General features: G+C 68.8%; 43 protein-coding genes and 1 tRNA gene (2 of these 44 cut by a window edge). 34 read left to right on the forward strand and 10 right to left on the reverse strand.

The window, feature by feature from the left end:
* The 9 genes from ASD19_RS14640 to ASD19_RS13135 all read left to right on the forward strand — a co-directional run.
* Positions 1-1321, forward strand: partial view of a thrombospondin type 3 repeat-containing protein gene (locus ASD19_RS14640; RefSeq protein WP_055993514.1) — the 3' portion only. 1229 nt of this gene lie to the left of the window's left edge; 1321 of the gene's 2550 nt are visible here — the last part of the coding sequence; its start codon lies off the left edge, out of view; it ends in the stop codon at positions 1319-1321.
* A gap of 155 nt (positions 1322-1476) precedes the next feature.
* A complete protein-coding gene (locus ASD19_RS13100; protein ID WP_055993517.1) occupies positions 1477-2526 on the forward strand; it encodes a lipoate--protein ligase family protein in 1050 nt (349 codons plus the stop codon).
* 11 nt (positions 2527-2537) lie between these two features.
* Positions 2538-3458, forward strand: coding sequence for a DNA-methyltransferase (locus tag ASD19_RS13105; RefSeq protein WP_055993519.1), 921 nt, complete (start codon positions 2538-2540; stop codon positions 3456-3458).
* A gap of 10 nt (positions 3459-3468) precedes the next feature.
* Positions 3469-4455 (forward strand): LLM class F420-dependent oxidoreductase, encoded by a 987-nt coding sequence (locus tag ASD19_RS13110; protein WP_055993521.1) that lies wholly within the window; start codon positions 3469-3471, stop codon positions 4453-4455.
* 68 nt (positions 4456-4523) lie between these two features.
* On the forward strand, positions 4524-5954 hold the full coding sequence (locus ASD19_RS13115; RefSeq protein ID WP_055993522.1) for an MFS transporter: 1431 nt from the start codon (positions 4524-4526) through the stop codon (positions 5952-5954).
* A gap of 238 nt (positions 5955-6192) precedes the next feature.
* The gene (locus ASD19_RS13120; RefSeq protein ID WP_055993524.1) at positions 6193-6759 is read left to right on the forward strand and encodes a TetR/AcrR family transcriptional regulator; all 567 of its coding nucleotides are present in this window, start codon (positions 6193-6195) and stop codon (positions 6757-6759) included.
* A 136-nt stretch (positions 6760-6895) separates the two neighbouring features.
* A complete protein-coding gene (locus ASD19_RS13125; RefSeq protein ID WP_235563055.1) occupies positions 6896-8014 on the forward strand; it encodes an AI-2E family transporter in 1119 nt (372 codons plus the stop codon).
* A gap of 75 nt (positions 8015-8089) precedes the next feature.
* Complete coding sequence (locus ASD19_RS13130; protein ID WP_055993528.1) at positions 8090-9064, forward strand: TIGR03885 family FMN-dependent LLM class oxidoreductase; 975 nt, start codon at positions 8090-8092, stop codon at positions 9062-9064.
* Positions 9061-10773, forward strand: a complete 1713-nt coding sequence (locus tag ASD19_RS13135; RefSeq protein ID WP_235563053.1) for an alpha-amylase family glycosyl hydrolase — start codon at positions 9061-9063, stop codon at positions 10771-10773. Before ASD19_RS13130 ends, ASD19_RS13135 begins: the two co-directional genes overlap by 4 nt.
* 74 nt (positions 10774-10847) lie before the next feature.
* Here ASD19_RS13135 and ASD19_RS13140 read toward each other — a convergent pair whose 3' ends face one another.
* Positions 10848-12950 (reverse strand): PhoX family protein, encoded by a 2103-nt coding sequence (locus ASD19_RS13140; RefSeq protein ID WP_055993530.1) that lies wholly within the window; start codon positions 12948-12950, stop codon positions 10848-10850.
* 112 nt (positions 12951-13062) lie between these two features.
* Positions 13063-14706, reverse strand: a complete 1644-nt coding sequence (pgm, locus tag ASD19_RS13145; RefSeq protein ID WP_055993532.1) for a phosphoglucomutase (alpha-D-glucose-1,6-bisphosphate-dependent) — start codon at positions 14704-14706, stop codon at positions 13063-13065.
* A gap of 65 nt (positions 14707-14771) precedes the next feature.
* Between pgm and pheA the strand changes: the two genes are divergently transcribed.
* The gene (pheA, locus tag ASD19_RS13150) at positions 14772-15725 is read left to right on the forward strand and encodes a prephenate dehydratase (protein ID WP_134746123.1); all 954 of its coding nucleotides are present in this window, start codon (positions 14772-14774) and stop codon (positions 15723-15725) included.
* A 127-nt stretch (positions 15726-15852) separates the two neighbouring features.
* A complete protein-coding gene (locus ASD19_RS13155) occupies positions 15853-16860 on the forward strand; it encodes an endonuclease domain-containing protein (RefSeq protein ID WP_055993536.1) in 1008 nt (335 codons plus the stop codon).
* Positions 16861-16904: 44 nt separating this feature from the next.
* Here ASD19_RS13155 and ASD19_RS13160 read toward each other — a convergent pair whose 3' ends face one another.
* Entirely contained in the window at positions 16905-17957 is a 1053-nt protein-coding gene (locus ASD19_RS13160; protein WP_055993630.1) for an LLM class flavin-dependent oxidoreductase, read from the reverse strand.
* A gap of 51 nt (positions 17958-18008) precedes the next feature.
* Here ASD19_RS13160 and ASD19_RS13165 point away from each other — a divergent pair, with 51 nt between their 5' ends.
* The 6 genes from ASD19_RS13165 (at position 18009) to ASD19_RS13190 (ending at position 24961) form a co-directional block, all read left to right on the forward strand.
* Positions 18009-19778 (forward strand): cation:proton antiporter, encoded by a 1770-nt coding sequence (locus ASD19_RS13165; protein ID WP_055993538.1) that lies wholly within the window; start codon positions 18009-18011, stop codon positions 19776-19778.
* A 135-nt stretch (positions 19779-19913) separates the two neighbouring features.
* A complete protein-coding gene (locus ASD19_RS13170) occupies positions 19914-22439 on the forward strand; it encodes an ATP-dependent Clp protease ATP-binding subunit (protein ID WP_055993540.1) in 2526 nt (841 codons plus the stop codon).
* A gap of 184 nt (positions 22440-22623) precedes the next feature.
* On the forward strand, positions 22624-23139 hold the full coding sequence (locus ASD19_RS13175) for an amino-acid N-acetyltransferase (RefSeq protein ID WP_055993542.1): 516 nt from the start codon (positions 22624-22626) through the stop codon (positions 23137-23139).
* 52 nt (positions 23140-23191) lie between these two features.
* On the forward strand, positions 23192-23842 hold the full coding sequence (locus tag ASD19_RS13180) for a hypothetical protein (RefSeq protein WP_055993544.1): 651 nt from the start codon (positions 23192-23194) through the stop codon (positions 23840-23842).
* 95 nt (positions 23843-23937) lie between these two features.
* Positions 23938-24273 carry a DUF7882 family protein gene (locus tag ASD19_RS13185; RefSeq protein WP_055993546.1) on the forward strand — a complete coding sequence of 112 codons (336 nt, stop codon included), beginning with the start codon at positions 23938-23940 and terminating at the stop codon, positions 24271-24273.
* Between the two features lie 247 nt (positions 24274-24520).
* Positions 24521-24961: a hypothetical protein gene (locus ASD19_RS13190; RefSeq protein WP_055993547.1), complete on the forward strand. Its 441-nt coding sequence runs from the start codon at positions 24521-24523 to the stop codon at positions 24959-24961.
* 107 nt (positions 24962-25068) lie between these two features.
* Here the strand turns inward: ASD19_RS13190 and radA are convergent, their stop codons facing one another.
* Both radA and ASD19_RS13200 read right to left on the reverse strand, forming a co-directional pair.
* On the reverse strand, positions 25069-26433 hold the full coding sequence (radA, locus tag ASD19_RS13195; protein WP_055993549.1) for a DNA repair protein RadA: 1365 nt from the start codon (positions 26431-26433) through the stop codon (positions 25069-25071).
* 59 nt (positions 26434-26492) lie between these two features.
* Complete coding sequence (locus ASD19_RS13200) at positions 26493-27449, reverse strand: L-lactate dehydrogenase (protein ID WP_055993551.1); 957 nt, start codon at positions 27447-27449, stop codon at positions 26493-26495.
* An 83-nt stretch (positions 27450-27532) separates the two neighbouring features.
* Between ASD19_RS13200 and ASD19_RS13205 the strand changes: the two genes are divergently transcribed.
* Positions 27533-27623: transfer RNA gene (locus tag ASD19_RS13205), tRNA-Ser, on the forward strand.
* A gap of 128 nt (positions 27624-27751) precedes the next feature.
* Here the strand turns inward: ASD19_RS13205 and ASD19_RS13210 are convergent.
* Positions 27752-28627, reverse strand: a complete 876-nt coding sequence (locus ASD19_RS13210; protein ID WP_055993553.1) for a macro domain-containing protein — start codon at positions 28625-28627, stop codon at positions 27752-27754.
* Positions 28628-28763: 136 nt separating this feature from the next.
* Here ASD19_RS13210 and ASD19_RS13215 point away from each other — a divergent pair, with 136 nt between their 5' ends.
* From ASD19_RS13215 to ASD19_RS14155, 10 genes are all read left to right on the forward strand, one after another.
* Positions 28764-31421, forward strand: coding sequence for a DEAD/DEAH box helicase (locus ASD19_RS13215; protein ID WP_055993555.1), 2658 nt, complete (start codon positions 28764-28766; stop codon positions 31419-31421).
* Between the two features lie 47 nt (positions 31422-31468).
* The gene (locus ASD19_RS13220; RefSeq protein WP_055993556.1) at positions 31469-34897 is read left to right on the forward strand and encodes a helicase-related protein; all 3429 of its coding nucleotides are present in this window, start codon (positions 31469-31471) and stop codon (positions 34895-34897) included.
* Positions 34898-35233: 336 nt separating this feature from the next.
* Complete coding sequence (locus ASD19_RS14445; protein WP_156377204.1) at positions 35234-36289, forward strand: nucleotidyltransferase domain-containing protein; 1056 nt, start codon at positions 35234-35236, stop codon at positions 36287-36289.
* The gene (locus ASD19_RS13235; protein ID WP_156377205.1) at positions 36283-36852 is read left to right on the forward strand and encodes a hypothetical protein; all 570 of its coding nucleotides are present in this window, start codon (positions 36283-36285) and stop codon (positions 36850-36852) included. The genes ASD19_RS14445 and ASD19_RS13235 overlap by 7 nt, the downstream gene beginning before the upstream one ends.
* Complete coding sequence (locus ASD19_RS13240) at positions 36849-37352, forward strand: hypothetical protein (RefSeq protein ID WP_055993564.1); 504 nt, start codon at positions 36849-36851, stop codon at positions 37350-37352. Before ASD19_RS13235 ends, ASD19_RS13240 begins: the two co-directional genes overlap by 4 nt.
* Before the next feature lie 117 nt (positions 37353-37469).
* Entirely contained in the window at positions 37470-40295 is a 2826-nt protein-coding gene (locus ASD19_RS13245) for a DUF1156 domain-containing protein (RefSeq protein ID WP_055993566.1), read from the forward strand.
* Positions 40296-40386: 91 nt separating this feature from the next.
* On the forward strand, positions 40387-40965 hold the full coding sequence (locus ASD19_RS13250; protein WP_055993569.1) for a Panacea domain-containing protein: 579 nt from the start codon (positions 40387-40389) through the stop codon (positions 40963-40965).
* A complete protein-coding gene (locus ASD19_RS13255; protein WP_055993572.1) occupies positions 40962-41546 on the forward strand; it encodes a hypothetical protein in 585 nt (194 codons plus the stop codon). The genes ASD19_RS13250 and ASD19_RS13255 overlap by 4 nt, the downstream gene beginning before the upstream one ends.
* Positions 41547-41577: 31 nt before the next feature.
* Positions 41578-44916, forward strand: coding sequence for a Swt1 family HEPN domain-containing protein (locus ASD19_RS13260; protein ID WP_200941118.1), 3339 nt, complete (start codon positions 41578-41580; stop codon positions 44914-44916).
* A 398-nt stretch (positions 44917-45314) separates the two neighbouring features.
* Positions 45315-46209, forward strand: a protein-coding gene (locus ASD19_RS14155; protein ID WP_200941119.1) for an IS5 family transposase whose coding sequence is annotated in 2 segments (ribosomal slippage) — positions 45315-45665 and positions 45667-46209 — 894 coding nt in all. Because the reading frame shifts where the segments join, the coding sequence is not laid out codon by codon here.
* Positions 46210-46761: 552 nt separating this feature from the next.
* Here ASD19_RS14155 and ASD19_RS13280 read toward each other — a convergent pair.
* The 4 genes from ASD19_RS13280 to ASD19_RS13295 all read right to left on the reverse strand — a co-directional run bounded on the left by ASD19_RS13280 (position 46762) and on the right by ASD19_RS13295 (position 50921).
* Positions 46762-47904 carry a hypothetical protein gene (locus tag ASD19_RS13280; RefSeq protein ID WP_156377207.1) on the reverse strand — a complete coding sequence of 381 codons (1143 nt, stop codon included), beginning with the start codon at positions 47902-47904 and terminating at the stop codon, positions 46762-46764.
* A complete protein-coding gene (locus ASD19_RS13285; RefSeq protein ID WP_156377208.1) occupies positions 47901-48455 on the reverse strand; it encodes a DUF4365 domain-containing protein in 555 nt (184 codons plus the stop codon). The genes ASD19_RS13280 and ASD19_RS13285 overlap by 4 nt, the downstream gene beginning before the upstream one ends.
* 139 nt (positions 48456-48594) lie before the next feature.
* On the reverse strand, positions 48595-49992 hold the full coding sequence (locus tag ASD19_RS13290) for a hypothetical protein (protein ID WP_055993589.1): 1398 nt from the start codon (positions 49990-49992) through the stop codon (positions 48595-48597).
* 488 nt (positions 49993-50480) lie between these two features.
* Entirely contained in the window at positions 50481-50921 is a 441-nt protein-coding gene (locus ASD19_RS13295) for a hypothetical protein (protein ID WP_055993592.1), read from the reverse strand.
* Between the two features lie 329 nt (positions 50922-51250).
* Here ASD19_RS13295 and ASD19_RS13300 point away from each other — a divergent pair, with 329 nt between their 5' ends.
* The 6 genes from ASD19_RS13300 to ASD19_RS14455 all read left to right on the forward strand — a co-directional run.
* A complete protein-coding gene (locus ASD19_RS13300; protein WP_055993595.1) occupies positions 51251-53200 on the forward strand; it encodes a DHH family phosphoesterase in 1950 nt (649 codons plus the stop codon).
* Between the two features lie 443 nt (positions 53201-53643).
* Entirely contained in the window at positions 53644-53892 is a 249-nt protein-coding gene (locus ASD19_RS14450) for a hypothetical protein (RefSeq protein ID WP_156377209.1), read from the forward strand.
* Positions 53885-55639: an AAA family ATPase gene (locus tag ASD19_RS13305; RefSeq protein ID WP_055993598.1), complete on the forward strand. Its 1755-nt coding sequence runs from the start codon at positions 53885-53887 to the stop codon at positions 55637-55639. Before ASD19_RS14450 ends, ASD19_RS13305 begins: the two co-directional genes overlap by 8 nt.
* 263 nt (positions 55640-55902) lie before the next feature.
* On the forward strand, positions 55903-56130 hold the full coding sequence (locus tag ASD19_RS13310) for a helix-turn-helix transcriptional regulator (protein WP_055993601.1): 228 nt from the start codon (positions 55903-55905) through the stop codon (positions 56128-56130).
* Positions 56131-56176: 46 nt separating this feature from the next.
* Positions 56177-57319, forward strand: a complete 1143-nt coding sequence (locus tag ASD19_RS13315) for a tyrosine-type recombinase/integrase (RefSeq protein ID WP_055993604.1) — start codon at positions 56177-56179, stop codon at positions 57317-57319.
* A 231-nt stretch (positions 57320-57550) separates the two neighbouring features.
* A protein-coding gene (locus tag ASD19_RS14455; RefSeq protein ID WP_156377210.1) for a hypothetical protein crosses the window boundary here: on the forward strand, positions 57551-57671 show its start. It continues 146 nt past the right edge of the window; the window shows 121 of its 267 coding nt (coding positions 1-121); the start codon lies at positions 57551-57553; the stop codon falls past the right edge of the window.

The following is a 57671-nucleotide window of genomic DNA, read 5'->3' on the forward strand; positions in this document are numbered from 1 at the left end:
GCTGGGTGACGAGCCCGTCGCCACGTCGGTCGCGATCGACGACCCCTCGGGCGACGCCAGCTCGGACCTCACCGACATCGAGCGCGTCGACGTCGAGGTGACGCCTCTCACGGTGGACGTCGTGATCCAGGCGGCCGAGCTCTGGCCGGCCGACTCGACGAGCCTGACCAAGTTCGGCGTCGCGATCGACGGGCGCGAGATCGAGTCGTGGCTCGCCGAGCCGGGCGCCTCGAGCGACGTCGTCACGTACGACCACTCGATGGAGCGCACGCTCCCCAGCGAGTGGTCGCAGTGGGACGCCGTGAGTGACACCGTGACGTTCCGGATCCCGCGCAGCTACCTCGCCGCGGCATCCGTGACCGCGCCGTACGACGTGTTCGCCCTCTCGGGGCTGAAGGCGCCGACCCGCGCCTGGACCGTCGTGCAGGACGACCGCGCTCCGGACGCCGGCCAGGTCGGCGTCGCGGCTCCGGAGGGAACCGAGCCGGCCGCGTCGGCGGGCGACGGCGGCGCGGGCGGCGGCTCGGAGGTCGGCAGCCTGATCGACACGATCGTGCTGGAGCACCCGGACGGCAACACCTTCACGGTGACGGATTCGACGCTCGGCGAGCTGGACGCGACCATCCAGCACCACACCCTCACCGTGCCCGAGCGGAGCGACGTCGAGGTGCGGCTCGAGTGGGCCGACGCGAGCGACCTCGACATGTTCATCACCGGAGCGGCATCCGGTCGCTCGGCGAGCTCCTCCCAGCCCGAGGCCGTGCTGCTCGAGGGCGTCACGGGCACGCTCGACATCGCGGTCGACCCGTACCTCATCGTGGGCGTGCCGGAGACGGCATACACGCTGACGGCCACGGTCGTGCCGGCGCCCGGCGATCCGGGCGGCGAGCCCGAGCCCGGCACCGGAGCCTCGCTGGCGAACGAGCATGTGCGGATCTCCGTCGACGGCGCCGAGGTCGCGGTGATCGACGTCGACACCACCGGAGGCGACCGGGCGGAGGTGTTCGCTGCGGACGTGCACGTCCCGGTCGGCGTCCACGAGATCGGGATCGTGTGGGAGCGCGACGGAGGGGTCTTCCAGACCGCGACCCGCACGGTCGTGCACACCGCCCCGGGCGTCGACCGCGACGGCGACGGCATCGCGGACGCGTCGGACAACTGCGAGCGCCAGCCCAACGCCTCGCAGGCCGACCTGGACGGCGACGGCGCGGGCGACGCGTGCGACGGCGACATCGACGGCGACGGGCACAGCAACGCCAAGGAGCGCGCGCACGGCACCGACCCGTACGACCCGGCCTCGCAGCCCACGCGCCGGGTCTGACCCCGGGGTCGCGGCGGCCCCCTGCCTTCGACTGGTCCCGGGAGGCGAGACTGGCGTCGGGACGACCAGTCTCGTCGCCCGGGACCAGTCTCGTGGCCCGGGCCAGGCGGCGGGGCCCTGGCCGGGCGGCGCGGGCCCGACCGTAGGCTGGAGCCATGCACGGCGAATACAAGGTGCCCGGGGGCAAGCTCGTGGTCGTCGACCTCGAGGTCGTGGACGGACGCATCGCCGACTTCCACCTCGCGGGCGACTTCTTCCTCGAGCCCGACGACGCGCTGCTCGACATCAACGCGGCCGTGAACGGGCTTCCCGAGACGGCGGACGTAGCCGCCATCGCCGCAGCCGTGCGCGGGGCGCTGCCCGAGGGCGCGCAGCTGCTCGGCTTCACGCCCGAGTCGGTCGGCACCGCCGTGCGCCGGGCCCTCGTCACGGCGTCGGCGTGGACCGACTTCGAGTGGGAGATCGTGGACGACCCCGCGGTCTCCCCGCACATGAACCTGGCCCTCGACGAGGTGCTCACCGGTCGCGTGGGCGACGGGCGCCGCAAGCCGACGCTGCGCATCTGGGAGTGGGACCAGTCGGCCGTCGTGATCGGGTCGTTCCAGTCGTACCGCAACGAGGTCGACCCCGAGGGCGCCGCCCGGCACGGCTTCGACGTGGTGCGCCGCATCTCGGGCGGCGGCGCGATGCTCATGGGGGCGGGCCAGATCATCACGTACTCGCTGTATGTGCCGGCGTCGCTCGTCGCCGGGCTGACGTTCGCCGACTCGTACGCGTTCCTCGACGACTGGGTGCTGCAGGCGCTGCGCGCGCTCGGGATCGACGCGACCTACCAGCCGCTCAACGACATCGCGAGCCCGAGCGGCAAGATCGGCGGCGCCGCGCAGAAGCGCCTGGCGGGCGGCGGCGTGCTGCACCACGCCACGCTGAGCTACGACATCGACGGCCAGGTCATGACCGAGGTGCTGCGCATCGGCCGCGAGAAGCTCAGCGACAAGGGCACCGCCTCGGCCGCCAAGCGGGTCGACCCGCTCCGCAGCCAGACCGGCATGAGCCGCCGCGAGATCATCGACAGCCTGATCAGGACCTTCCAGGGCTTCACGGGCGCGACGATGGGATCGATCGCCCCCGACGAGTACGCCGAGGCCGAGGCCCTGGTCGCCTCCAAGTTCGCGACCGACGCGTGGCTGCACCGGGTCCCTTGAGCCAGGGATCCGTGACTCGCGGATCCGTCACCGTCCACCACGGCGACAACCTCGAGGTCGCCCGCACCCTGCCCGACGGCGCGTTCACGCTGATCTACCTCGACCCGCCGTTCAACACGGGCCGCGCCCGCGAGCACCGCACGCAGACCGCCCGGCGTTCGGACACAACGCAGGACCTCAGCGCCGCCGACGGCGTGTCGGAGCCACGACACGCCGATCCGGCCTCAGAAGTCCTGCGTTCTGTCGGACCCGTCCGGGTCTGGGCGGGCTACCGCGGCGGCGGATACGAGCGCATCCGGGGCGCGCTGCGCACGTACGACGACCGGTTCGACGACTACTGGGCGTTCCTCGAGCCGCGGGTGCTCGAGGCGTGGCGGCTGCTGGCCGACGACGGCACGCTCTACCTGCACCTGGACTATCGCGAGGCGCACTACGCCAAGGTGATGCTCGACGCGGTGTTCGGGCGCGAGTGCTTCCTCAACGAGCTGATCTGGGCGTACGACTACGGCGCCAAGTCGCGCAGCCGCTGGCCCACGAAGCACGACACGATCCTGGTCTACGTGAAGGATCCGGATCGCTACTGGTTCGATTCCGATGCGGTCGACCGTGAGCCGTACATGGCACCGGGCCTGGTCACGGCCGAGAAGGCCGCGCGCGGCAAGCTGCCCACCGACGTGTGGTGGCACACGATCGTCACGACGAGCGGGCGCGAGCGCACGGGCTACCCCACTCAGAAGCCCGAGGGGATCCTGCGGCGCATCGTGCAGGCGTCGTCGCGCCCCGGCGACCGCGTGCTGGACCTGTTCGCGGGCAGCGGCACGACCGGAGCGGTCGCGTCGGCGCTCGGCCGCGACGCGGTCCTGGTCGACGAGAGCCCCGAGGCCATCCGGATCATCCGGGAAAGGATTCCCCACGCGCTCCTGCATCCCTAGGGTGAGAGGTATGCGATTCGGAATCTTCATCCCGCAGGGCTGGCGCTTCGACCTGGTCGACATCGACCCCGCTGCGCACTGGAGCACGATGCAGTCGCTCGCGCTGACCGCCGATGCGGGTCCGTGGGAGTCGCTGTGGGTCTACGACCACTTCCACACCACGCCGGTGCCGAGCGACGAGGCCACGCACGAGGCCTGGACGCTCATGTCGGCTTTCGCGGCGTCGACGTCGCGCATCCGCCTCGGGCAGATGTGCACGTGCATGGGCTACCGCAACCCCGCGTACCTCGCGAAGGTCGCCGCGACGGTCGACCACGTCTCGGCCGGCCGCGTCGAGATGGGCATCGGCGGCGGCTGGTACGAGCACGAGTGGCGCGCGTACGGCTACGGCTTCCCCGAGATCCCGGACCGCCTCAGGATGCTCGGCGAGGGCGTCGAGATCATGAAGCAGGCCTGGGAGACCGGCTCGGCCACCCTCGACGGGACGTACTACCAGGTCGACGGCGCGATCGTCCGGCCGCTGCCCCTGCAGGAGGGCGGCATCCCGATGTGGATCGCCGGCGGCGGCGAGAAGGTGACGCTGAAGATCGCGGCCAAGTACGCGAGCTACACGAACTTCAACGGCGGCGTCAAGGTGTTCCGCCAGAAGAGCGAGATCCTGCGCGGGCACACCGACCGCCTCGGGCGCGACTTCGCGGAGATCACGCGCTCGGCCAACTTCAACACCGTGATCGGCGAGACGGAGGCCGAGGTGAAGGACCGTCTCGCGGCCATCCGGGCGCGGGTCGAGCCGTACCTCGGCGACGGCATCGAGCGGTTCATGCACAACTACTCGGCGGGCGAGAGCCTGGTCGGAACCGTCGAGCAGGTCACCGAGAAGCTCGCCGGCATGCGGGACGCGGGTATGGGCTACGCGATCCACTACTTCCCCGAGTCGGCGTACGACCGCTCCGGCGTCGAGCTGTTCGAGCAGAAGGTGATCCCCGCGCTCGGCTGACCGGCTCGGAAGACCGGCCGCGCTGACCGGTCTTCCGGATGTCGGTGGCCGGTCCTAGCGTGGGGGACATGGCCACGGATGCCTCCATCGCGCCCCCCGAGAACGGGATGCGCACCTTCCTGCATGTCCTCGTCAACACGGCCGTCGCGAACATCACGACGAGCTTCCTGTGGTTCGGGCTGACGTTCTGGATCTACGCCGAGACGCGCAACGTGATCGCCACCGGCGTGATCGGCGGCGCCTACATGCTGTTCATCTCGGTGTTCAGCATGTTCTTCGGCACCATGGTCGACCGGTTCCGCAAGAAGCCCGTGATGCTGTGGGCGACCATGGCGGCGTTCGTCGTGTTCTGCCTCGACACCGCGCTGTTCTTCTGGGTGGGCGAGGCCGCCATCGTCGACCTGACCACGCCCTGGTTCTGGATCTTCGCGGTCGTGATGCTCGCGGGCGCGGTCGTCGAGCAGCTCCGGAGCATCGCGCTGTCGACCACGGTCACCCTGCTCGTCCCGGACGAGCGGCACGCGAACGCCAACGGCATGGTCGGCACCGTGCAGGGCGTCTCGATGCTCGTGACGAGCGTCCTGAGCGGCCTGTCGGTCGGCTACCTCGGCATGGGGTGGACGCTCGTGATCGGCCTCGCCGCCATGCTGCTCGCGATGCTGCACCTGGCGGCGCTGCGCATCCCCGAGCGCGAGATCGTGCACGTGGAGGGGACGACGAAGTGGGTCGACATCCGCGGCGGCTGGCAGGCGGTGCTGGCGGCGCGGGGCCTGCTCGCCCTCGTGCTGTTCTCGACCATCAACAACCTGGTCGGCGGCGTGTACATGGCGCTGATGGACCCGTACGGCATCGACCTGTTCGAGGTGCAGGGCTGGGGCATCTGGTTCGCCGTGGCCTCGACCGGCTTCATCGCGGGCGGCGCGGTGATCGCGGCGACGGGCCTCGGCAAGCGGCCCATGCGGACGATGCTGCTGATCGCGGCCTTCATCGGCCTGGTCGGCGCGGTGTTCACGCTGCGCGAGTGGGGGTGGCTGTTCATCCTCGGCTGCTGGGTCTACATGGCGTTCATCCCCGCGGTCGAGGCGGCCGAGCAGACGGTCATCCAGCGCGTGGTCCCCTACGAGAAGCAGGGCCGCGTGTTCGGCTTCGCGATGACGTTCGAGGCCGCGGCCGCGCCGATCACCTCGCTGCTGATCGCGCCGATCGCACAGGTGTGGGTCATCCCGTACATGCGCGAGGAGGGCGAGGCGCAGTGGTCGTGGCTCCTCGGCGAGGGCGTGAACCGCGGCATCGCGCTGATCTTCCTCGTCGCCGGACTCATCTGCACGCTGATCGCAGTGCTCGCGTTCCTCACGCCGCAGTACCGCGAGCTGTCGGCGCAGTACGAGGAGGCCGCCCCCGCGCCGGAGGAGAGCGAGGCCGCCGCGGGCGAGACCCCCTCGGGCGACGCGATCGCCTCGAAGGCGGGCGGCCTCCCGGAGCAGCCCGACCCGTCCTGACCCGGTCGTTCCGGTGCGTTTCGGCCCATATCCCGTGGCATGAGGGCGCGAAGGCACCGGAACGGCAGGCGGATGCGCCTGACCGTCCTGCCGACGAAACGGCCCTCGGTGATCCTCTCGTCCCAGCTCTGGACCTGCGGTCCCTGGGCGGCTGCAGCATCGCTCACGATCACGTCCGCTCTCGTGGATCGCACGTTCGCCTACCGGACGCTATTGTCCGGTAGCTAGGCTACACCCGATGACTGCTTCCGAGACCCCGCCCCGGCGGCCCAACCGCGGCCCCGCCGCCGCTGCCGGCAACCGCCGCGCGCTGATCGCCGCCGCGCGCGAGATCTTCGCCGCCGAGGGGCCGGCCGTGCCGTTCACCGCGATCGCCAAGCGCGCCGGGGTCGGACAGGGCACGCTGTACCGGCACTTCCCCGACCGCGTCTCGCTCGCGGTCGCGGTGTTCGAGGAGAACGTCGTCGCGCTCGAGGACGAGCTCCGCGACGACGGCACCATCGCCGACCTGCTCGACCGCATCGTCGAGCAGGCGACCGCGTCGACGGCGCTCGTCCAGCTGCTGCTCGGGCGCGAGACCGACCCGCGCACGGTCGAGCTCGCGTCGCGCTTCGAGGGGCTCGTCGCGACCCTGATCGAGCGCGACCGCGCGGCCGGCCGGATCGGCGCCCACGTCGAGCCCGCGGACGTCGCGATCGCCGTGAGCATGCTCGCCCACGAGCTCGCCGCCACGCCCGAGCCCGACCGCGAGCCCGCCGCGCACCGCGCCCGCCGCCTCTTCGACGTCGCGTTCGCCCCGCGCTGACCCGCGTGGACCCGTCCGGAGCGACGGCGCGCCCGTCAAGCACTGGGCGGCATCCGCTCGGGACGGTCAGTATGGGAGCACCTGCCGCCGACGAGGGGACGACGACATGACGTGGGGACGCCGCAAGTCCGTGAAGATGCAGAACACCCGGCCCGACGCCCCGCCGGTGCCCGCCGTGCGGCGGCTGTGGACCGACGGCCTCGGCACGCTCGCGACGCGCTCCATCCAGATCATCGCCGTGGTGCTGCTCGCCGCGGGCATCATCTGGGGGCTGAGGTCGCTGACCCTGGTGGTGATCCCGGTGCTGCTCGCGCTCATCCTCGCGAGCGCGTTCGAGCCCCTCATGGCGGCGCTGCGCCGGCGCGGGATCGGCTCGATGCCCGCGACGCTCCTGGTGCTGCTCGCGATCCTGCTCGCGCTCGGCGCGGTGGGGTGGATCATCGTCAGCGCCGTGAGCAGCCAGTGGCGCGAGCTCTACGACCAGGCCCGTCGCGGCATCGACCAGGTGCTCGCGTGGGCCGGCACGCTGCCGTTCGACATCGACCAGCAGCAGATCCAGGAGTGGCTGGATCAGCTCACGGCGTTCGTGACGAGCGCCCAGTTCGGCAGCGGCGCGCTCGCCGGGGTCGGCGCCGTGGCCGACTTCGTGACCGGGCTCGTGCTGATGGTGGTCGTGCTGTTCTTCCTGTTGAAGGACGGCCCGGAGATCTGGGAGTTCCTGCGCCGGCCGTTCACGGGTGAGTGGCACGACCGGGCCAAGCGCGCCGGCCGCGTCACGGTCGACACCCTCGGCGCGTACGCGCGCGGGACGGCGACCGTCGCGGCCGTCGACGCCGTCGGCATCGGCATCGGCCTGGCGATCCTGCAGGTGCCGCTGTGGCCGGCCCTGGCGGTGCTCGTGTTCGTGCTGGCGTTCATCCCGATCGTGGGCGCGGTGCTCGCCGGCATCATCGCGGCGCTGGTGGCGCTCGTCGCCAACGGCCTGGTCGCCGCGCTGATCGTGGTCGGCATCGTGATCGTCGTCAACCAGCTCGAGGGCAACTTCCTGCAGCCCGTGCTGATGGGCCGGGCCCTCAAGCTGCACGAGCTGGTCATCCTGATCGCGCTGACGATCGGCACGGTCCTGAGCGGCATCATCGGCGCGGTCCTCGCCGTGCCGCTCACGGCGGTCGCGTGGGGGATCATCAAGGTCTGGGGCGGCCCCGGCCTCCCCGCCCGCTGGGCCCGCCCGAAGAACGGGCCCCGCACGGCCTGACCGGCCGCGGAGCGCATCCACCGCCCGGCCCGCAACCCCCTTGCCGCATCCCGATGGCTGGGATCGCATGGGGGGATGACCGACTACGGCTATCACTGCTCGCACGAGCAGATCGCCCCCTCCCGCCTCCTGCGCCACGTGGTCCGCGCGCAGGACGCCGGGTTCGACGCGGCGATGTGCTCCGACCACCTGACCCCGTGGGGCGTGGCGCAGGGCGAGAGCGGCTACGCGTTCTCGTGGCTGGGCGCCGCGCTCGCCTCGACGGAGCTTCCGTTCGGCGTGGTGACGGCCCCGGGGCAGCGCACGCATCCCGTGACGACCGCGCAGGCCATCGCGACCCTGGGGGAGATGTTCCCGGGCCGCTTCTGGGCGGCGCTGGGATCGGGCGAGGCGCTGAACGAGCACGTCACGGGCGACCCGTGGCCCGACAAGGCCACGCGGGAGCGGCGGCTGCGCGAGTGCGTGGGCATCATCCGCGCGCTGCTCGCGGGCGAGGAGGTCACGCACCACGGCGAGGTGCAGGTCGACCGGGCCCGCGTGTGGTCGCGCCCGGCCGAGCCGCCGGCGCTCGTCGCCGCCGCGGTGTCGCCGGAGTCGGCGGCCGCGCACGCGGAATGGGCCGACGGCCTGATCACGGTCGGATGCGACCCGCGCGCGCTGCGGGAGGTCGTCGAGGCGTACCGCGAGGCCGGGGGACGGGGTCCTGCCCGCCTGCAGGTGCATCTCGCCTGGGCGCCGGATGAGGACGCGGCGCTCGCGATGGCGCGCCGCGACTGGCCGAACGGCGCCATCACGCCGCCCGAGGCCTGGGACCTGCCGACCCCCGAGGAGTTCGACCAGCGCGCGGCATCCGTGACCGACGATCAGCTCCGCGCGGCCGTGCTGATCTCGAGCGACCCCTCGGTGCACCGCGACCGGATCGCCGAGCTCGCCGACGCGGGCTTCGACGCCGTCATGCTGCACCAGGTCGGCGCGGACGCGGACGCGCAGGAGGCGTTCATCGACACGTTCGGCGAACGCGTCCTGCCCGAGCTGAGGAGTCTGTCGTGACCAAGCCCGTCCCGATCGACGCGGCCGACCTGTGGTGGCGGCACACGGTCTACTACTGCCTGGACATCGAGACGTTCCAGGACTCCGACGGAGACGGCGTCGGCGACATCCCGGGCCTGATCTCGCGCATCCCGTACCTGGCCGACCTCGGCGTCACGTGCGTGTGGCTGATGCCGTTCTTCCCGACCGCCCACCGCGACGACGGCTACGACATCACGGACTTCTTCGCGGTCGACCCGCGCCTGGGCACGCTGGGCGACCTGGTCGAGCTGGTGCGGGTGGCCCGCACGCACGGCATCCGGATCATCGTCGACTTCGTCATGAACCACACGTCGGACCAGCATCCGTGGTTCCGGCAGTCGCGCCGCTCGCCCGACGATCCCAAGCGGGACTGGTACGTGTGGCGGGACGAGCCGCCCGAGAAGCCCGATCCGCCGGTGTTCCCGGGCGACGAGGACAGCACGTGGACGTTCGACGAGAAGGCCGGGCAGTACTTCCTTCACCACTTCTTCCACACCCAGCCCGACCTCAACGTGGCGCTGCCGGAGGTGCGTCGCGAGATCGACAAGAACCTCGGCCTCTGGCTCGAGATCGGGATCGCGGGCTTCCGCATCGACGCCGTGCCGTTCATGTTCAGCAGCGCCGTCACCGACACGGGAGCGGGCGGCTCGAACGCGGGCGGCACGGGCGTGGACGGCACGCCGTCCGCCCCGTACGACGGCGTGGACCACCTGGCGCGCATCCGCGGCTTCGTCTCGCGCCGCAGCGCGGAGGCGTTCCTCCTCGGCGAGGTGAACCTGCCGTACGAGCAGCAGATGCCGTGGTTCGGGCAGGCCCGGGACGGCCTTCAGCTGCAGTTCGACTTCCCCACCATGCAGCGGCTCTACCTCGCGCTGGCGCGCGGGGACGCGACCCCGCTCGCCGAGTCCCTGCGCAGCCGCCCGGCGGTCGACGTCGCCCAGCAGTGGGCCCACTTCGCGCGCAACCACGACGAGCTGACGCTGGATCAGCTGTCGGATGAGGAGCGCGACGAGGTCTTCGCGGCCTACGCGCCCGACGAGGCCATGCGCGTGTACGGGCGCGGCATCCGACGCCGGCTGCCCTCGATGCTGGAGGACGAACGGGCCGTCCGGATGGTCTACTCGCTGATCTTCTCGCTGCCCGGCGCCCCGGTGCTGTTCTACGGCGAGGAGATCGGCATGGGCGACAACCTCGAGATCGACGGCCGGATCGCCGTGCGCACGCCGATGCAGTGGACGCGCGACGGCGGCTTCACCACAGCTCCGCCCCGCCGCCAGGTGCGGCGGATGGCGACCGAGCCGTACGGGCCCGAGGGCGCCAACGTCGAGGATCAGCGCGCGGACCAGGGCTCGCTGTGGCGGCACATCCAGAGGCTCACCCGGATGTACCGTGACGCGCCGTCGCAGGCGTGGTCCGAGCTCGAGGTGCTCAAGGGGGCGCCGCCGCAGGTGCTCGCGCACGTCTGCCGCGGCGAGGGATGGGCCATGCTCGCGCTGCACAACCTCTCGCGCGACGGCACGACCGTGCGTGTGACGGTCGCGCCCGAGTCGTCGGATGAGGCGTGGATGACCGACCGCGTCACCGAGGAGCGGATCGACGCCTCGGCGCCCATCGCGCTCGAGCTCGAGCCCTACGGCTGGCGCTGGCTGGAGCTCGATCCGGCGGACGCGAAGGTGCGGGTGCGCTGAGCGACCCGGCCCGGACACGCGACGAGGCCGCGCGGGGATCGCCCCGCGCGGCCTCGTGCCGTGATGCGCCGGTCTCAGGCGCGCGTGATCTGCAGGACCGACGGGCGGGGCCCGCCCCACTTGCCGTCGGCGAAGGACCCCTCGGCGACGTAGTCGGGGAACAGCGAGCGCTGCGCGCCCCACGTGCCGTCCTCGCCCGGGTGCTGCACCGCGATGAACACGCTGCCCTCGACGTCGTGGATGACCGGGCCGCAGGTCTCGGCGTCCCGCGGGACGGCGAGGAACTGCTGCACGTGGCCGCGCTCGGCGCCGCGCAGCGGCACGCGGAACAGACCGTCGTTGTAGCCGATCGTCCCCGGCGCGCCGTCGGTCGAGATCCACAGGTTGCCGGCCGAGTCGAACGCCACATTGTCGGGGCACGAGATCGGCGAGACCTTGTCGGCCGGGAAGCCCGCGAAGTACGTGTACGAGTTCTTCGCCGGGTCGCCGCAGAGCAGAAGGATGCTCCAGCCGAACTCGGTGGCGGAGTTGTCCTCGCCCGCCTCGGTGATCTCGATGACGTGGCCGTCGCGGTTCGAGTTGCGCGGGTTGGGCTCGGTCGCGCCCTCCTTGCCCACCTTGCCGCGGTCGGTGTTGTTCGTGCAGGCGACGTAGACGCGGCCGGTCTTGGGGTTCGGCTCGACGTCCTCTGCGCGGTCCATCTTGGTGGCGCCCACGGCGTCGGCCGCGAGGCGCGCGTTCACCAGGACCTCCTCGACCGTGAAGCCGGGGACGGCGCTCTCGTCGTTCAGCATCAGCGGCACCCACTTGCCGGTGCCGTCGAACTCGCCGTCCGAGGGCAGGGCACACGTGCCCGTGATCTCGGAGACCGGGGAGTCGCCCGTGAACTTGGCCACGTACAGCGAGCCCGACGACAGCAGCGTCTTGTTGTGCGCGCGGGCCTCGGCGCTCGATCCGGGCTGGAACTTCTGCGACGACACGAACTTGTAGAGGTAGTCGAAGCGCTCGTCGTCGCCCATGTAGGCGACCGCGTGGCCCGACGCGCTGATCGTGACGTTGGCGCCCTCGTGCTTGAAGCGGCCCAGGGCGGTGTGCTTCACCGGAGGCTCATCCGGGTTCTGCGGGTCGATCTCGACGATCCAGCCGAAGCGGTTGGGCTCGTTCAGGTAGCCCTCCTTGGTGGCGTCGAAGCGGGGGTCGATCACCTCCCAGCCGTAGGTCGAGGGCGTGCTGCGCAGCCCGTAGCGCTTCTGCGCGGCCGAGACGCCCGGCGCGACGAAGTAGCCGTTGAAGTTCTCCTCGCCGGAGACGACGGTGCCCCACGGGGTCGTGCCGCCGGCGCAGTTGCCGAACGTGCCGAGGATGGTGCGGCCCTCGGGGTCGTCGACCGTCTTCAGCAGGTCGGAACCGGCGGCGGGGCCGTCGACGGCGAAGGGGGTGTCGGCCGTGATGCGGCGGTTGCGGGCGCCGCCCACGACATAGCTCCACCGGTCGCCCGGGCGGTTGCGCTCCAGGTCGACGACCGACAGGCCGTGCGCGGCCTTCGAGACGCGGAGCTGCTCGTGGCGCTCCTCCTCGGATGCGGCCGGCGGGAACATGATGCCCGGGTTGACGTACTCGTGGTTGTTCACGAGCACCGCGGTGCGGCCGCCGCGGTCGTGGATGATGTCGAGGTAGTCGGCGTTGTAGCCGAACTGACGCGCCTGCTTCTCGGCGGTCTGGTTGAAGGGGTCGAACGCGTCGGCCTCGTCGAACAGCGGCTCACCCCAGCGGATGATCGGGTCCCAGCGGAACCCCTCGGGCACGGTGACGGCGTCCACGTCGGCCGACACGGGCGCGATCGGAGTGAAGCCGAAGGCGCGGCCGTCGTTCGGGCCGACCATCTGCGCGGTCGCGGCCGCGGCGCGGTCGCCTCCGGTGGTTGCGGCGGCGATCACGATCGCCGAGGCGGCGGCGGCGCCGCCGGCGAGCACGGCGCGACGGCTGAGCGCGGCGCTCGCGATGTCGCGGAAGTAGCCGTTCTCCGAGGTGTTGGGCGCGGCGTGGAAGCACGCGTTGTCGCACTTCAGGTGACAGGTGACCGCACTGCGCTTGCCGTGCGTGCGGCCGGTCATCAGGAGGTTGAGCAGGGGCCGGCGGGCACCGGCGTCGGGCGTCTGGGGGATCAGTGCACTCATGCCACCCACCGTGGCCCGAGCGGTTGAGGCGCAGGCGACGCCAAGGTGAACGCGAGGTGACATCTTCCGGTCCCGGCCCGCGGCCATGCCGCAGGCCGGGACGGACGCCGGGTCAGCCGCCGAGGGCGGCGGTGACCACGGCGCGGGCCTCGTCCTGCACGGCGCGGAGGTGCTCCTCGCCGCGCAGCGACTCGGCGTAGAGCTTGTAGACGTCCTCGGTGCCCGACGGGCGCGCGGCGAACCATGCGCTTGCTGTCTGCACCTTGAGCCCGCCGATCGCCGCGCCGTTGCCCGGTGCCTCGGTGAGCTTGGCGACGATCTCCTCGCCCGCGAGCGTCGTGGCGGTCACGGCCTCGGGGCCGAGCTTGCCGAGCGCGGCCTTCTGCTCGGGCGTCGCGGCGGCGTCCACGCGCTGGTAGGCCGACGCCCCGAACTCGGCCTCGAGCTCGGCGTAGCGCTGCGAGGGCGTCTTGCCCGTCACGGCCAGGATCTCCGCCGCGAGCAGGCACAGCAGGATGCCGTCCTTGTCGGTCGTCCAGACCGTGCCGTCCTTGCGCAGGAAGGACGCGCCCGCCGACTCCTCGCCGCCGAACGCGACCGAGCCGTCGATCAGGCCGGGCACGAACCACTTGAAGCCGACCGGCACCTCGAGCAGCGTGCGGCCGAGCGACGCGGCGACCTTGTCGATCATCATCGACGACACGAGCGTCTTGCCCACCGCGGCGTCGGACGACCAGCCCGGGCGGTGCGAGAACAGGTAGTCGATCGCGACCGCCAGGTAGTGGTTCGGGTTCATCAGGCCCGCGTCGGGCGTGACGATGCCGTGCCGGTCGGCGTCGGCGTCGTTGCCGGTCAGGATGTCGTACTCGCTGCGCTTGGCGACGAGCGACGCCATCGCGGACGGCGACGACGGATCCATCCGGATCTTCTCGTCCCAGTCCAGCGTCATGAACCGCCAGGTCGGGTCGACATCCGGGTTCACGACGGTGAGGTCGAGCCCGTAGTGCTCCGCGATCAGCGCCCAGTACTCGACCGACGCGCCGCCGAGCGGGTCGGCGCCGATGCGCACGCCCGCCTCGCGGATGGCGTCGATGTCGATGATCGAGGCGAGGTCGCGCACGTACGCGTCGCGGAAGTCGTAAGTGCCCAGGGCGCCGGCGTCGATGTCGGCGAAGCGGACCCGCTTGACGCCCTCGAGGCCCGCCTCGATCAGCTGGTTGGCGCGCGCGGCGATCCAGCTCGTGGCGTCGGTGTCCGCCGGGCCGCCGTGCGGCGGATTGTACTTGAAGCCGCCGTCGGCCGGCGGGTTGTGGCTCGGGGTCACGACGATGCCGTCGGCTCGGCCGGGGTCGGCGTCCGCGAGGTCGCGGTTGAAGGTCAGGATGGCGAGGCTCAGCGCGGGCGTCGGCACCCACGAGTCGCGGGAGTCGATGCGCACGTCCACCGCGTTCGCGACCAGCACCTCGATCGCGCTGCGCTCGGCCGGCAGCGACAGCGCGTGGGTGTCGCGGCCGAGGAAGAGCGGGCCCTGGATGCCCTGCTCGGCGCGGTAGTCGACGATCGCCTGGGTCGTGGCGAGGATGTGCTGCTCGTTGAAGCTCGTGCTGAGGCTCGAGCCACGATGGCCGCTCGTGCCGAACGCCACACGCTGCGAGGGCTGCGACGGATCGGGGACGCGGTCGTAGTAGGCGTTGATCAGCTCATCGACGTCGATGAGGTCGGAGGCTTCGGCAGGGAGTCCGGCTCGGCTCGTCATGGCGCCCATCCTCGCACGCGTCACCCGGCCGCGCCCATCGGTGTTCGATGGCTAGGCTGAGGGCCATGCCGTCGGATGCCGCTCCTCGTCGCACGTACAGCTACCTGGGCCCCGCCGGCACCTTCACGGAGGCGGCGCTCGACCAGGTGCCCGAGGCGCGCGGTCAGATCTGGCACTCCGTGCACAACGTCGGCGAGGCGCTCGCCGACGTCGCGGCGGGCCGCAGCGACGCCGCCATGATCGCGATCGAGAACTCGATCGACGGCGGCGTCTCGACCGCGCAGGATGCGCTCGCGCGCATCCCGAACCTGCGGATCGTCGGCGAGTACCTCGTCCCGGTCGAGTTCGTGCTCGTCGGCAAGCCCGGCGCGCGGCTCGAGGACGTGCAGCTCGTGAGCGCGCATCCGGTCGCGTACGCCCAGTGCCTCGGGTGGCTCTCGGAGCACCTGCCGACGCACCAGCACGTGCCCGCCTCGAGCAACGTCGCGAGCGCAGTCGGCGTCCTGGACGGCTCGAGCCCCGCGGACGCCGCCATCGCCCCGCCCGGCATCACGGCGCACCACGACGTGGAGGTGCTGGCGCGGGGGATCGGCGACAACCCCGACGCCGTGACGCGCTTCGTGCTGGTCAGCGGCCCGACCCCGCCGCCCGCGCCGACCGGCGCCGACAAGACCAGCGTGATCGTCGAGCTGCCCGAGGACCGCGCGGGCACCCTGCTCGAGATGCTCGAGCAGTTCTCGACGCGCGGCATCAACCTGAGCCTCATCCAGTCGCGCCCGATCGGCGACGCCCTGGGGCGCTACCGCTTCGTGATCGACGCGGACGGCCACATCCTGGACGAGCGCATGGCGGACGCCCTGATGGGCCTGCGTCGCTTCAGCCCGAACGTCGTGTTCCTCGGCTCGTACCCGCGCGCCGACCGAGCGATCGTGCAGTACAGCGACCGCTACTCCGACGAGGTCTTCGTCGAGGCGCGCGACTGGCTCCGCGGCCTCATCGCGGGCGAGCCCGACCAGTAGCCCGGCGCCCGGTCCTGAAGGTATGAGAAACGCACCTTCCCGGGCGCGGAAAGGTGCGTTTCTCATACCTTCGTGAACCTGTGGAGAGCAGGACCCCGGCTCGCGTAGCGTGCGGCACCGTGAGGGGGTGGGGATTCGGCGCGAGCTGCCACCGGAGCTGGGCGGCGTCTTCGCGGTGGGACGGGCGCGCGACGCGGGTGTCGGACGCGGTCGCCTCCGCGGATCGGACCTGACGTCCACGTTCCACGGGGCGCGGTCGGTCCGGGTCGAGCGTCCGGATCCGGATGACGTGCCGGATGTCGCGAAGGAGCGCGCGCGAGTGCTCGCGCAGGTCCGCGAGCTCGCGGCCGTGCTCGCCGATCACGCGTTCTTCGCGGGAATCACCGCGGCGATGGTGCACGGCATCCCACTCCCGCCGTTCCATCACTCGGTGAGGCGGGCCGGCGGGGGTGGGCCTCCCGAGCTCACGCCGCTCGTCGTCGGCGTCCACAAGCCGCGCTCGCCGGTGCGGCGCGCCCGTGTGCGCGGCATCCATCTCGATCCGGCACTGGCCCCGGTCGTCGAGGTCGACGGCATTCGCGTGACGGATCTCGCCTCGACCTGGGCGATGCTCGGCGTCGAGCTGGGTGAGCGCGATCTCGTCGCGGCGGCGGACCACCTGCTGCGGATCCCGCGCCACCCGGGCGGGTTCCGGCCGCCCGAGCGCGGGCCGCACGTCACGCGAGAGCAGCTTGCGGACGCGATCGGGCGGCGTCGCGGCGCCGAGAGGCTGCGTCGCGCGCTGGCTCGGGCTCGCACCGGATCCTCCTCGCCACGCGAGTCGCGGCTTCGCCTGATCCTGGTCGACGGCGGCCTGCCCGAGCCCGTGCTGGACTACGACGTGTCAGCTCCGTATGGCGCGTTCGTCGCGTGCCTCGATCTCGCGTACCCGGAGTGGAAGGTCGGGTACGAGTACGACGGCTCCGGTCACCGCACCCAGGCGCAGTTCGAGCGCGATGTGGCCAAGGGGGAGTGGCTCGCCGATCTCGGCTGGGACGTGCTGCACTTCACCGCACGCGACCTCCGGGGACCTGAGCGCGAGGTCGTCCGCCGCGCCCGCGCAGCGCTCATCCGCCAGGGCGTCGCGAAGGTATGAGATATGGACCTTCGGGGCAGCCCGGAGGTGCATATCTCATACCTTCAGCCCAGCTCGTCGGCGAGGAGCTCGAGGGTCTGGGAGCGGCCGGGGGAGGCGTCGAGGGGCTCCGCGGCGTAGGTGCCCGCGGCGGGCGAGATCATGACCTCGTCCACGCCGTACCGCGCGGCGAACTCGCGCAGGCCGGCGGCGACGTCCGGGCCCGTGCCCACGAACCAGCGCGAGCGCACGCCGTCGACCAGGCTCTGCTCGAGCGGATCGGACGGGGTCGCGAGGGCCTCGTCGACCGTCTCGAGCGCGCGCATCGGCTTGTTGGTGCGCAGGCGCGCGAACTGCCGCAGCTGAGGGAGCGCCCGCTCTTCGGCCTCCTCGGTCGTCGCCGCCGCGACCGCGTTCGCCGTGACGAACGTGCGCGGGGCGTCGAGGTGCTCGCTCGGCTGGAACTGCTTGCGGTACAGCTCCATCGCGCGCTCGAGGCCGTCGCCCGCGAAGTGGTTAGCGAACACGTAGGGCAGACCGTACGCCGCGGCCAGGGTGGCGGAGTAGTCGCTCGAACCGAGCAGCCACACCTCGGGCACACCGGATGCCGCGGGCGTCGCGTGCACCTCGTACTCGCCTCCGCTCGTGAAGCGCACGGTCGCGCCCTCCGCGCCCACGAGCTTGAGGATGTCGGTGATGTGCTGCGGGAACTGCTCGACCTCGCTGGTCGTGCCCGAGCGCCGCAGCAGCTGGGTGATGACGGGGTCGCTGCCGGGCGCGCGGCCGATGCCGAGGTCCACCCGCCCCGGCGCGATCGCCTCGAGGGCCGCGAACTGCTCGGCGACGATCAGGGGCGCGTGGTTCGGCAGCATCACGCCGCCCGAGCCGACCCGGATGCGCGAGGTCTGCATCGCGGCGGCCGCGATCAGCACCGGCGGGGCCGTGGATGCCACCGCCGGCATGTTGTGGTGCTCGGCGAACCAGTACCGCCGGTAGCCCAGCTCGTCGGCCCGCCGGGCGAGTGACATCGACGCCGTCACCGCCTGGACGCTGGATTGACCGGTGCGCACCGGCACCAGGTCGAGCACGGACAGGGACAGACTCTTCGCGTCGCTCATCGTCAGCCCCAACCCGCCGCTGAGCGAGAGCATTCCCATAGCCTGAAGCGCATGGATGCCGAGGTCTTCTATGTGCTGGTCGGCGCGCTCGCCGTGGGAGCCCTCGCGCGCTGGCGCGGCTGGCCGGCGCCGCTCGTCATCACGGTCGCGGCCATCCTGGTCTCGCTCATCCCGGCGATCCCGACGCTCGACATCGACGGCCACCTGCTGCTGAATCTGACGCTGCCGCCGCTGCTGTACTCGGCCGCGCTCGAGGTGTCCTTCGTCGGCTTCGCGCGCAGCCTGCCGCACATCCGGCGGCTCGGCATGGGGCTCGTGCTCGTCACCGCGCTGGTCGTCGGCCTCGTGGCGTGGTGGATCATGCCGGAGCTCGGCTTCGCGGGCGCGCTGCTGCTGGGCGCGATCGTCGGCCCGCCCGACGCCGTCTCGGCCGCAGCCGTGGGCCGCAAGCTCGGGCTGCCTCGGCGCGTGATGACCGTGCTGTCCGGCGAGAGCCTGATCAACGACGCCACGTCGCTCACGCTCGTGCGGGTGTTCGCCGCGATCGTCGCCGGCGCCACGGTCACGGTGTGGGACGGCCTGTGGGCGTTCGCGGTCGCGGTGGTGCTCGGCGTCGCGATCGGCCTGGTCTTCGGCATCGTGCTGCACCAGCTGCGCGTGCGGCTCGACGACCCGGTCGTGGTCGGGACGGCCGGGCTGGTGGTGCCGTTCGGCGCGTACGCGATCGCGGAGCACCTCGGCGGATCCGGCGTGCTCGCGGTCGTCGCCATGGGGCTGTACGTGGGCTTCCACGCCCCGCGCACCGACTACACGACGCGACTGCAGGAGCGCCCGCTCTGGCAGTCGGCCGACTTCCTGCTCGAGAGCTTCGTGTTCGCCTACATCGGGCTGCAGTTCCCGCGCGTGCTGAGCGAGCTCGGCGCGCGCGACGCGGGCGTGACGATCGCGCTCGCCCTGGCGGTGTTCGCCGTGGTGCTCGCGGTTCGGCCCGTGTTCGTCTACGCCAGCTACGCGTGGGGGCGGATGTGGCAGCGCATCCGGATCATGCGCTGGAAGCACGCGCAGGAGGCGTTCCGAAGGAACCCGGACGACCCGCGCGCCGCGATCATCCGCAAGCGGCGCGACAAGCTGGCCGCGCGCGGCATCGAGCTGAACGAGCGCAACCTGCGCCAGCGCATCCTCGAGCCCGCGCTCTCGGTGCAGGAGCGCGCGGTGGTGTCATGGGCCGGGATGCGCGGAGTCGTCACGCTCGCGATGGCCGCCGCGCTGCCCGACCTCACGGGCGACGCGATGCCCGAGTCGCACGTCCAGAAGCTGGTCGTGGTGGCCTTCGTCGTGACGGTGGGCACGCTGCTGCTGCAGGGCCTCACGCTCGCGCCGCTCATCCGGGCGCTCGGCGTCGGCGCCGACGAGGAGCACCGCCAGGACGCCACGCAGGTGCGGGCGATCCAGGCACGCAGCCAGGAGGTCGGCAAGGCGTACCTGCGCGCGCGCCGCTCGGAGTGGAAGGAGCGCTTCGGCCCCGGCGGCGCCGAGGTCTTCGACCGGATGGCGCAGTCGCTGCTGAAGGTCGAGCGCGACACCGACCGCGCCGGCCAGGTGCTCGAGACGGCCGACGGCGCGGCGCCGGTCGGCCCGACGTACGAGGACCTCGTCGCACTGTCCAAGGGGTGGCTCGAGGCGCGGCGCACGATGCTGCTCGAGGAGCGCGACCGCGGCAACCTCGGCGAGGAGGTCATGCGCGAGCTCATGACGGCGATCGACGCCGAGGAGCTCGCGATCGACACCCGCGGCGCGGTCCGGGACTTCGCCCGCGACTGAGAGCGCTCGCCGCGTCAAGCCCCCGGGTCGCGCGCTATGCCCACGGCGAACACGCGACCGCGGCGCCCGCCCGCTCGTTACCGTGGAGTCACGGCGTCGGAAGGCGTCACTGGCCTATGCGCCCGGAGGAGTGACATGTTCGAGAGATTCACCGACCGTGCCCGTCGTGTGGTCGTCCTCGCCCAGGAAGAGGCGAAGATGCTCAACCACAACTACATCGGCACCGAGCACATTCTGCTCGGGCTGATCCACGAGGGCGAGGGCGTCGCCGCCAAGGCGCTCGAGTCGCTCGGCATCTCGCTGGACGCCGTGCGCGAGCAGGTGCAGGACATCATCGGCCAGGGCCAGCAGCAGCCGACCGGTCACATCCCCTTCACCCCGCGCGCCAAGAAGGTGCTCGAGCTCTCTCTGCGCGAGGCGCTGCAGCTGGGCCACAACTACATCGGCACCGAGCACATCCTGCTCGGCCTCATCCGCGAGGGCGAGGGCGTCGCCGCCCAGGTGCTGGTCAAGCTCGGAGCCGACCTGAACAAGGTCCGCCAGCAGGTCATCCAGCTCCTGTCGGGCTACCAGGGCAAGGAGCCCGTCGGCGTCGCCGCGGGCAGCCAGACCGAGAGCGAGGGCGCCAAGGGCGGCTCGCAGGTGCTCGACCAGTTCGGCCGCAACCTGACGCAGGCCGCGCGCGACAACAAGCTCGACCCGGTCATCGGGCGCGAGAAGGAGATCGAGCGCGTCATGCAGATCCTGTCGCGCCGCACCAAGAACAACCCGGTGCTGATCGGCGAGCCCGGCGTCGGCAAGACCGCCGTGATCGAGGGCCTCGCCCAGGCGATCGTCAAGGGCGACGTGCCCGAGACGCTGAAGGACAAGCAGCTGTACTCGCTGGACCTCGGCTCGCTGATCGCCGGATCCCGCTACCGCGGCGACTTCGAGGAGCGCCTGAAGAAGGTGACCAAGGAGATCCGCACGCGCGGCGACATCATCATCTTCATCGACGAGATCCACACGCTCGTCGGCGCGGGCGCGGCCGAGGGCGCGATCGACGCCGCCTCGATCCTGAAGCCGATGCTCGCCCGCGGCGAGCTGCAGACGATCGGCGCCACGACGCTCGACGAGTACCGCAAGCACTTCGAGAAGGACGCCGCGCTCGTGCGCCGCTTCCAGCCGGTGAACGTCGCGGAGCCGTCGCTGCCGCACGCCATCAACATCCTGAAGGGCCTGCGCGACCGCTACGAGGCGCACCACAAGGTGCAGATCACGGACGGCGCGATCGTCGCCGCCGCGAACCTCTCGGACCGCTACGTCAGCGACCGCTTCCTGCCGGACAAGGCCATCGACCTGCTCGACGAGGCCGGCGCCCGCCTGCGCCTGTCGATCCTGTCGTCGCCGCCGGAGCTGCGCGAGTTCGACGAGAAGATCGCCAAGGTGCGCGAGGCCAAGGAGGCCGCGAGCGAGGAGCAGGACTTCGAGAAGGCCGCAGCTCTCCGCGACGAGGAGAAGTCGCTGCTGGCCGAGCGCCTGCGCCTCGAGAAGCAGTGGCGCTCGGGCGACGTGACCACCGCCGCGACGGTCGACGAGGGCCTGATCGCCGAGGTCCTGGCCCAGGCCACGGGCATCCCGGTGTTCAAGCTCACCGAGGAGGAGACCAGCCGTCTCGTCTTCATGGAGAAGGCCCTGCACGAGCGCGTCATCGGCCAGGAAGAGGCGATCGCCGCCCTGTCGAAGACGATCCGCCGCCAGCGCGCCGGCCTCAAGGACCCGAAGCGCCCCTCGGGCTCGTTCATCTTCGCCGGCCCCACGGGCGTCGGAAAGACCGAGCTCGCCAAGGCGCTCGCCGAGTTCCTGTTCGACGACGAGGGCGCGCTGATCTCGCTCGACATGTCGGAGTTCGGCGAGAAGCACACGGTCTCGCGCCTGTTCGGAGCCCCTCCCGGCTTCGTCGGCTTCGAGGAGGGCGGCCAGCTCACCGAGAAGGTGCGCCGCAAGCCGTTCTCGGTCGTCCTGTTCGACGAGATCGAGAAGGCCCACCCGGACATCTTCAACTCGCTGCTGCAGATCCTCGAGGAGGGTCGTCTGACCGACGGTCAGGGCCGCGTGGTCGACTTCAAGAACACCGTGATCATCATGACGACGAACCTGGGCTCGTCGGCGATCGCCGGTGGCCCGGTCGGCTTCCAGATCGAGGGCGACACGACGACGACCTACGAGCGGATGAAGGGCAAGGTCGACGAGGAGCTGAAGCGTCACTTCAAGCCCGAGTTCCTCAACCGCGTGGACGACATCATCGTGTTCCCGCAGCTGTCGAAGCCCGAGCTCATCCAGATCGTGGACCTGTTCACCAAGCGTCTCAACGAGCGCCTGCTGGACCGCGACATGACGCTGGAGATGTCGCAGGCCGCCAAGGAGCGCCTGATCGAGATCGGCTTCGACCCCGCGCTCGGCGCGCGCCCGCTGCGTCGTGCGATGCAGCACGAGATCGAGGACCGTCTGTCGGAGCGCATCCTGAGCGGCGAGCTCGACACCGGCCACCACATCAAGGTCGACGTCGAGGACGGTCGCTTCGTGTTCCAGAACGCGCCGCGCGGCGAGACGCTCGCGGTGGGTGTGAACACCCGCGGCGGCATCGCCGGCACGCCGGACATGGCCGCGAACGCGAGCTGATCCTCCGTTCCCCGAAGGGGCGGGCGCCTGCGGGTGCCCGCCCCTTCGGCGTTCGCCGCCGGTCGTTGAGCGGCGGTCGTTGAGCGGAGCGAAGCGGAGACGAAACGCAGGAGCGGAGACGAAACGGCCTGAGCGAGCGCAGCGAGCCGAAGGCTCCCAGGAATCCGCCCCTAGGCTTGACCGCATGACCGAGACCACGGGCGCGCCGTTCCTCGTGCGCCCGGCCCGCGCGGCCGACATGGTGCACATCCACCGCATGCTGGAGCCGTACGTGCAGGAGCGCATCCTGCTGGGCAAGGACCTCGTGGTGCTGTACGAGGCGACGCAGGAGTTCCTGGTCGCCGAGGTCGACGGCACGGTCATCGGATGCGGCGCGCTGCACGTGATGTGGGAGGACCTCGGCGAGGTGCGCACGCTCCTGGTCGACCGCGCCTGGCTGCATCACGGCGTGGGGCGCGCGATCGTCGAGGGGCTCGAGCACAAGGCGCGCGAACTGGGCCTGAAGCGCCTGTTCTGCCTGACCTTCGAGGTCGAGTTCTTCCTGCGCCGCGGCTTCGCGCCGATCGGCGAGCAGATCGTCGACCCGGATGTGTACTCGCAGCTGGTGCGCAGCCGCGACGAGGGCATCGCCGAGTTCCTCGACCTCGCGCACGTGAAGCCCAACACGCTGGGCAATACGCGCATGCTCAAGCTCCTCTAGAGCCCGGCGCGTTCGCCTGGGGCGCCCAGGGTGCGCGCCTACCCTGGATGACGTGGGATCCGAGCCGCGTCGTCGACCGTCGCCCGCCGTGTACCGGCGGCGCCGGATCGCCGTGCTGCTGCTGGCCCTGATCGTGATCGGCGCGGTTGCGTGGCTGCTGATCGCGCAGCCCTGGCAGGCGCTCGCGGCGTCCCAGGCCGACGCGGAGCCCTCCGCCGCGCCGACGACCTCGACGCCGACCCCGACGTCGAACCCGACCCCGACGCCCACGCCGACCTCGACGGTGCCGCCGACGCCGCAGCCGTGCGACCCGAGCGTGATCGAGCTGGTGCCGCTCGTCAACGGCCAGAAGTTCGCGTCGCACCCGGTGGAGATGCGCATCCGGCTCACGAACACGGGCTCAGTGGACTGCACGATGGATGTCGGCACGTCGCAGCAGCGGTTCGTGGTGACGAGCGGCAAGGACACGTGGTGGCGCTCGACCGACTGCCAGAGCGAGCCCAGCAGCATGGTCGTCACCCTCGCCGCGGGCCAGACGGTCGAGAGCGCCGAGCCGCTGGTGTGGGATCGCACCCGGTCGAACGTCTCGACGTGCGACAGCGAGACCCGTCCGCGGGCGCCCGGCGGCGGCGCCGCATATCACCTGCAGGTCGAGGTGGGGGACGTGAAGTCCAAGGAGACCGCGCAGTTCTTCCTGCTGTGAGCCCGCTCCCGCTGGGCGAGATCGGGTCCCGGTGTGTGGGACGTCGCGAAGCCGGGTCCCTGGCGCGCGGCGGCCGACCGGCATAGCGTGGAGAGATGGGCACGCTGTACTACGGATCCCAGGGCACTCCGATCGAGATCAACGACCGTGCGCTCGCGCACGTGAAGATGGTGATCGTCTCGAAGCTGCGTCGCGGTGAGGCGTTCACGCTCTCGTTCCAGCACGAGGACGGCAGCGGCCGCAGCGCGATCTGGCTGAGCTCCGCCATCCCGCTGCGGTTCACGTTCGAGGAGGTGCAGCGCCCCGAGCTCAACGCGCGATGGCTCGAGGAGCTCGCCGAGTCGGCCAACCTGCTCGGCGGCATCACGCTCGTGCCCGAGCGCACCGACGACGGCGGTACCACGCTGGTGCCCGAGACGAAGGCCAGCTGAGCGCCGATCGCGGCGCGGAACGGAGAAGGCCCGGAGCGATGCTCCGGGCCTTGTCACGTCGTCCCGCGCAGGCCCCCAGGGCGTCGAGCGCCAAACCTGCTGTGAGTGCGGTAGATCCACCAGTCCCCACCGATGCCGCACCCGAACGGGCATGGTCAACACTATCAACGGCCATTTTGCGAACCTGACAGAATGCTTGAACCGCGGTGGCCGGATCCTTAGATCTGCGTAGCCGTAGTCTGAACACATGGTGTCCCGCAAGCGCCCGTCGTCCGCCCGCAAGAAGTCGTCCCGTCAGGCGCTCGATCCGCAGGAGTTCCGCTCCGAGGCGCTCGCCCAGGCCCTCGAGCGGCAGGACATGGCGGCGGTCGCGCTGGCGCTGCGCAACGGCAACACGGTGGTGCCGCTGCTCAAGCCCGGCAAGCGCGACGATCCCCTCGACGGCGGCGAGGTCTGGACGTACCGCGACCCCGCCACCGGGCAGGTCGCGCTGCTGCTGTTCAGCGATGCGCGCAACAAGCCCGAGAATCTCCCGCCCGGAGTGGCGCTGTACTCGCCCGCGTGGCTGAGGTCGTTCCTGACCAAGCACCGCGACACGATCACGACCGTCTTCCTCGACATCGCCGGCCCGCACCCCATGCAGGCCTCCCCCGCCGAGCTCCTCGGGGCCCTCGACCTGGCCACCTGACGCCCCCACTCCCCGCCGCGGTGGTCGAGCGAGCCAACCCCGTGGTCGTTGAGCGACCGAAGCGAGTCGAAACGAGCTGAGCGAGCGCAGCGAGCCGAAGCCCCGCCTCAGAACTCCGGAACGGCCTCGAGCTTGCGCGGCCGCGGCCGGCCCTGGGCGCGCACGTCGTCGAGCGCGGCGCGCAGCTTGCCCGACCGGTCGTCGATCACGGCGCGGTAGCCGAGCCGGGCCGCCTCGGTGCGGCGCTGCGCGGCCTGCGTGACGGGGCGCACCTCGCCCGCCAGGCTGAGCTCGCCCACGGCCGCGACGTCCCGCGTCACGGCCCAGTGCTTGACCGACCCGGCGACCGCGATCGCGATCGCGAGGTCGGCTGCCGGCTCCGTGAACCGCACGCCGCCCACGGTCGAGACGTAGACGTCCTGGTCGCTGGTCTTGATCCCGGCGCGCTTCTCGAGCACCGCGAGCACCATGGCCACGCGGGAGGAGTCGACGCCGTGCACGATCCGGCGCGGGTTGGGCGCGTTGGTCGGGATCGTGAGCGCCTGCACCTCGACGGGCATGGCGCGGCGGCCCTCGAGCGCGATCGCGACGCACGTGCCCGGCTCGGGGATGCCCTGCGACAGGAAGAGGCCGCTCGGGTCGGGCACCTCGGCGATGCCGTCGCCGGTCATCTCGAAGCACCCCACCTCGTCGGTCGGGCCGAAGCGGTTCTTGAGCGCGCGCACGAAGCGGAGGGCGGTCTGCCGGTCGCCCTCGAACTGGCACACGACGTCCACGAGGTGCTCGAGCAGGCGCGGCCCGGCGATCTGCCCGTCCTTGGTGACGTGCCCGACCAGGATGATCGGCAGCCCGCGGTCCTTGGCGACCCGGATGAGCGTCGACGCGACCTCGCGGACCTGCCCCGGCATGCCCGCGGCGCCCTCGGACAGCGACGACGACACGGTCTGCACCGAGTCGACGATCACGAGCTGCGGCTCGACGGAGTCGATCTGGCCGAGCACGGTCGCGAGATCCGTCTCGCTCGCGAGGTACAGCTCGTCGTGCAGCGCGCCCGTGCGCTCGGCGCGCATCCGGACCTGTGCGGGCGACTCCTCGGCGCTGATGTAGAGCACGCGGCGGCCCTCGGCGGCCGAGCGCGCGGCGACCTCGAGCAGCAGCGTGGACTTTCCGACGCCCGGCTCGCCGGAGAGCAGGATGGCCGCGCCGGGAACGATGCCCCCGCCGAGCACGCGGTCGAACTCGCCCACCCCGCTGGCGCGGCGCGGCGCCTCGGCCGTGTCGATCCTGGTGATGGGCGTCGCCGCGGCGGTCGGGATCATCGGGTCCAGCCGGCGCGTGATCCCCGTCTGCTCGGCGGCCTCGACGACCGTGCCCCACTGCTGGCACTCGCCGCACCGGCCCACCCACTTGACGGCCGTCCATCCGCACTCGGTGCAGCGGTAGGCGGCGGGGGCGGGGCGCTTGCTGGGCATGGGATCCAGCGTAGGCGCGGGCTCGGACATCCGTTCGAACCGCGCCGCGCGCCCGGCGTTCAGCCCTCGCGCACCTGGTCCGCCGTCGCCCGGATCGTGTCGGCCGACGCGTGCAGCAGCGCGAGCTCCTCGTCGGAGAAGCACGTCTCGCGGATCGGGAACGCGCCCGACGAGCCCACGATCGACGGCACCGAGAGCGCGACGCCCGATAGGCCGTGGAAGTCGTCGAGCACCGTCGAGACCGGCAGCACGCCCCGTTCGTCGCGCAGCACCGCCTCGGCGATCCGCGTGGCCGAGAGCCCGATGGCGTAGTTCGTGGCGCCCTTGCCCTCGATCACCTTGTACGCGGCGGTCCGCACCTCCTGCGCGATCCGGTCCAGCTCGTCCCGGGTCAGCGGATCGGCGCCCCGCGCGGCGAACTCGCTCAGCGGCACCGGGCCGACCGAGGCACTCGACCAGAGCGGGAACTCGGTGTCGCCGTGCTCGCCGACGATGTTCGCGTGGATCGACCGCGCCGCCACGCCCACCCGCTCCGCGAGCCGCCACCGCAGCCGCGACGTGTCGAGCACGGTGCCGGACGCGAAGATCCGCTCGGGCGGCAGGCCCGTCTGCTCCTGTGCGAGCAGCGTCAGCACGTCGCACGGGTTGGTGACGATCACGAACACCGCGTCGGGGGAGGCCTCGACCAGCTGCGGGATCATCGTGCGGAAGATCCGCGCGTTCGTCCCGATCAGCTCCAGCCGCGTCTGGCCGGGCCGCTGCGCGGCGCCGGCCGTGACGATCACGACGTGCGACCCCTCGGTCACCGCGATGTCGGCCGATCCGGTGACCTGGCTCGAACCCGTGAACAGCGCGCCGTGCGCCAGGTCGAGAGTCTCGGCCTCGACCCGCGCCGCGTCGATGTCGTACAGCGCGACCTGCCGCGCCGCGCCCCGGATGAGCGACGCGTACGCGGTCGCGGACCCCACCGCCCCCGCGCCCACGACGGTCAGCTTCGCATTCTCGATGACGGCCATGGCGCCATCCTGTCAGCGGATGCCCAGCCCGGTAAGGCCCCGTCGATTTGGCCGCCCGATGAACCTCCCGTAAACTCGAACGCGGTGACGTGTCCGAGCGGCCGAAGGTGCAACTCTCGAAAAGTTGTGTAGGGTAACCCCCTACCGTGGGTTCAAATCCCACCGTCACCGCCACCCGAAACCCCCGCAGAACCCTTGGAAACATTGGGATCGCGGGGGTTTCGTCGTTGCTGCGGGAGGGGCCGTGGGAACATCCTGGTAATAGCCTCTCGACAATGCTGCCAGCATCCGGCGCGCGGGACTCAGCCTTGAGCTGGCTCCAGTAGCCCGGCGTCATCTGGCCGTAGCGGTAGGGTCGCCTCGAACCGGTCGATGAGGATGCGGATACCTGTGGAGTTCCACCACGCGGGCGACACACCTCCGGCCGACATCCCGTGTCCCGGATCGAATTCCGGCACGTAGATGCCTTCCGCGCTGGTCGTCAACGGCGCGCCGATGATCGTCTCGGCAGCCTCCCGAATCAACTCCTCGAGCTCTCCACTGTTGGCTGGCAGGCGGGTGTCCGCGAAGTGAGCACGAAGTGCACGCCAGAGGTATGGGTCGCCGCGGAATCCCCACGGCGAGGGTGAGCGGTCGAACAGTCGCCCGACCGAGTCTTGCGCCGTGCTCGGCGGGAACTGACTGAGCACCTGCGCCTCAATGCGCCGATGCGTCTCCTCGCTGGGTGCGACCAAGCGAATTGTGGCGACGCGGGTCGGGGTTCGGGCGATTGTCCGGACTGCGGCGTCGATCGCATCGTCGAGTGGCCACCCGTACACCCCTGCGCTGATAAGGGGAAACGCGACCGTGCTCGCCCCGAGCTCGTCGGCAACGGCCAGCGCACGCCGGTAACACGACTCGAGAAGCGCCCGATCAGTCTCGCCCGCGGTGTGGTTGGGCCCGACCGTGTGGATCACCCACGAAGCGCGCAGATCGCCCGCCCTGGTCCAGCCGGCGTCGCCCGCGCGCATGCCGTTGGGGAAGCGCGCGATGCAGTCATCGAGGATGGAGCGTCCGCCGGCGCGATGGATGGCACCGTCGACTCCACCGCCGCCGCGCATATGAGGGGACGCTGCGTTCACGATTGCATCGACCTGCTGCTGGGTAATATCGCCCCGCACGGCGACGACGGTGACCATTCGGCCAGTCTGGCGCAGAAGATCCCCTGCGAGGAGTCCGTTCAAGGGCTAAGTGCGCGACGACTGCGGCACCGAATGGGGATGTCCGACTAGGGCGATAACGTGCTTCCTATCGAGCGAAGTCACGGGTGAATAGGTGAACAGGGAAGAAGCGCAACGGCTCAGGCAGGTCGTCGACGACGTGTCGGTCGCTGCCGATCTTGCAACGCAGGTGCTCGCGCATCGTGCTGCCGTCCTGGACGCTGCGGGCACAGCGAGGCGGACCATTCGGCTGAGCGCCGTCGACGTTCGCTCCGCCTCGCGCTTGCTTTGGCGCACGCTTCCCATCAGCGCCTCCACACTCGATGCGTTCACCGCTCTCGCACGCTCATCGCGACTTCCCGACGTATCGGCTGCCGAGCAAGACGCGCTGAACACGCTCGCTCAGCCAGTGGCCACCGCCCTCCGCGATGTACGAGCCCTGTTCGGCTTGCGCCGGATGTTCAGCAATCGAGACTCAAAGCAGGCGGCGGAGAAGGCAGCGGGCTACCTCTCGCAGATCCGCGATTGGAGCCTCGACCCGCGCATCGCAGCTCTGCTACGCCGTGTCGACGATCGCGCCGCGCCCGCTCTGCCATTCGACGCGGTCCGCGCACTCGAGATCGGTCTCGACTCCCTGCTGGGTGCATCCGACCCGATGCTTGTCCCCGCAGAGCGCCTTCGCGAGCTGCCGTGGGCGCTGAACACGATCCATCACGCTCTCGTCGCCGAAGGACAGTTCCGGCAATCCGCGGTGGAGGCCGGAACTGCGCTGCGTCGCGCAGAGACAGAGCGCGTCATCGCTGACATGCCGATCGATCGCCTCCGAGACGCCACCCGTGACCGCATCCGAACCTCGCCGCTCGAGGCCGCAGGTATGCGCACGGTCGGTGACGTGCTCCACCAAGCCGCTCGGATCACACAGCTCCCTGGCATCGGTGATGTGACGGCTCAGCGGATCCGCGGCGCCGCTCAGACGCTTTGGCAGGCAGCGTACGACGAGATGCCTGCGCGGATCGATGTGAAGGCACCGCGGCCGGAGACGTACGCCCTCGTGAAAGCGTTGTCGGCCTGGGACGCGGCGCGCACGCTGAAGAACGCCCGGCAAGACCTTGAACGGGCCGATGCGCTGCGCGGACTCGCAGAGGCGTTGACTGCTCAGCCGCCGTATCTCGTGATCGGTGGGGCCGACGCGGCCACCTCTGAGTTCCTGCCCGCGGCGAACTCGGTAATCGCTCGCGCTCGGTCGCTTTTAACAGGCAGCTCGGCGGGCGCACCGCATGACGCTTGGCAGGACTTCCTGGCTCGTCCCGCCGACTACTTCGTGATGTTGCAGGAACTCGGCTTCCTTGTCGAGGATGAGGACGCGGTCACCGGTGGGCTCCCCGAGGAGATCATCGAAGCGATCCGCAAGCTCGAGCTCGACGGCACGCACCTGACGGCATCCCTGCGCGGATACCAGAGCTTCGCGGCCCGCTTCGCCCTCGTCCAGCGGAAAGTGATCATCGGCGACGAGATGGGCCTCGGCAAGACCGTCGAGGCGATAGCTGTGCTCGCTCACCTGCGCGCGAAAGGCTTGCACCACAGCCTCGTGGTCTGCCCCGCGGCCGTGGTAGCGAACTGGATGCGCGAGGTTCAGACGAAATCTGCCCTTCGTGCGCACCGCCTTCATGGACAGGGACGGGTCGCGGGTCTGCGGTCGTGGCGCAGCGGTGGCGGCGTCGCGGTCACCACGTACGAATCCCTCGGTTGGCTACTCCCTGAACTTCAGGACGATGACGAGATCGCGTGCGTGGTGTTCGACGAGGCTCACTTCATCAAGAACTCGTCGACCCAGCGCGCGCGCAGAAGCGCCGAACTGATCGGGGCGTCGCCTCGAGCGATCCTGCTGACCGGCACCCCGCTCGAGAACCGCATCGACGAGTTCAAGAATCTGGTCGAGTACGTGCGTCCCGATCTGGTGGTGGACGTATCTGGCCTGCGGCCTCGACTCTTCCGCCAACAGGTCGCGCCGGCGTATCTGCGCCGCAGTCAGGAGGATGTGCTGACGGAGCTGCCTGAGCTGGTGCAGATCGAAGAGTGGCTGCCGATGTCCGGCGCTGACGAGCGTGCATATAGGGAAGCCGTCTACGACGGAAACTTCCAGGCGATGCGCCAAGCGGCAGCGCTCGATCGCAAAGAGTCGGAGAAGCTCCGCCACCTCGTCGAGATCGTCGCCGAGGCCGAGGAGAACGGTCGCAAGGTCATCGTCTTCTCCAACTTCCTGCGCGTGCTCGACGAGGCGAAGGCGGCGCTCCCGGGTCATGTGTTCGGTCCGATCACCGGCCGGGTGCCGGCGGCCAAGCGCCAGCAGATCGTCGACGAGTTCTCCGCCGCGCGCGACGGTGCGGTGCTCGTCGCCCAGATCGCGGCGGGCGGCGTCGGCTTGAACATCCAGGCCGCTTCGGTCGTGGTGATCTGCGAGCCCCAGCTGAAACCGACCAGCGAGTGGCAGGCGATCGCCCGCGCTCGTCGCATGGGGCAGTTGCAGTCGGTGCAGGTGCATCGGCTGTTGTCGGAAGACGGCGTCGACCGTCGGATCTGGGACATCCTGGCCACGAAGACCGCGCTCTTCGAAGAATTCGCAGCGCTCAGCGAAACGGCCGACGCCGCCCCGGAGGCCTTCGACGTCTCCGAAGCCGAACTCGTGCGCGATGTCGTCGACGCGGAACGCCGCCGCCTGTTCCCGGGCCTGCAAGATGCACCGAAGCCCGTGGCACAGGATCAGCCGACCTGACGTCGGCGGTCGTGGGTACAGTCAGTCGCCTGACCAGAGAGGAACATATGCGTCTCGAGGAGATCGCGCCGAGCATGCGCCTGACCGGCATTGTCCCCGGTGCCGCCGTCACCGTGCTATTCACGCAACTGCACGGTGCGAACGCCGTCGAGGTGACCTACCGCGACGACAGCGGCGGCCTCGATCAGCGGGTGCTCTTCCGTGACGACGAGGCGAGGATCGCCCGTCACCAGGAGTCGGGGCGGCCGTTCGATGCTGACCCGCGCGACTTCCGGCTGGCGGCCGAGGCGCAGCGCATCATGATGGCGGCGCTGCACGATCCGATGGTCGCCGTCGCCACGAGCGATGTGCAGCCGCTGCCGCACCAGATCCGGGCGGTGTACGGCGAGCTGCTGCCCCGCACACCGCTCCGCTTCCTGCTGGCAGACGATCCTGGTGCAGGCAAGACGATCATGGCCGGCCTCTACATCAAGGAGCTCATCCTCCGCGACGATGTCCGATCGTGTCTTGTCGTTGCGCCTGGCGGCCTCGTCGAGCAGTGGCAAGACGAGCTCGCGATGAAGTTCGGCCTTGAGTTCGACATTCTCGCCCCGGGAGCGGAAGACACCGTGCCTGGCAAGACCGTCTTCGAGCAGAAGCCGCTGCTCATCGCCCGCATGGACCAGCTCGCGCGCAATGAGGTGCTCCTCGATCAGCTGAACCAATCGGAGTTTGACCTGGTCATCGTCGACGAAGCCCACCGGATGAGCGCCACCTGGTTCACGGGCGAGCTGAAAGCGTCCAAGCGGTTCCAGCTCGGCGAGCTCCTTAGCGAGCGGGCGCGTCACTTCCTGCTCATGACTGCGACGCCTCACAACGGCAAGGAGGAGGACTTCCAGACCTTCATGTCGTTGCTCGATCGTGACCGGTTCGCCGGTCCCGGCGAGAAGCGCGCCCAGTCGGGCACGACTGACGGTTTGATGCGCCGGATGGTGAAGGAGAAGCTGGTGACCTTCGATGGTCGCCCGCTCTTCCCTGAGCGGATCGCTGACACGGTTGCCTATCGTTTGTCGCCGCAGGAACAGCACCTCTATGAAGAGGTCACCGAGTACGTTCGCACCGGCATGAACCGCGCGGACCGACTCGACGGCAAGCGCAAGAACACCGTCGGGTTCGCGCTCACCGTCCTGCAGCGGCGTCTGGCATCGAGCCCCGAGGCGATCTACCAGTCTCTTCGTCGCCGTGCCGAGCGCCTCAGCCGCGTCCGCGCGGACCTGCTGAACGGCGTCACGAGCGACCTCGCGATCGATGCGCCTTCAGCGCTCTTGGGCGATGACCCGGACATCGACGAGCTGGACGCCGCCGAGCTCGAGAGCGCCGAAGAAACCCTCGTCGACGCGGCCACCGCAGCCCTCACCGCCGCCGAGCTCGAGGCCGAGATCGCCGACCTGCGGGAACTGATCGAGATCGCCCGCCTCGTGCACACCAGCGGGCAGGACGTGAAGTGGCGCGAGCTCGAGGGCGTCATCACGAGCGAGGTGCTCGAACAGCGTGACGGATCGCCGCGCAAGCTGATCGTCTTCACCGAGCATCGAGACACGCTCAACTACCTGGAGCGCCGCATCGCCCAGCTCATCGGCAACGCCGACGCTGTCGTCTCTATCCATGGTGCCGTGCCCCGCTACGAGCGCCGGCGCATCACCGCCGAGTTCACCTCGAACCCCGATGTGCAGATCCTGCTCGCCACCGATGCGGCGGGCGAAGGTCTCAACCTTCAGGCGGCCCACCTCATGGTCAACTACGACCTGCCTTGGAACCCGAACCGCATTGAGCAGCGCTTCGGTCGGATCCACCGCATCGGGCAGACGGAGGTCTGCCGGCTGTGGAACCTCGTGGCCGAAGACACCCGAGAGGGCGACGTCTACCGACGTCTGCTCGACAAGATAGAAGAGCAGCGCGCCGCATATGGGGGCGAGATCTTCAATGTGCTGGGCACCTCGCTCGGCGAGCTGAACCTGTCGCGCGTGATGCGCGAGGCTATCCGCTACGGCGAGCAGGCCGACGTACGCGCACGGATGTGGGAGGTCATCGACCAGAGCGTGAGCGATGGCATCCAGGAGCTGCTCGATGAGGAGGCTCTTGCCACCGAGTCATTGGCCGCGGGCGACCTAGAGGCGTTGCGCCGGCAGATGGAGGACGCGAAGGCGCGACGTCTGCAGCCGCACTTCATTCGCGATGCCTTCCGCGAGGCGTTCTCGCGCCTCGGCGGTCGGCTCGAGCGGCGAGAACTCGGTCGGTTCGAGATCAGCCATGTGCCCGCAGCAGTGCGTGAGGCAGCCGGGCGAGCGCCGATCTCGCGCCGCTATGAACGCGTCGCGTTCGATGTCGCCAAGCTCGAGGTCAAGGGCACGCCGCGCGCGGAACTGATCGCCCCCGGGCATCCCCTGCACGACGCGGTGATGAAGCTTGCGATCGAGCGGTACGGCTCGGCGCTCGATCGGGGCACGGTGCTCGCGTCGGATGTCGTGACCGAGCCGACGCTCCTGGTGGGGGTGCTGAACGAAGTCAAGGACGGCACCGGCGAGACCGTGAACAAGCGCTTCGGCTACGCCTTCGTCGACCCAGCTGGCCGCACAACCGAGGCGGGCACGGCGCCCTACCTCGACTTCGCTCCCGCCGATGACACTGCCCGCGCGGGCGCCGCTTCCCTGCCCTGGCTCGCACAGCGCGAGAAGGACGCGGTGTCGTGGGTGATCTCTGATCAGCTGCCCGGTTACGCCAAGGACGTCACGACGCTGCGCACGATCGAGTACACCCGCGTGCGCGACCGGGTCGATGCGCGCTTGAACCGGGAGGTCAACCGCCTGGACCTTGAAGCGATGAAAGCCGACGCGGACGCGGCGGCGGGTAAGCGCGTGCGTCACTCGGCCGAGACGTTGCGACGCCGCGCAGAAGATCTCGCGACACGTCGCACGCACCGGCTGTCGTTGATCGACAAGCAGCTCGAGATGAAGGCGGTGCCGCCGCGCGTGACGGCGATCGCGCTCGTGGTGCCGGATGAACCCGCGGGCCTCGCCACGGCCACCATCGATCTCGCTGCACGCAATGCGGTCGAGCGGCGAGGAGTGGATGCCGTGCTCGCGGCGGAACGTGCGCTCGGCCGGCTTCCCGAAGAGCAGGCGCACAACAACCCCGGGTTCGATGTCCTGTCGCAACGAGACGGTGAGCCGAGCATCCGCATCGAGGTCAAGGCGCGTATCGCCGGTGCGGACACCTTCACGATCACCCGCACCGAAGTGCTCACGGCGCTCAACACTGCGCCAGATCACCGGCTTGCCCTCGTGCGAGTGAGTCCCGATGGCTCCGAACCTGACGAGTTGCGCTACATCGGCGATGCCTTCAATGGTGTCGAGCCCACGTGGCTCACGGACTTCGACGTCGTTTCCCAGAATTTGTCGTGGGATGAATGGTGGGCGCGCGGGGTAACCCCGTTTTAGTGTCGGTGCCCCACGGTAGAATTGGGGTATGAGCAATTACGGGGATTTAACGTCGCGTTTCGGGAAATTCGGCGCGGCCTTGCCGACTTCGCCGATGCCATTTTGTGGCGACGGCCGTCGGCGTGTCGTCAGCCTGCCCGAGCGGCGATGGGCTTAGCCTGCTCTACTACCCAAAAACGCCGCTCGTTGGCGCGAGCGGCGTCGAAGGCCTCGTGGTGAGGGAGGGAACCTGGAAAGTTCTCCCGCACCTTAGGCACAGTGTGACCGTGTGGCGCAAGTCAACACGCCGCATTCGCCAGCGAGGCCCCAATGCCTGCAAGGCAGAAGGAGCCGATCATGACGTTGCTGGAACCCCATACCGTGACAACCGCTGTCGAACGTGCGCTCAACGAGGCGCGTGCTCGGATTCAGGTCACCGACGATGAGCTCGACGAAGCGCGGAGCCGCCGCGATGACATCGCAGCGGCGCTCAAGCGCGAGTTCGGCGGACGTACATACGTCAACGGCAGCATCGCGCATGGTGACGCGCTCAATCCGCTTACAGATGTCGATCTCGGCATTGTCGTACCCGATCCGGATGATCTCTACGGTCCTGGCCGTCGCGGGCCGAGTGAACTCCAGGAGCGTGCAGCGGATGCGATTCGCCGCGACCTCAAGGAGAAGTACCCAAAGCTCCGCGTCGAGCACCGCAACCGGCGGCGCTCCATTCTCGTGCGTTTTGGTGAGCCGGTGACTCCTGGGCAGTCCGACTTCACGGCCGATGTCATCACGGCGATCGATAACCCTGCGGGGGAGGGCCTGTACATCCCCAACTACCTGGCCTGGGACCGCAGCCATCCCGAACGTCACACGGAGATGGTCAAGAGCGCCAACAAGATGACTCGCTCGTCCTTCGCGCGGGGCACCCGGCTCATGAAGCACTGGAGCCGGACGCATGACAAGCCGATCTGCTCTTGGAACATCAAGGCACTCGCACTCGGTTGCATCACCGCGCCCATCACGATGACGGACTACATCAGCATCTGGCTGAGCCACGCGATCGCGCAGCTCAGCATCGGCGAGACCCCCGACCCCGCAGGCGTGTCCGGGCCGATCAAGATCAACGAGAAGTTCACCCGACCCCAGGTCGTCGCAGCGTTCAGGCAGGCGCAGGCTGATTTCGAACTCGCCCTTCAGTACGAGCGCGAGGGGTATCCGATGCTCGCGCTGAACCAGCTCGCTATCTTCTTCGGCGACGAGAACATGATGCCGAAGCCCGACCAGGACGAGGTTAAGCGCATCGCGCGAGAGCGCTGGCGAGAGAAGAACCCGACTCTTCTGCCCGCGTCCGCGTCTACTGCGTCCACGTCCGCCTACGGGGATCGCCTGCCCGCACGCTCGTGGGCGTGCTGATGCGCGGACCGGACTGGTACGGCGCCGATCCGGCCTGGTTCGTCCCATTCGAGAGAGAGGCCTTCCGTCTGTTCGGACGAAGCCTCCGGGTTGAGTACGCCTGGGATGTGCTGCACCACGGGACCCCGTGCATGCTCGAATTGAGCTGCGGCACATGGGCGAGAATCGAGATGAGAGCCTCCCGCACTGAAGCCGTGCCCAGGCGGCGATACCTCCTCGACGGTGTTGATGTGGTGGGGCGAAATGAGCGCGTTCCGGTCGTCGTAGAGTTCCGCCCTCAGCGGTACTTCGCCGGCGGAGAATTGCGAGATGGCCGCGACTTCCCGTTTGTGTATGCCGGACAGATGCCAGGCTCGCCGCACCGATACGAAGACGGCGCATTGTGTCTCTATTACCCTGAGGACCCTGCTGAGCAGAGGTGGACGGCTGACAAGAACCTCGCCGCTCTCATCGTTCTGGTCCAGGACCACTTGTTTCTGGAAGACACCTACGCCGACACCGGCGCGTGGATCGCGCCTGAGGCAGAGCACGGGTTCACCGAGGAAGCGAAGCGCACAGGATGAACTGGCTGACGATGTGGTTCGAGGTTGAGCGCTGGGAGGGCACGGCAGGCCTCCTCGCAGGCATGGTGGCTGCCTCGCTTGTGCTGAGCGGCTTCGCAGTCGACCGACGGGTCCGGCGCCGTGCGCGTCGTGCTGAGGCCTATGCGGGTGCGTTGCAAGCCGTGCACGACTATCTGGAAGCGCCGTACCGTATTCGACGTGGTTCCGGAAGTGCCTCGGATCGGTATGCGCTTGTCGCGCTGGTGAGCGACATTCAGTCCCGCATTGCGTATCACGAGGCACTGCTCGCGCTCGTCGGCCCGGAGACGGTCTGTGCGGGATACAGCACATTGGTCGAGGAAGCGCGCAAGGAGGCCGGTCGTGCCATGACCGCGGCGTGGGAGGCTCGACCCACGCGACGTGATGCGCAGGTCCCCCTCGGCGGGCCGCTGTACACGCACCCGAGATCGGATCGCGCGTGCGAGGCGCTCCTCAAGGCTATGAAGCGCTCCTCGCGTTAGTCGCCCGATCCGGATGTAGCGCTCGGATGGCAAGCCAGTCCGGGTGAGCCATCGTTCGTGACGGCTAGGCTCGACTCCTGCGGCTGACGGCCGCGACAGCACCATGAAGGGGTACCGGTGGCACCGAAGCGCAAGCTGATCGAAGTGTCGATTCCGCTCGACGAGATCAACAAGCAGTCCGCGCGCGAGAAGTCGATCAGGCACGGACACCCCTCGACGCTGCACTTGTGGTGGGCACGGCGGCCGCTGGCGACTGCGCGGGCAGTGCTGTTCGCTCAGCTTGTTGATGACCCGTCGAACTTCGTTGACGAGTATCGGCAGGAAGCCGTCGATCAGGGCTTTGAGGACCCCGAAGGCTGGGCCGAGCATCGCGTGAAGCAGGAGCGCGAAAGGCTGTTCGATCTGATCACGCGGATGGTCGACTGGGACAATCTCGGCGACGAGGACCTGTTCGACCGGGTGCGCGCTGAGATCATGCGCTCGACGAACAACAACCCACCCGCGATCCTGGACCCCTTTGCCGGTGGCGGCACGATCCCGCTCGAAGCGCAGCGCCTCGGCCTTGAGGCACACGCGAGCGATCTCAATCCCGTGGCTGTGCTGATCAACAAGGCGCTCATCGAGATTCCGCCGAAGTTTGGGGAGCAGCCGCCGGTCTTCCCCGATGCATCTTCGACGCAGCGCGATTGGCCGCGAGCAACAGGACTAGCGGAGGACGTTCGTCGCTACGGTGCGTGGATGCGTGACGAGGCCGAACGGCGAATCGGTCACCTGTATCCAAAGGTCAAGATCCAGGGCATGGACCATTCGGTCATCGCATGGATTTGGGCCCGCACGGTTACCTGCCCCAACCCCGCCTGCGGCATCGAGATGCCGCTCGTTAGGTCATGGTGGCTCGGCAAGAAGAAGGGCAAAGAAGCGTATGTAGTACCGCGGGTCATCAACGGTCTCGTCGAGTACGAAATCGGACATGATCTAGCTTCGGCGCCGACGAAGGAAACCGATGGAACTGTTTCTGGGCGGCGAGGTGCGGTCTGTATCGCATGCGCCACGACCGTTCCCATTGCGTATATCCGCGCCGAGGGGGTCGATGGGCGGCTCGGCGCGAGGCTCATCGCGGCAGTGGTAGAAGGCACGCGGTCGCGGATCTATCTTCCGGCTACCGAGGAGCAGCTTGCTGCGGCGAACGTTGAGAGACCCACCGATGCTCCTAGCGGCACGATCGCCGAGAATCCTCGCTGGTTCGCTCCGCCCGCTTACGGTCTGACCGAGTTCTCGGACCTGTTCACGAACCGGCAGTTGACAGCCCTCACGACCTTCGGCGACCTCGTGAGTGAAGCTCGCGAGCGGGTCCTTACCGACGCACGCGCTTCGGGTATGCCCGAAGGGGCGCGGATCGAAGCTGGGGGCACCGGGGCGGCCGCTTACGCAGATGCGGTCGCCACCTATCTGGGGCTCGCGGTATCGAGACTCACCGACTATGTATCGGCGCTTGCGTCCTGGTCGAATCACCCCAAGAACGAGGTGATCGTCCACGTTTTCGGCCGCCAGGCGATTCCGATGGTGTGGGACTTCGCCGAAGCGGCGCCGCTATCTGACGGTAACGGGTCGCTTCGTGGTCTCATTGCGGCAGTCGCGAGATCGCTGGACGGGCTACCCGCGAAAGGGCTGGGGCTAGTGCGGCAGGGTGATGCTTCGGTGGAGATGGGGCGTCAACTTCTATTGTCGACAGATCCCCCTTACTACGACAACATCGGATACTCAGACCTCTCGGACTACTTCTACGTTTGGATTCGGCGCGCGCTTCAACCTATATTCCCAGATCTCCTCAGCACTCTCCTCGTTCCCAAGGCTGAAGAACTCGTCGCTAATCCTTACCGTCATGCGGGGAAGAATGGCGCCAAGGAGTTCTTTGAGACGGGCTTCGAACTCGCATTCAAGCGCGCGCGGCAGGCGGCGACGAGCGATTTTCCTATCGCTGTCTACTATGCGTTCAAGCAGTCAGAAAGCGACGCCCTCGGCACCGCATCGACTGGATGGGAGACCATCCTTGGAGCGATTGTGCGCGCAGGCTGGACGGTCACCGCAACCTGGCCAGCGCGGTCCGAGTTCTCCGGCCGGATGATCGGGAACGGTACTAACGCCCTAGCTTCTTCCGTCGTGCTCGCGCTCCGACCAAGACCTGAGGACGCTCACACGGTCGACCGCCGAGGATTCATCGCGGCGATGAAGCGTGAGCTGGGTCCCGCTCTGCGGGAACTGCAGCAGGGCGGAATCGCGCCGGTCGACCTGCCGCAGTCTGCCATCGGCCCCGGCATGGCGGTCTTCTCGCGGTACGCGAAGGTAATCGAGTCAGATGGCTCGGAGATGCCGGTTCGCTCCGCGCTCGCGCGCATCAATGAGGTGCTTGATGAACTGCTCACCGAGCAGGAAGGTGACTTCGATCCCACGACGCGGTTCGCGATCGCCTGGTATCGCGGCCACGGCTACGACGCAGGGCTCTACGGAGACGCAGACAGCCTGGCGCGCGCCCGGGCTACTACCGTGACCGCGATGGAGCGCGGCGGCATCCTCACCGCTCGTGCCGGCAAGGTGCAGCTGCTGCGGCCGGTCGACCTGCCCGAGGGCTACGACGTCTCCGCCGACCAGCACACAAGCGCGTGGGAGGCGCTGCAGCACGCGATCCGCTTGCAGGACTCGAAGGGCATCCCCGCGGCCGGCGCGTTCCTGCACGAGGCGAGCCGGCGTTCCGACGGTGCGGTTGACCTTGATCTCGTCAAGGAGCTCGCCTACCTGCTCTTCCAGATTGCTGAGAAGAACAATTGGGCGAAGGACGCCATTGCGTTCAACAGCATCGCTACGTCGTGGGGCGACCTGCTGGAGAGCGGTCGCGAGGCGGCGCCGGTCGAGACGCGTCAAGAACTCGACTTCGACTCGCTCTGAGTTGCGATGTCGGTGATCTGGCGTAAGGTCTGAGTTCCGCTACTGCTCTTGCCCAGCACGCGGGAGTACTCTGCCCAGAGGAAGGAGTGTCATGATCCGCGCTGAAGACGTACCGTTCACCCACCACGTCGACCCAATGGCCGTCGCGGCGTTCTTCCTGCGCGCCGATCAGGAGCGCGTCGAGCCCGACATCACCCCTCTCAAGCTGCAGAAGCTGCTCTACCTCGCCCAGGCGAACTACCTCGCGTCAACGGGCGAGCGGCTCTTTGACGCGGACGTCGAAGCCTTCGACAACGGTCCCGTCGTCGATCCTGTGCGTCGTCGGTTCCAGGGACGCCAGATCATCGCCCTTGACAGTCGAGTCTCCGAACTCGAGTCTGACCTGCCCGCCGACGTGGCCGAGTTCCTCGCGCGGGTGTGGGAGCGCTATCAGGATTGGTCGGCCAGCAAGCTCTGGCGTCTCACGCACAGCCAGGCGCCCTGGAAAGACAACTATGTGGCCGGGCAGATGCACACGCTGATTCCTGATGAGTCGATGGCACACTACTTCGCTACGGCTGTGCCAGCTCGAGACCGGATCCTGCACCCGCACGTGGTGGTGGCCGACGCCTCGATCTTCGACGAGGACCCCGAGGCGGATGGGCGACTTCGTGAGTTCCTGACGGCATGAGCTCCGCGGCATGGGCATCCCGTCTTATCCTCACGGATGCTCAGCAGATCAGCGGGTTCCGGTGCGGGCGGTCGAGCGTCGACGAATGGCTTCATGAGAAGGCGCTGTCGTCGAAGGCCACCGTGCGCACGACGCTGTATCTGGATGCGGAGCAGACCCTCATCGCATTCGCGGCCACGACCACGACGATCGTCGAGGTCTCGGGGGCGACAAGCGCACAGAGAGCCAACAGCCGGGACGGCCGAGCCGTCGGGTTCCTGTTGGCCCAGATGGGCGTACGGCACGATCTCGCAGGCAAGGGGATCGGCGGAGCCGTGCTGCGCGACGCGATGCGGTCCGCGGCGCGCATGCACGAGGAGGCTCCCTTTTCGTTGTTCGTCGTAGATGCCGCCGACGAGTCTCTCGTCGAGTACTACCGTCGCGCCGGGCTCGTGCGACTCGGCAACCAGCTGCGCCTCGCGACACCGATGCGCAAGATCAAGGCGCTCGTCAACGCCCTCGACGGCGAGGTATGGGGAAATATCACGGATCGCAATAGTTCGCTATACCCGAGCGGTACCGTGAATCTGCAACGTCGGTAGCGCCCCTTAGGGTGATGTCGGAGGCAATTCAATGGCATCGAATCGTGACCGCATCGGCCGGATGTTTGAGATCCTGGCCGAGGCACTCGACGACTTCATCACCCGCACCCTGGCGCCTGAGATCGGCGATCACGACTGGGCCAAGGTCGTGCAGCTCGCCGATGAGGCCAAGGGCATCACGGGCAAGGAGTACAGCCGCGAGGATCCTCAGGTGCAGCTGCGCATGCTCACCGAGCGCATCACGAGCCGCGTGAAGCCGGGCTGGTATCCGTTCGACGGCGTCATGTCGCGCCCTGCGCAGGCATACGTCAGCCTGCTGCGCGAGACGCGCAACGACTGGGCCCACAACAAGAGCTTCGACGACGACACCGCTCTCCGTGCGCTCGACGATGCCCGGCTCCTGCTCGCCGCGATCGGCCAGACGTATGCAGCCGAGAAGGTCGATGCGATGCGGCTCGACCTTCGCCGCATTGCGACCGGCAAGCAGGACCAGCGGGCGCTCAAGACCTCTACCGTCGTGCCCAGCGCCGCGGGCATCGCGCCGTGGCGCCAGGTGCTGAAGCCTCGCGACGAGGTGGCGACCGGCAACTTCCAGTCGAGCGAGTTCGCGGCCGACCTCTACAAGGTGGCCCGTGACCCCGCGAGCACGAGCGCAGAGTACTCCAACCCTGCTCAGTTCTTCGCGCGCACCTACCTGACCGAAGGCCTGCGTGATCTCATCGGGCGCGCTGTGCGTCGTCTCGCTGGTGACTCGAACGCGTCCCCTGTTATCAACCTGCAGACCAACTTCGGTGGCGGCAAGTCGCACTCGATGCTCGCGCTGTGGCATCTCGCGGGCGGGCTGCCCCTCGGCAGTTTCCCGCAAGAAACGCAGGAGCTGCTGACGGCGAACTCCTACCCTGTCGAGGGCATCACCGCGTCTCGGGTCGCGCTGGTCGGCAACCACATCGCGCCCGAAGGCGAGAGGAAGCCCGACGGCACGCGCGTCAACACGCTCTGGGGAGAGCTCGCCTGGCAACTCGGTGGCCCCGAGGCGTACGGCATCGTGAAGGAACACGACGAGAAGCGCACCAACCCCGGCGCAGCGCTGCATACGCTGCTGGCGACATACGCGCCCGCCGTGATCCTCGTCGATGAGTGGGTCGCCTACGCCCGTCAGCTGTACGGTCGCGAAGACCTCGCTGGCGGCACGTTCGACACGCAGTTCACGTTCGCGCAGTCGCTAACGGAGGCTGCGAAGTCGACTCCGGGCCTACTGCTTGCGATCTCCATCCCGGCTTCCCACGACGCCGACGACAGCAAGGATGTCCCGGGCGCCGCCGAGGAGGTCGGTGGGTCGAACGGCATGGAGGCGCTCAAGCGCCTGCAGAATGTCGTGCGGCGTGTAGCCGATCAGTGGCGGCCCGCATCGAGCGACGAGGCTTACCGCATCGTCAAGCAGCGCCTTTTCGAGTCGGAGGACGCCCAGGCGCTCGCGCAGATCTCCGCCACCGCGAAGGCGTTTAGTGACTTCTACTCGGTCAACGCCGCCGAGTTCCCGAAAGAGGCACGCGACCCGCGATACGCCCAGCGCATTGCCCAGACGTACCCGCTGCACCCGGAGCTGTTCGACCGGCTCTATGAGGACTGGTCGTCGCTGGAGCGTTTCCAGCGCACGCGTGGCGTGCTGCGCCTCATGAACTCAGTCATCCACGCCTTGTGGGTGGGTGAGGATCAAGGCCCGCTGATCATGCCCAGTTCCGTGCCGCTCTCGGTCGCCGCAGTCAACGCGGAACTGACGCAGTACCTGCAGGACTCATGGAAGGCCGTGATCGACGCCGACGTCGACGGCACGAACTCGGAGCCCGCCCGGATCGACAACGAGAAGCCCGTCTTCGGTCAGCGCTCCGTTACCAAGCGACTTGCCCGCGCCGTCTTCTTCGGCGCCGCTCCGACCATCGGCACCGCCCACAAGGGCATCGATACCCAGCGCGTGTTTATCGGCACCGCCGTGCCCGGAGACACGGTCGGCAACTTCCACGCCGCGCTGACGCAGCTCGCGGATCGCACGACGTACTACTACTCGAGCTCGGGAAAGCACTGGTATGACACCGAGGCCAACATCACTCGGCGAGCCAAGGACAGCGCCGAGAGCCTGCACATCGAAGACGTCTATGCCGAGATCGTCCGCCGGCTGCGCTCCGAGGAACGTGTGCGCAGCGACTTCGCCGGCGTGCACGTCGGGCCCAGCGACTCCGCCGACATTCCTGACCTCGATCAGGCTCGCCTCGCGATCCTTCATCCGCGGTTCGCGCACAAGCGCAAGTCGAAGTCGGCGGCGTACGAGTTCGCCAAGCAGGCGACCGAGCGCCGCGGCACCGCCCACCGGACGAACCGCAACATGGTCGTCTACCTCGCGCCCGACGAGGACCGTCTGGCGGAGCTCGAGCAGGCCACCCGCTCGTATCTGGCTTGGCTCGAGATCGTCAACAAGGCGAACGACCTCAACCTGACCCCCCAGCAGCTGGCGCAGGCGAACGAGAAGCGCGACCAGTACGGCCGCACCGTGGATGACCGCCTGCAGTTGACCTACCAGTGGCTGCTGCATCCTGTCGCGGATGATCCCTCGCAGCCGTTCGAGATCGACGAACTGAAGACCGACGGGTCAACATCATCGCTGAGCGAGCGGGCAGCGAAGAAGCTCGGCGGTGAGGGCGTGTACAGCACTCAGCACGCCGCGCGTTCGATTCGTCACGCACTGGACAACCTCGTGCCCGCCGCGTGGGAGACCGGGCACGTCAGTGTCGGCGCGCTGTGGGGCCTGTACGCGCAGTACCCCTACATGCCGAGGCTTCGCGACCGGCAGGCGCTGGTCGATGCAATCGACAACCAGCCGCTGCTCTGGCAGAGCGAGGGCTTCGCGATTGCCGCGAGCTACGACCCCGAGATCGAGAAGTACAGCGGTCTCTGGCTGCCGGGCGAGCCTGGCCGTGGGCCGATCGCCGACTCGTCGCTGATCGTGAAGCCGCTCGCTGCCGAGAAGCAGAGGGCGGCGGATGTGCCCGCGCCGTCGGCGGTCGTGCCTGCGCCGGTTCCCGGCACGGACGGCAACGATGTCGAGCCCGCGGTTGCGCCGGTGTCGCCGGCCCCGGTTCGGTCAACGACGAGATATGTCGGGGGCGCGCAGATCAGCGCCGAGCGTTACGCGGGTGACTTCGCGAAGATCGCAAACGAAGTGATCGCTAACCTCGTGGCCTACGGGGCGAAGGTCGAGCTGTCGATCTCGATCGACGCTGAACTTCCGGCGGGCTTCACTGAGCAGCAGATCCGCACCGTACGCGAGAACGCTACGACGCTGAACTTCGCGACGAACGCTTTCGAGGCGGAGTAGGCCTGATGCAGGCCGAACCGACGCGCGGTGATGGCCGCGGCGTACGTTCCCGCTCCGTCAAGCGAGCATGCTTGGTCTGCGGCAAGCCCGTGAGAGTCGGCTTGCGCTACGGGAACTTCTACTCGCACACTGCCGGAGACGGGGTGACGATCTGCTCCGGCACCGGAATGTCCGGAGGCGTAGACGCCGACGGCGCTGATCTCGTGGTGCCTGACCTCGGACGATCTGTCTCGGATCCACGGGGCGGCGCGATGACTCCCGACAACGCTGAAACCGTAGTGAGCGTCCGCGCGGTCAACGCCGGGCTTCCCGGTCACGGACGTAGACGCCTGTGATTCTCCTCCTCGGCTAGGGCGTGTCTGACAAATAGTTCGGCGGCGCGCTGAGAGTCTGAGGTCGTGACGCGGTTTCAGGTGCTCTCGGATGCTCAGTGGTCGTTGCTCGAGGAGATGCTGCCGCGCCCGACCGGGCGCAGGGGACGGCCCTTCGCGGACGCGCGGTTGATGGTCGAGGGCATCGTCTACCGGTATCGGTGCGGGATCGCGTGGAGGGATCTGCCGGAGGTGTTCGGGCCGTGGCAGACGGTATGGACCTGGCATCACCGCATGGCCACGGAAGGCACCTGGGACAAGGTGCTCGCCACACTCACCGCCGCCGCGGACGAGGCGGGGCTGGTGGAGTGGTCGCTGTCGGTGGACTCCACGATCGCCCGCGCGCATCAGCACGCGACGAACACGAAGCGCCTCACAGGGGGCTGGATCGAATTACACGAATCCGGGCGTCGAGCCGCCTGATCACGCGGTCGGCCGCTCCCGAGGCGGCCTGTCGACGAAGATCCACCAGCTCGTCGACGGCAACGGGCTCCCGCTGGTCGCGCTGCTGACAGCAGGCCAGGCCGGGGACTCGCCGATGTTCCTGCCGCTGATGGGACACCTCCGTGTCGCCCGCCCCGTCGGCCGGCCCCGCACTCGTCCGGACGCGGTCCGGGGTGACAAGGCGTACTCATCCCGCGCGATCCGCGGGCATCTACGCGCCCGCGGGATCAAGGCCGTGATCCCCGAGCCGTCCGACCAGCAAGGCCACCGCAAGCGCCGCGGCTCACGCGGCGGACGCCCCGTCGGCCTCGACGCCGCCGACTACAAGGGCCGCAACGTCATCGAGCGCCGCTACTGCCACATCAAGCAATGGCGAGGACTCGCCACCCGCTACGACAAACTCGCGATCACCTACCGGGCCGCTGTCATCCTCAACGCCGTCATCGCCTGGACCCGGCAATTGTCAGACATGCCCTAGGCCGACGGAATCAGAAGCGCCCTCGCGCTCGTGGCCACGGTCTCGCCCAACGCATCTCGACGAACAACGCGATGCCAGCGTGAGGGGTGGGTCGGCCTCCCGCCGAACGTCCACACGCGATGTTGGTGCTCACCGAGCCGATCGGTCAGCCAGCTGAGCTGTGCTCGAAAGACCAACCTCTGATCGCCGGTGGGGAGCTGAACTCCGTACCCAAGAAGCACATCCGTCGTGTCGGCACGGGACAGCTCGCGGGTGATCTCGTCGCGGCCCGCCCGCCATGCCGTCTCCGTCCCGGAAACGGCAAGGCAGTTGCTGTTCGGCAAGGACGCAGCATACAGATTTGCGATCGAGGCAGATGCACAGTCGAGAGCCTCGCGAGCGATCTCGATGCGGTTGAGCGTGCGAGTGCCGGCCCCGGCCGGGAGGCTGTGCAGGATAGCGACGAGGTGACCAGACATCATCCACCAGTATCGGCCGCGTCCACAGGCTGCGCACCCTCGTGAGCGAGGTGCCGCGAGAGCGTGCTGTGCTCTTGCGTGCCCCTGGAGCTATCTACTGCGGAGCAATAGCGAGAGTGTCATCCAGCGGTCGGGGCGTCGCGATGTCCTTGAGCTTCGCGGGACGCCCTGGCCGGCGCTCGACGACGCCATGAACGACGACGGTCGTGCCCTGATCCATCCAGTGGTGAATCTCGGTGAGCTGCTCGGCCCTGACGACCACCTCGACGCGCCCGTAGCGGGAGCTCGTCGGGCTCGGAGTCTGGATCGCGATCTCACCGGTTGCCTCGCCCGGCGCGTGACTGATGTGAATGATCGGTCCTGTGATCACTCGGAGCGGGTCGCTCTTCGGGGTCGAAAGCAGCTTCACCGACTTCGCGACGAGCGTTCGTGAATCGTTCTCGGCGGGGATCACGACGCGCGTCGGTGCGTCGGCGCTCGGTGCCTCAGCAGGTGCCCACGTGAAGCCCGTTTCGAGCCAGGAGACTCCCGGCTCGGAGAGCGCGTTGCTGACCTGAGCGAGCATTTCCTTCGTGCCGCCCGCGATGATGACCGGCGTGAGATCACTCATGCGCGGTTCGCGTGCCGGCTGGAGGATGTGCTTCTCGAACGCTGTCAGCGCCTGAGCCAGTGTGCGGGTGACGCGCCGCTCCGGAGACTCGGGACGTGTCGAGTTCACGTCGACGCCAGGCAGAGGTGTCTCTGGCAGCGGCTCCGGCGGGCTGACCTTCAGCATCACCGGGAACACGAAGGATCCGACCTCCGTGTGCGCGAGCTGCGCCTCGCGCACGATCTCGTCGCCGATGCGCGAGTAGTTGCTACCGATCGACTGTCGTGGACGGCGCGCGGCGGTTGCAGCCGCACGAAGCATGCCAAACGCGGAACCGACGACGGTCGCTCCAGCTTCGAGCGGGATCGCGTGTGCGCCGGGGGCCGAGTCGACTCTGAACCTCGTGACGTCGAAGCGAACAAGTTCGATCGCTCGCTCCACAGCGCCAGCCCCCTCACCTTGGGCCGAGGCGATCCGCATGATCAGATCACTCCAGGTGAAGGAACCGCGGGTGACGACGGGTGGCACGTACATCTCGGCTCGGTCAGCGAGCGACCAGAGCGTCGATGCTCCCGGGCTGACTGCGACGGATGTCCATCCATGTGTCGAGAGAAGCGCCGCTAGATCACCGGCCAAGTTCTCGGTCATGTGGCACCACCTCTCGCTCTCTCGTGGAACGCATACAGTTCGTCGCGCCAGTCGTACAGCACCTCAGCGCTCAGCAGGTCGGCTTTCGTGAACTGCATTGACGTCGTGTGCACCGCCGGATCGAACCGCTTGCCGAACGCCACAGACTTATGGATTGTGCTCGACGGCTGCCCCTCGATCCAATCACCGACCACCGACGGTACTTTCACGAGGACGACGTAGACCGGCTCAAAGCTACTCGACCACTTCTCGACCCATGCAGGTTCGAGCTGCAGCGTCGCTCTCCCCGGCCCGACCTTGAACGTGCCACTGCACTTCACCTGCACGGGAAGGCTCGCGCGCCCGAACCGCAACGCGACGTCCACCGCGTCCACGTCCTCGTCCGGGCTGTTCTCTGTGAAGCCCACACCGGCGTGTGCGGCGAGAGAGCGGAGGAACGCGACGCCATAGCGACCGCGTCGTCCGTTATCGGTGAAGCGCGGATTGGCAGACGTGAGGAGTCTCGACGCAACGACCGCCTCTGCTCCACTCGCGGTCGCTCCAGCCGTCACGCGGTCAGACTATCGGTGGGCCGGACGGCTGGGGTCCATGAGATTCGCCTTCGCCACGGATGAGCGATCACGATCTGAGTCTTCGGCCGTCGAGACGGCCAATACCCGGCCCTCACGCGGACCGGGTATTGGCTTCGGGTCAGTCGCGCTCGAAGTCGATGCGTGCCTCGCGGGCCGGCATCGGCTCGTTGAGAGACGCGCGGATCGCCTCAATCCGCTTTCCGTGAGGCTTGCCCATCGGACTGCGCGGATCGAGGTTGTAGACGTCATCGATGCGATGCACGTCTCGTGCCCACTTCTTGAATTGCTCCTCGATCTTCGGCTCGGCATGGAGGTACTTCATCCACAGCGTGGGCGAGGCGTTCTTGATCGTGTTGTTGACCTTGTCTGAGGCGAGGTAGGTCGCGATCTCGGCCTTCGCGCGCTCGTACAGCTCCTCCGACTCGAGGCGCATGATGTGCGCCGCGGAGCGGGCCGCTCGAAGAATCTCATCGGCCTCGACGGAGGCGTCCACCTCGGCGATCATCTTGATCGCCTTCGCCTCGGACTCTGCGGCGCGTCTCGTCGCCGCTGCCTCCTTATCCGCCGCGGTCTTCAGCTCCGCCGCGCGCCTGCGCGCCTTGAGCTCGAGCTCGTCGATCTCCTCGGTACGTCGCGCGTTCTCCTTCCCCTCACGAGCGTTCTCTTCGGACAGGTGCTGGGCGGCGGCGAGTTCCGCTCGGGCGGACGCGGCCAGGTCCTGCGCCGCCGTGTACTCGGACTTCGGAAGCGTCCTCCCGTGACGGGCACCGGGCTCGGTCTCGACGGGCCATCCGCGCGCGATCATGTGCTCCCGCAGCGCCGCCTGGTAACCGCGCAGCTTCTGCGGACCGGTGATCATCTTGCCGTTGTCGCCCCGCGCGGAACGATGCGCCCCGAACGCCTGGGAATGCATGGTGCGCAGTGCGTCGGGCGACGAGTCCGGAGCCTCCGGATCAGGACCGAACGGGTCGGCCATGATCTGGCAGTGCGGTTGCGTCTCGTCGTGGTTGGTGACCCAGCCGTGGATCGCGGCGTGTCCGCCCGGGATCACCTTCTCGGCGAGGAAGGAGATCGCGTCCTCGAAGTACCGCGACGCGTCGTCGAGGTCGCGGGCCTCCCAGCGAGAACGCGACATGGGCTGACCGGTCAGCGGGTCGATGCGCTCGTTGCCGTCGGCGTCGAGACGTGGATAGTAATCGGGGACTTCGACGCAGAGCGTGCGGGGGAGATGGATGACGAACAGGTTCGTGATCTTCTGCACGGCCGTGATCTTTCGGCGCACGCGGGCGACCCGCTCGTCGCCGTAGTCGAGAACGTCGGCGATGCGCATCGTCTCGCGGAATCCGCCGGCGCCGTCGTTGACGAACGCCTCGTTCAGCGGAGCGTCCTCGACGACGATGTTTGCGTTTCGGGCGGCCTCGCGGGTGAGGTCCTTCTTGTTGAGGTGCCGCATCGACTCATGCAGCAGCCGCGACCGGTCGCCGCGGTTGCCGCCCTCGCGGGGCGGGACGTGCATCAGATGGAAAGCGGCATGGCCGCTCGGAGATGTCATGAGTAGTGGTCTTCGCTTTCAGCTCAGGTGTTCTTGTTCCCGCTGTGCCGACGCGGAACAGCGGAGCGCGGGAGTCGTGCGGAGCCTCTGCTTCGCCCTCCACACGTCTCCCGCGGTGCGTCGCGCGGCGGTCGGAGCCTCGGGCTTCGCCTCTCCGCCCGCCGCGCGACGCGACAACTTCTCTCGCCACGGGATCCCTCCAGATCTGGGACCCTGCACCCTGATCTGGAGCCTCCGCTCCCGTGGCGACAGAAGTTGTCTTAGCCCCGTAAAGACAGCCCGCTCGCGTTGCTGGTGGCTGTCCGGGGCCCTGCCGGGAGCACGCCCGCTGCGCGGGCGAGCAGCACCTGCGGAGACCGTCCACTGGACGCTCCCCTCCGGGGCTGCGGAGGGCGGGCGGGCCGACGCTCCACTGGAGCCTCGACCCGTCCACCCGGTGCAGCGACGACCGCCTACTGCGACGTGCCGAGAGGACGCAGGAACACCGCGTTGGAGCCGGACGGGTCCGGCGCGGTCCTGTCGGACGATTCAGGCGTCTGGATCGGCGCGGCGGGCGACGGATGTGTCATGACAGATCCCGACGACACCTCGACCGGGAACGGGCCGAAGCCGTCCGGCTCATCAGCCGCATCCGCGGTCGGCTCGCCACCGTCGCCCTCGGCGAGCTTCTTGCGGATCGCGCCGATGTTCTTGTCCGTGCCAAGGAAGCCGCGGACCTTGGCGATCAGGTCGAGCGTGTCCGCGCCGACCGCCTCGGTGAGCCACAGGCCGAGCTCCTGGCGAGCAGACAGCAGCTCCTCCTTCTGGCGGCGCTGCTCGGCACGGATCTGAGCCTTGATGCGGCGGTCGATGTCGCGGCGCTCGTTCTTGAGTTCGTCGATCGACTTGGTCACCTGGCCACCTCCTCGACGATGTTCGGCTCCGTTAGTACGCATCCTCTTCCTTCCTGGAAGACAGACGTTCTGCCTCCGGGGGCGACTATCGCGACGGACTTGTCGCTGAGTAACCGCGGGTACGGAAGGACCGAGAAGAGGCGCCGTTCGGGCGTGCCCTAAGGCTGTCCCGGCGGAGCCAGATCAGGGGTCGGCAGAGCCGACCCGAGGAATGGGTGGAGACCAGGGCACGCGACCGCGTGCCGGGCTTCCGCGTCGTGAGCGACGCGAACTGTTCTGCGCGCACCGCGCGCCTTCACCTACCGCTGCTTCCTCAGGAGGAACGACCTATGACTGCGATGCCTTTCGATCACGCTGATGCCGACGATGTTCTGCTGCTCGAGGACTTCTGGAGTGACGACCTGTTCAAGCTGCTCAAGCAGAACCGCGGGTGGTCCGAGGAGTACCTCGACGAGATCAACGACCCTACACACGAGGAGCTCCAAAACGTCGAGCAGATGCTCGAGGAACTGCGACGCATCCAGAAGGCCCGCAAGCAGATCATCGTCGTCCCCGACTTCGACATGGACGGCATCACGTCCGGCGTGATCGCCTACGCCGGACTGAACGAGCTCGGCTTCGACGCGCACCTGTACGTGCCCGACTACCGACGCGGACACGACATCACGCCGGAGACCGTCCAGGACATCCGCGCTCAGTTCCCGACTGCCGCGGCGATCATCACGACCGACGCCGGAATCAACAGCCGAGAAGGAATCGCCGAAGCGCGCCGACTTGGACTGCGCACTCTGATCACCGATCACCACGTCGAGCTCGCTCCGGGTTGCAACGCCGACGCCGCCGTGAACCCCGCGCGCATCGGGGAGACGTATATGCACCCGGGGATCTGCGGTGCGCACGTGATCCACCAGGTGCTCACCGCCTACGCGGGACGCTTCGCACAGGACAAAGTCACGGCCATCGGGCTGCTGCGCCTGTTCGCCGGGATCGGCACCGTCTCCGACGTCATGCCGCTGCTGTACGAGAACAGGCGGATGGTGCGCGACTCGCTCTCGATCGCTCGTCTGCTCTACGTCTCCATCCCGCCGGACGATGTCCGCGAGTACAACGTGGAGGACTCGATCCTGATGATCCTACTGCGCAACCACGACCACCATCCGGCGTTCGTCGGCGCCTTCGAGGGCTTCGCACTTCTGATGAAGGCGTTCAGGGAACACCGACGTCCGATGCTCGACGCGAACGGCAACGCCGTGCTCGACTGGCGTGGCCAGCCCCGACTCGTGTCCGGAAAGCTCCTCACCAACTCCGAGCTGAACGAGGACTTCTACGGCTACTCACTCGCGCCAGCCTTCAACGCTGTCCGTCGCATCGAAGGGGACATGCACGATGCGTTCGGGGTATTCATGGCCGCCACTGCGGAGGAGAAGTACACGCACGCGACGCGGATCCTCGACGGCAACGAGCGGCGCAAGGAACTGTCGGCGTACTACCTACACCAGCTCTGGACGGAGGTGGAGAGCGGGGACCCGTCGCGGCAGCTGCTGCACCACACCGGCCTGTACTACACGGACGCGCCGGCGGGGATGCTGGGGCTGATGGCCGCGGCCGTCATGGCCCGGACCGGCCGGCCCACGATCGTCGCCCGTCGCCCCGAACGGCCGGACTCACCGATCTCCGGGTCCGCGCGCTCGCCGGAATGGTTCCCGATCATCAGCACGCTGACACCTCTCGGCCACACGGCCGTCGGGCACGAGCACGCGTGCGGGATCCACGCACCGAACACGGTTGAGATGGTCCGGCTGGCGTCCGACATGCACCACGAAGCGCAGGTGCTCAACGCGAGGGCTGTGGCATCGGGCGCGCTCGAGCGAGCCGGAACGGCGGATCTGATCCTCGGGCCGTCGCCGGACGCGCACGCCGGCCTGGTCAGCGTCGACGCGATCAAGGACCTGGCCGACGACATCCGCACGCTCGCACCGTTCGGGCACGGATTCGAGCGGCCTGTGATCGAGTTGGTCGTCGATCTCGCCCAGTGCCGGATCTCGACGCTCGGCGCGTCCGATCAGCACCTGCGTCTGGTCCTCCCGATCGGACTGCGGGTGCTGTGGTGGAACGCCGCGAGCCACCTGCTCGTGCTGCGCCAGATCGCCCAGAGCGCGGTCCCCGGCGGCAGCCTGCTCCGGCTGCGCGTCACGCTCGGCGTGAACAGGTTCCGGGGCGAGCAGAACGTGCAGGCGGTCGTCGACCGCGTCATCGGCGGTGAGCCCGCCGACATCTGACGCGTGCGGGAGACCCGCAGCCCGATGGCGCGCCTACACCGGGAGGGAACAGCGCACGTCGCGTCCGCGAGGAACGCGATCCGCGTGCGCCGTTCCCTCCCACACGAATCGCGTGCGCTCGAACTGAGCCGCGTGCCGCCAACAACAGGCGTTCTAAGGGGCGCGGAAAGCGAGCGAACCATGGAACCGCTGACAAGCCAGAGCGGCCACCCGCTGTTTGAGCACCACTGCACGATCTGCGGCCACCGCGGAGACCTCCTCCCCGAGGACGGCGCATACGAACCCGGGTGGGACGCGCCGCCACGGATCGGGATCTGGGGACTCCTCACTCCACGGACCTGCCCGGGCTGCGGAACCCGCGGCACCCTCACCTTGGCGCTCGTCGCCGAAGACGGACCCCGCGGCCACCGGTGGCAGATCATCCGCAAGCCAAGGCCGAGAGCGTGATCGACATGTGCCCGCCGACTGCACTGGTGAGGGATGCGGTGTGGCCATGGATCTCGGACTGGCTGCAGTCTCCCGGCTTCGGCGGTTTCGTAGCCCTCGTCGCGGGCGTCGTCCTCTACGTGATCACCGCGCCGCGCCGCGGCTCGCAGAGCCAGAAGCAGCACACCGCACGACGCCTGGAAGCCCTGGCCCGAGAGGCCAGGGACGCGGCGCAGAAACGGAAGAGAGAGACCCCAGATGGATGAGAACGACATCACGCCGGCACGGCAGAGCAACGACCCCTTCGCGGACTGCACTTCGCCGCTCGAGCAGAACCCGGAGCCTGCCGCAGAGGTCATCGACCTCGCCCAGGCCGCCCGGCGCCGCGCGGCCGGCAGGCGACCTGCAGAGGCGAAGGAGATCGCCGGGCAGCTGCTGCGGGTGACGCCGCCGATCGTCGCCGTCGTCGGCAAGCCCGGCATCGGACGCACCTCCCTGTTGCGGGAGGTCGAAAGCCTGCTGCTGGGTTTGAAAGACGTGCCGCTGGTCAGCTGGTTCCGACCAGACACCGACCGCCCGTCCGACGAGCTGCAGCGAGACCTGGACTTCCTCAACTCCACCGACGGGTGGCGGGCCCGGGAGGTGCTGGTGATCGACGACCTCGACACGGTCGCCCGGCTCGGCACGCGCGGCCCCGACGTGATCCTGCTCGAGCAGATCAGCCTCGCCCACCACCGTGACAGGATCTGCTTCCTCGTCAGCATCGACGAGAAGCAGCTCGAGCGCCTCGCCGACGTGCACGAAGAACTGGCGTCCTCCCTGCACAAGATCCGCCTCTCCGAACTGGCGATGTCGGATCTGCGGTCGGTCGTCATGGCGGCGGGGGAGACTCTCGCCTCCCGGGCCGGCGTCGCCCTCGGTGCTGGTGTCGTCGACTCCGTGCTTGCCCCGGCAGGTCTAGTCGAGCCGCGCGCTCACCCGGGCCTTGCGCTCGACCGGATCGATGCGGCCATCGGCCGCGCCCGCATCCAGCGCCAGACCAGCGTCACGGTCGGGCACGTTCAAGCCGATCCGACAAGGTCCGTCGCCCTGGTCGACCGGGCACGGTCGGCGACGGCGGACGAATTGGCGCAACAGCTGAGGGAGGGCGTGCGCGGGCAGGACCTCGCGATCGAAACGTTCGCGGGCCGGCTGGCGCCGGCGTTCGCCGGTCTGAAGCTTCGTCCGGAGCGCCCACAGGGGGTGTTCCTGTTCGCCGGACCCTCCGGGGTAGGCAAGACCGAGCTCGCCCGGCAGACGGCCCAGGTGGCGTACGGGTCGACGGACGCGCTGATCCGGCTCGACATGTCGGAGTATGGCAACGGCCAGGACGGTCGCGTCAAGCTGATCGGCGCACATCGCTCGTGGAAGAACAGCTCCACCGACGGGCTGCTGACGACGCGGGTGATCGCGAACCCTCGGAGTGTTGTACTGCTCGACGAGTTCGAGAAGTCCAGCCCCGAGATCTGGCCGCTGTTCCTACAGGTCTTCGACGAAGGTCGTCTGTCGGACGGATGGGACCAGACCGCCTCGTTCGCCGAGACGACCATCGTCCTCACCTCCAACCTCGGCGTCCGCGAGGGCGCCACTCGCACCGCGGGGTTCGGCGCTGGCGGTGGGTTCAGTACGGGCAAGCAGTTGGACGCGGTCACGCGGGCGCTGCCGCCGGAGCTGATGAACAGGATCACCGCAGTGATCCCGTTCGCCCCGCTCACCGAGGACACGATTCGAGAACTCGCCCACCTCGAGCTCGGACGTGCTGCGCGCCGGTTTGCCGAGAAGGGCTGGTTGATCGAGTGGGACGACGATCTGACGGAGTGGCTTGCTCGGGCTGGATACGACCCTGCCTACGGAGCACGTCACCTCCAACGTGCTATCGAGCGCGAGGTGTTCCCGCTGGTGGCGCGCAGCCCGCGGATCACGATCCGCATCGAGGTCGGGCCCGGAGGGCCTGTAGTCACGCCCACGGGATAGCCGCCGAATCGGTTCTGAAGGCCGCAGCGGGGGTGCTCGGCTACGGAAGATCGCGAACCTCCCGTACCCGTCGCCGTGCCATTTTCGTCGAGCTGCGCGAGTAATCGTCCAAAAGTGTCAGGGGTGCTGAGTAGCGTGGTGATCACGCACTGAGTCATCCAAAGGTGCGAGGCCCTTCGGCCGACGAGTGGGTACGCCAAGCAACTGGTAACGGGTTCGGCTAACACGGTCCTCTCGAGAGTTTCGACTTTCGAGGACCAGCTATGCCCTTTTCCGATCCGGCCAGCGCTCCGCTGCTCAGCTCTCTGATCCCTCCCGCCACCCTCGCGGCGTCGCTCGACACGACCGAACGCACGCTCAGCGAGTGGCGCATCACCGGCCGCGGGCCGAAGTACATCCGCGCGGGCCGCCGCGTCTTCTACCGCCCCGAGGCGGTCGACGAGTGGCTGCTCAGCCAGGAGCACACGAGCACCTCCGAGGAGCTCTCATGAGCCGCGCCCTCAACCACCTGACCCACAACTGAATAGAGGAACGACCATGGGCAGCGCCTACTCGTACAAGACCACCACGGGCATCCGCTGGGAGGCCCGCTACCGCCGTCCCGACGGCAAGCAGACCAGCAAGAAGGGCTTCAAGCGCAAGCGCGACGCACTCGACTTCATCACCGAGGTCGAGTCGTCGAAGAGCAAGGGCACCTTCATCTCCGAGAGCGACGGTCAGGTGACCGTCGGCGTGCTCGGTGCCGACTGGATCCTTGCTCACAGCGTCACGATCAAGCCCTCCACGGCGCACAGCGAGGAGAGCGCCTGGCGCGTCCACGTCGAGCCGAGATGGGGCGCGCGCAAGATCGGATCGATCCGGCACACCGAGGTGACTCGTTGGGTCGCCGAGATGAGCAAGGTCTGCTCCGCGACGACCGTGAAGCGTGCCCACGGGCTGCTTGCGGCGATCCTGGACTCCGCCGTGCGAGACCGCCGGATCGCCTTCAACCCGGCCCGCGAGGTGAAGACCCCGCGCAAGAAGAAGAAGGCGAAGCCCTACCTCAACCACGAGCAGGTCGAGCGGCTCGCAGTCGCATCGAAGTACCCGGACTTCGTGAGATTCCTGGCGTACACCGGCCTGCGCTGGGGCGAGGCGACCGGCCTGAAGGTCGTGCACGTCGACCGCAAGCGGCGCCGACTGTGGATCGAGGAGAACGCCGTCAAGGTGAACGGCCACGTCCAGGTTGGCAGCCCGAAGCCTCACGAGAACCGCTCCGTTCCGTACCCCGCCTTCCTGGACGCCGCGCTCGCTCGTGCATGCAAGGGCAAGACGGCGGACGACCTGCTGTGGCCGGCGGAGTTCGGCGGCTACCTCTCGCAGGGCAACGCGGTATCGGGGTGGTTCGCCAGCGCTGTCAAGCGTGTGAGGGCTGAGGAGATCGAGGCCAACGCGGCCGCTGAGGAGCGCGGCGAGGACGTGTCCTCCGTGATGCCGCGCGTCACCCCGCACGATCTGCGCCACACCGCCGCGTCGCTCGCGGTCAGTGCCGGCGCCAATGTGAAAGCCGTGCAGCGCATGCTCGGCCACGCCTCGGCGAGCATGACCCTGGACGTCTACACCGACCTCTTCGAGGACGACCTCAACGAGGTTGCCGAGGCGCTCGACAGGACGCGGGCGGCTGCCCTGGGGAAGAAGTGATCGGTCCCGAGGCCGGTTCGCGCTCCGGCGAGGCTCGCATTGAGCGGTTCTATGGCCTCCGCCGAGCACCGCCGAGCACCGCCGAGCACCGCCGAGCACCGCCGAGCACCGCCGCGCTGCGTCGGCGTGAATCCCCGCACAGCTCCATCAGCCACCCAATTTGTAAGCACCGGAAGGAACGCAATGCGTCCAAGAGTCGAACCATTCAATCCCAACGTCTCCATCCGCCTGGTGCCCGACGGCGACACCTGGGTCGCCAAGTCGGTTGCCGGCAGTCGATTCGGATCAGGCTCAACACCTGCGGAGGCTCTCGCCGACCTCGCGGCGTCTGAAGGGCTCAATGAACGCGCTC

This window comes from Microbacterium sp. Root53 (assembly GCF_001426925.1).
Classification (GTDB): domain Bacteria; phylum Actinomycetota; class Actinomycetes; order Actinomycetales; family Microbacteriaceae; genus Microbacterium.

Excerpts from the sequence above, each read along its gene's own strand:
- ASD19_RS13100 (WP_055993517.1), top strand. The coding sequence starts at position 1,477 with ATGCACGGCGAATACAAGGTGCCCGGGGGCAAGCTCGTGGTCGTCGAC.
- ASD19_RS13110 (WP_055993521.1), top strand. The coding sequence starts at position 3,469 with ATGCGATTCGGAATCTTCATCCCGCAGGGCTGGCGCTTCGACCTGGTC.
- ASD19_RS13115 (WP_055993522.1), top strand. The coding sequence starts at position 4,524 with ATGGCCACGGATGCCTCCATCGCGCCCCCCGAGAACGGGATGCGCACC.
- ASD19_RS13120 (WP_055993524.1), top strand. The coding sequence starts at position 6,193 with ATGACTGCTTCCGAGACCCCGCCCCGGCGGCCCAACCGCGGCCCCGCC.
- ASD19_RS13125 (WP_235563055.1), top strand. The coding sequence starts at position 6,896 with ATGCAGAACACCCGGCCCGACGCCCCGCCGGTGCCCGCCGTGCGGCGG.
- ASD19_RS13130 (WP_055993528.1), top strand. The coding sequence starts at position 8,090 with ATGACCGACTACGGCTATCACTGCTCGCACGAGCAGATCGCCCCCTCC.
- ASD19_RS13140 (WP_055993530.1), bottom strand. The coding sequence starts at position 12,950 with ATGAGTGCACTGATCCCCCAGACGCCCGACGCCGGTGCCCGCCGGCCC.
- pgm (WP_055993532.1), bottom strand. The coding sequence starts at position 14,706 with ATGACGAGCCGAGCCGGACTCCCTGCCGAAGCCTCCGACCTCATCGAC.
- pheA (WP_134746123.1), top strand. The coding sequence starts at position 14,772 with ATGCCGTCGGATGCCGCTCCTCGTCGCACGTACAGCTACCTGGGCCCC.
- ASD19_RS13160 (WP_055993630.1), bottom strand. The coding sequence starts at position 17,957 with ATGAGCGACGCGAAGAGTCTGTCCCTGTCCGTGCTCGACCTGGTGCCG.
- ASD19_RS13165 (WP_055993538.1), top strand. The coding sequence starts at position 18,009 with ATGGATGCCGAGGTCTTCTATGTGCTGGTCGGCGCGCTCGCCGTGGGA.
- ASD19_RS13170 (WP_055993540.1), top strand. The coding sequence starts at position 19,914 with ATGTTCGAGAGATTCACCGACCGTGCCCGTCGTGTGGTCGTCCTCGCC.
- ASD19_RS13175 (WP_055993542.1), top strand. The coding sequence starts at position 22,624 with ATGACCGAGACCACGGGCGCGCCGTTCCTCGTGCGCCCGGCCCGCGCG.
- ASD19_RS13185 (WP_055993546.1), top strand. The coding sequence starts at position 23,938 with ATGGGCACGCTGTACTACGGATCCCAGGGCACTCCGATCGAGATCAAC.
- ASD19_RS13190 (WP_055993547.1), top strand. The coding sequence starts at position 24,521 with ATGGTGTCCCGCAAGCGCCCGTCGTCCGCCCGCAAGAAGTCGTCCCGT.
- radA (WP_055993549.1), bottom strand. The coding sequence starts at position 26,433 with ATGCCCAGCAAGCGCCCCGCCCCCGCCGCCTACCGCTGCACCGAGTGC.
- ASD19_RS13200 (WP_055993551.1), bottom strand. The coding sequence starts at position 27,449 with ATGGCCGTCATCGAGAATGCGAAGCTGACCGTCGTGGGCGCGGGGGCG.
- ASD19_RS13210 (WP_055993553.1), bottom strand. The coding sequence starts at position 28,627 with ATGGTCACCGTCGTCGCCGTGCGGGGCGATATTACCCAGCAGCAGGTC.
- ASD19_RS13220 (WP_055993556.1), top strand. The coding sequence starts at position 31,469 with ATGCGTCTCGAGGAGATCGCGCCGAGCATGCGCCTGACCGGCATTGTC.
- ASD19_RS14445 (WP_156377204.1), top strand. The coding sequence starts at position 35,234 with ATGACGTTGCTGGAACCCCATACCGTGACAACCGCTGTCGAACGTGCG.
- ASD19_RS13240 (WP_055993564.1), top strand. The coding sequence starts at position 36,849 with ATGAACTGGCTGACGATGTGGTTCGAGGTTGAGCGCTGGGAGGGCACG.
- ASD19_RS13250 (WP_055993569.1), top strand. The coding sequence starts at position 40,387 with ATGATCCGCGCTGAAGACGTACCGTTCACCCACCACGTCGACCCAATG.
- ASD19_RS13255 (WP_055993572.1), top strand. The coding sequence starts at position 40,962 with ATGAGCTCCGCGGCATGGGCATCCCGTCTTATCCTCACGGATGCTCAG.
- ASD19_RS13260 (WP_200941118.1), top strand. The coding sequence starts at position 41,578 with ATGGCATCGAATCGTGACCGCATCGGCCGGATGTTTGAGATCCTGGCC.
- ASD19_RS13280 (WP_156377207.1), bottom strand. The coding sequence starts at position 47,904 with ATGACCGAGAACTTGGCCGGTGATCTAGCGGCGCTTCTCTCGACACAT.
- ASD19_RS13290 (WP_055993589.1), bottom strand. The coding sequence starts at position 49,992 with ATGCACGTCCCGCCCCGCGAGGGCGGCAACCGCGGCGACCGGTCGCGG.
- ASD19_RS13300 (WP_055993595.1), top strand. The coding sequence starts at position 51,251 with ATGACTGCGATGCCTTTCGATCACGCTGATGCCGACGATGTTCTGCTG.
- ASD19_RS13305 (WP_055993598.1), top strand. The coding sequence starts at position 53,885 with ATGGATGAGAACGACATCACGCCGGCACGGCAGAGCAACGACCCCTTC.
- ASD19_RS13310 (WP_055993601.1), top strand. The coding sequence starts at position 55,903 with ATGCCCTTTTCCGATCCGGCCAGCGCTCCGCTGCTCAGCTCTCTGATC.
- ASD19_RS13315 (WP_055993604.1), top strand. The coding sequence starts at position 56,177 with ATGGGCAGCGCCTACTCGTACAAGACCACCACGGGCATCCGCTGGGAG.